Genomic DNA, 56,600 nt, shown 5'->3' with positions numbered 1-56,600 from the left:
TCCTGCTCGATGAACCGCTTGCCGCGCTCGATCTCGAACTGCGGCGCCAGATGCAGGAATTCCTGAAATCCATTCAGCGCGAAATCAAGACCACCTTCCTGTTCGTTACCCACGATCAGGAAGAAGCCATCGGCATGGCCGACCGTATCTGCGTGATGCAGGCTGGTCACATTCGCCAACTAGGCACCCCGCACGAGCTCTACTACAAGCCGAATTGCGAGTTTGTGGCGCGGTTCTTTGGCGAAAACAATCTGGTGCCGGGAGCGCTTGGGCCAGTCAAGGGCGAGTTGAGATCCATCGAGACAGGCCTCGGGCGTCTGGTCTGTTCCGTTGTCGGGCAGCCTCAACTAAAGGCTGCGGCGGACGGAACCAGCGCCTTTGCCGTGTTTCGTCCCGAGGCCCTGCACCTTGCGAATGCGCAGGACGCCGATAACTGCTTTTCAGGCAAGATTGTCGATATGGCCTTTGGCGGCTCATCGACCGTCGCCGCCATCACTGCCGGCTACGGCGAAAACGCGCCGCGCCTGAGGCTGCGTTTCCCAAGCCGGGTCAACGGCAGCGCATTGACATGCGGCCAGACAATGGCGCTTTCGTTCATGCCGCACGAAGGCCATCTGGTGCTTTCATGACCAGCTACAGTTCGATGCGGCTTTCCGAAATGCGATGGTCACTGCTGGTGACGGCACTCGCTTTCGCCTTGCCAGTGATCTTCATTCTCGTGCCGCTGGCGATCTTCCTGGGTTACAGCTTTTTCAGCGTTGATCAGGGTGAGATCAACCACGCCCTTACGCTCGGCAACTACGTTCGCTTCTTCACCGATCCTGTTTTCCTGCCGGTGTTCTGGAACACGATCGTGCTGTGCGTTTCGGTGGCGGCGATCTGTGTCTTGCTGGCGTACCCCGCGGCCTATTTCCTGACCACGCTGAAGGGGCGGTGGCGCTACGCCTTGCTCATGCTGCTTTTGGTGCCGCTGCTGATGAGCTATGTCATCAAGATCTACGCGATCCGCAGCATCCTCGGCCTCAATGGCTTTCTCAACAAGGCACTGGTGGCGATCGGCATCCTGGAGGAGCCATCCTCGCTCTTCGTGTTCAACATGAACGCCATCTTGCTTACCCTGACACTCCTGCTGATCCCCTTCGCGATCCTGCCGATTTTCCTCGCACTCGAACGCATTCCGCAGGTCTTGCTGCGCGCATCCGACGATCTCGGCGCCAGTGGATTGCAGACGTTCCTGCGCATCACACTGCCGCTGAGCCTGCCGGGTGTGGCAACGGCGGCGAGCTTTGTTTTCGTGCTGGCGATCGGCGATTTCCTGACCCCGCAAATGGTCGGTGGCATCAGCGGGTTCACCTTCGGCCGCATCCTCTACAGCCAGTTCGGTACAGCTTATAACTGGCCGTTTGGCGCGGCCCTGTCGGTGGCATTGGCCGTAGTGGTGATCGCCGCAATTCTCCTCGGCGAGCGCTTCGGGCGCAATCGGGGGACTTTGCCATGAGTGCCGCGCTTCGGCCGTCCACGATCTTTCTGGCCGCTGTCACGGCGCTGGTCGCCATGCTGCTCTACAGTCCGCTGCTTGTGCCGATCGTGTCGTCGTTCTTTACGATCACGCGCGGCGAGGTCGATTGGTCGTCCCCAACGGTTTCGGCCTACGTGGCCTTGGCCGAGAACCGGGACATTCTCCTCGCACTGCGCACCACGCTGATTGTCGGTGTCTGTACGGTTGTCCTGTCCGTGGTGGGTGGAACGCTGCTGGCGCTCTATTATCACGGCCGCCGCAGCGGGCGGTCAGTCCTCCAGTTCATCATCTTCCTGCCATTCCTGATGCCGCCGATCATCAGCGGTCTGGCGCTCCTGATCTTCTTCCGTGAAATTGGCATCGAGCGCTCGCTGCTGACGGTCATCATCGGTCACACGATCTTTGTCCTGGCGATTGTCTACCGCACGGTACTAATGCGCTTGCAGTCGATGAGCAGCACGCTGGTGGAGGCGTCTTACGATCTGGGTGCCACAAGGTGGCAGACGTTCTGGCGCATCATCTTGCCAAATCTTTCGAGCGCGATGATCGGCGGCGCGATCTTAGCCTTCGCTTTGTCGTTCGATGAAACCATGATCACCATTCTGGTGACCGGAACCCAGAGCACGCTGCCCGTCAGGCTGTGGGCGATGATGCGGCTTGGTTTTTCGCCCGATATAAACGCGCTCGTTGCGCTGATCCTGATGTTTACCGTGCTGCTCTGCGTCCTTGCCGCCCGCTTCCTCATTCCCAGGCAGGTCGCCACACAACGGAATTGAGGCTTTGTCTCAAATGCAGTTGCATTGTCGGAGAGGGGCTTCTGGTGCGCGGGGGCTATGTGCCGAGCATCGCTGTGGGGATGGACGGTCGGGCGGATCCCCTCATTGCCAGACGCGGTTGACGATGGGACGGCGGTTCTGGCGGGAGCGGTAGAGGCGGATCTCGACCCGGATGTCCCACGACGTATCGCCTGCTCGAACGAGCGTACCGTTGTCCAGTTCCGCCCGGACCAGGCTTTCGGGAACCCAGGCTACGCCCCAGCCGGCAAGTGCCATGCCTTTGAGCCCCACTGACATCGAGCCGGTGTGGGCACGCTTGTGGGCGGCAAGCCTTTCAGACAGAACTTCGCCGAACAGCAGGCCGAAGAACGAGCCTTTTTCATAGCCGACATAGCTTGCTGGGCGCTCCCGGTCGGGATCATGCAACGGCTTGCCGTCGCTGGATGGCGCGGAGATCGGAATGATCGTCTCCTGGTCGAGGATGCGGTACTCGAAGAGCGCGGGATCGAGCACGAGGGATACCGCGGGGTGCGCATAGGTCAGCAGGAAATCGCAGTCGCCGTCGACAAGCGAGCTGACATTTTCTTCCATGCTGCCTAGGTCGGGCTTGATCCGCGACAGGAGCGGGCCGACCCTGTCGCTGACAGTGCGCAGCCAGCCGGGGAAATAGGTGAACGACAGCGTGTGCAGCGCGGTGACGGTGATCGTCTGGGCCTCGGCCCCTTCTTGCTCGCGCAGGCTTCGCCTCGCCTGCGTCAGGCTGCGTACGGCCTCGCGCGCAACGGGCACGAACTTTTCGCCGGCAGCGGTAAGGCGCGAGGGGTAGGTGGCGCGATCGATCAGGCTCGAGCCGAGCCATATCTCGAGTTGCTTGATGCGGCGGCTGAAGGCGGACTGGGTGATGTTCCGTTCTTCCGCGGCCTTGGAGAAACTATTGGTTTCCGCCAAGGCGAGGAAGTCTTCCAGCCACTTGAGTTCCAAGACGCCGCCCCCCTGGGCATCGCCGTGCGGCCCAGTGGGGGCGCAAGCGACGCGTAACACTTTGAATTCGTGATCATGGGATGCCGCCGAAGTCGACGTCATGTCAAGGCGGGCGATCAGGTCAATCGATGACCAGCGAATTCGGCGCCTGCCAGCGTTTCAGGCGGAGAGGCGCTGGCAACGCACCTGATGATCCTCGCCGACCGAAATCAGCTCGCTCAGTGCAGGGGCGGCATAGACGTCTGGATTGGTGATGTCTTGCGGATAAAACCGATACCCCTGAGGCGGTGGCGGCGCGTTCCGCAAGACTGCCTTGACGCCGGTTTGCAAGATGGCGTCCGGGTCGGGAATGGTGCTGATCAGCTTGCGTGTATAGGGGTGTGTCGGGCTTGAGAAGATCGCGTCCCAATGACCGACCTCGACGATCTGGCCGAAATACATCACCGCAACGCGGTCGCTCATATGCTCGACCACGCCGAGATCATGACTGATCATGATGTAGGACAAGGACAGCTGCTCCTTGAGATCGAGCAACAGGTTGATGATCTGCGCCCTGATCGACACATCCAGCGCCGAGACTGGTTCGTCCAGCATGATGATGTGTGGGTCGAGGATCAGCGCGCGCGCGATGCCGATGCGCTGGCGCTGGCCGCCGGAAAATTCATGTGGGAAGCGGGTTGCCTGTTCCGGCGTCAGGCCGACACGGCGCAGCATCTCCGTGACCCGGTCGTCGATTTCGCTGCGGGACTTGGTGCCGTGCAGGCGTAATGGCTCGGCCAGCGAACGATGCACCGTCTGGCGCGGGTTGAGGGAGGCATAGGGGTCCTGGAAAACCATCTGTGCGATCCGCGCGCGTTCCATGCGGGGTGGCGAGTTGGCGCCAATGATCGATTTGCCTTCGAAAAGAATATCGCCTGAGGTCGGAGCCTGGAGCCCGATCACCGACAGGGCGGTTGTCGACTTGCCGCAGCCGGATTCACCGACAATGCTCAGGCATTCCCCCTTGTTGAGATGGAGGCTGACCCCGTTGACGGCCCGCAACGCTTGCTTGCGCCGGGAAAAAAGTGCGCCGCTCACCGGGAAATGGACGTGCAAATCGTTGATTTCGAGCAAGGGGCGATCGGTCGCCGTTGTTTGACCAGACATGCTCAGCGAGCCTCGCTATCGGCACGCGCGGCCATTTGAGGCTTGCGTGGCTCGAAGTAGAATTCTTCGGTCAGCCTGCTCTTGTCGGTGACGATGCTGTCGATGTCGACGAGGCGCTGGCGACCATGGCGTTGTCGCGAACCGAGCCGGGGCAAGGCGCCGAGCAGGCCCTTGGTGTAGGTATGCCGTGGATCGGCGAACAGGTCGTAGGTATCGCGCTCTTCGACGAGCTTGCCGGCATACATCACGCCAACGCGCTGGCACATGTTGGCGATGACGCCAAGATCATGACTGATCATCAAGACAGCGGTGTTGCGAGCCGAACAAAGCTCGTGGATGAGCTTCAGCACTTCGGCTTGCACAGTCACGTCGAGTGCGGTCGTTGGCTCGTCGGCGATCAGAAGGTCCGGGTCACAGGCGAGAGCGATGGCGATCATGACGCGCTGGCGCATGCCACCTGACATCTGGTGGGGGTAATTGTGCACGCGCTGCTCGGGCGCCGGCACCTTGACGCTGGCCAAGGCTTCGACCGCGCGCTGTTCGGCCTCCTTCCAGCTCGTACCCTTGTGCAGGACGAACATCTCGGCGATTTGCCGCCCGACTGTCGCCAGCGGGTTGAGCGCGGTCATCGGCTCCTGGAAGATCATCGCGATGCGATTGCCGCGCAGATTGCGCATGTCGCGAGGCGACAGGCTGCGCAGGTCCGTGCCGTCAAAAAGGATTTGGCCGCCGGTCACCGCAAGTGGCCCTTTCATCAGGCCGATGATCGAAAGCGAGGTGATCGTCTTGCCGCAACCTGATTCACCGACAAGGCCAAAGGCCTCGCCACGCATGATGTTGAAGGAGACGTCCTTGACGATTTTCTGCTCGTGACCGCCGACCTTCAGGCCGATATCCAGGTTTTTGATTTCTAAAAGAGGGATATCTCTCATGCGCGGCGGATCCTCATATGCGGGTCGAGCATGTCGCGCAGGCCATCGCCCAGCAGGTTGAACCCGAGCACGGACAAGAAGATGGCAAGGCCGGGAAAGATCGTTGCCCATGGCGCGATGACGATGAGCTCGCGCGCGTCGGTCAGCATGCTGCCCCAGCTGGGGAAGGGCGGGCGAATGCCAAGCCCGAGGAACGATAGCGCGGCTTCCGACAGCACAGCCCCCCCCATGCCCAAGGTTCCGATCACCAGGATCGGACCCATCATGTTCGGCAAGAGCTGGGTGATCATGATGCGGATATTGCCGTAGCCAAGCGTCTTCGCCGCCTGGACGTAGCCGAGGCCCTTGAGTGAAAGCGTCGAGCTGCGCGCGATCCGGCAAGTCCAGGACCAGTTAGTGAGCCCCAGCGCGATCAGCAGGCTCGGCAGTCCCGGCCCGAGGATCGCGATGATGGCGATGGCAAAGATCAGCGATGGAATGGCCAGCATGACGTTTGTCAGCCCATTGACCAGGTCATCCCACCAGCCGCCGAAATAGCCGGCCGAGATACCCAGTGCCAGACCAATCACTGTGTTGATGAGCTGGGACACGATGCCCACGGTCAGCGATATCCGGGCACCATAGAGCACCCGTGTGTAGATATCGCGGCCTTGCGCGTCGGTGCCGAACCAGAATGTCCAGTCCGGCGGCAATTCGGCGTTCATCAGATCGGCGTCGAGAACCGGATCGAGATGCGAGAGCCAGGGCGCGAAAAGCCCGGCCAGGATGACCAGTGCTGTCAGGAAGCCGCCAACGATCAGGTTGAACTGGATACGCATGGCTCAGTCCTGCTTGATACGTGGATCGATCGCGGCATAGACAACGTCGACGATCGTGTTGATGAGCAAAAACCACAGGACGATGACCAGGATGCTGCCTTGCACGACCGGAATGTCGCGCAGGGCGACACTGTCGACCAGCAGTGAGCCAAGGCCCGGCCAGGAAAACAGTTTTTCGATTACCACCGCCTGTCCCATCAGCGAGCCGAACTGCAAGCCGATGGTCGTGACGATCAGAACCAGCGCGTTGCGTGTCACATGCCAGCGCACGACGCGGCCACTGCTCATGCCTTTGGAATATGCCGTGCGGATGAAATCGGCATTCATCACTTCGAGCACGCCAGCGCGGGTCGTGCGGGCAAGCAGCGCTAGAGGCGTTACCCCCAATGTGATCGCCGGCAAGATCAGGTTGCGCAGCCCGCCATCGCCGTAACCGAAGCTGGGCAGCCAGCCAAGCTGGAGCGCGAAGAGATACATCAAAAGCAGGCCGAGCCAGAACTGCGGCAGCGACAGGCCCGAAACCGCGCCGATCATCGTCACGGTATCAAGAATGCTGCCGGGCTTGAGCGCAGCCAGAAACCCCAGTGGCACGCCGAATACCACAGCAAAAACCATGGCGGCGATCGCCAATTTTAGCGACGGCCATAGCCGCGCGCCGATCACGTCGGTTACCGGCTCGCGCGTTCGAAACGAGGTGCCGAGATCGAAACGCGCCAGATCGTAGACATAGGCGGTGAAGCGTTCGGGCAGCGACTTGTCGAGGCCGAATTCCTTGTTCAGCCGCTCGACAAGCAAAGGGTCGGATGCTGATCGCCCATCGGCGATCAGGCTGGATGTGAAGCTTCCCGGAACCACCGAGAAGATCACGAAAATCAAAAGCGCGACCGCGATAACGGTCGGGATCGCCTGCAATATCCGGCGAATGATAAAGCGCAGCATCCGGGCCGACCCCTCCCGTTATCCCGACCCGCAGGCAGCGGGTCGGGGACTCTTAGTTGTGATGGAGGTTACTTCCGCGAAGCGGGCGCGGTCTCGTCGATCCAGAGATCTTCGTAGTCCTGGATGGCCAGCTCGGTCGCGTTCGGCTTCAGGCCATGCAGCCAGGGCTGATAGGCCATGACCGCCTTGTTGTAGTTGAAGAACCAGACCGGCGCTTCTTCCTGCAGGAAGTTGTTGGCCTTTTTCAGAAGTTCGGTCTTGGCCGTCTGGTCACGCTCTGTCTGGGCCGCCTCGAACAGCTTGTCGAATTCTGGGTTTTTGTAGTTGGAGTAATTGCAGGCGCTTTGCGCGGTCTTCGAATAGAAGCACTGCAGTGCTGCGAGCGCATCAGGTCCGCTCTCGTTCGACCACATATAGGCCTGGAAGTCGCCCGCCGGCACGACTTCGGACAGGACAGACGCTTCGACCGGCTTGGCCTTCACTGTGACGCCAACCTTAGCCAGCATCGGAATGATCGCTTCGACAATGGGAAGGCCCCAGCTTTCATTCTGCGTTGCCGTGAGTTCGAACTCGAAGCCCTTGTCGAAGCCGGCCTCTGCCAGCAGCGCCTTGGCCTTTTCCGGATCGTAGGCGTAGGGCTGGGCTGTGGTGTCATAGGCCGGAGACGACAATGGCAGCCAGCTCACCGCGCGGTAGGCCTTGTTCTTGGCCAGCCGCTCGACGATCAGCTTGGTGTCGATGGCGTAGTTGATCGCCTGGCGCACGCGCTTGTCGGCAAAAGGTGCGAAATTGGGGTTGAAGCCGACATTGCGGGTGTAGCCTTCGGCCACTTCCAGGATGTTCTTGGACAGTGCGGCATCGCCCTGATAGGCGACATACTGGGTCGGGCCCAGCACCGTCACGTCGATTTCCTGGTTGCGGAAGGCCACGTCGCGCGCCGCCGAGTCCTCCATGATCACGATGTTGACCTTGTCGAGATATGGTTTGCCCTGCTCGTAGAACTTGTCGAACTTCTCGACGACGATGCGCGATCCAGGCACGTGCTCGACGAATTTGAAAGGCCCAAGACCGATCGGATTGGTCGCCGCCTTGTCGCCGATGTCGGCCGGATAGATGGCCGCGTTGGTGCGCATCAGGTTGAAGCCGGGATTGATCGGCGCGGTGAAGGTGATTTCAAGCGTAAAATCGTCGATCTTCTTCAGGCCAGAAATCTCGGTCGCCTTGCCGCTGGCGAAGGCATCCGCACCCTCAATATCGGCGATGTAGCGGGCGCCGGGGAAGGCGTTGGAGGGCGTGGCAAGGCGCTTGTAGGACCAGATGATGTCATCGGCGGTCATCTTGCGGCCGTTGTGGAAGAAGGCGTTGTCGCGCAGCTTGTAAGTGTAGACCTTGCCGTCGTCGGACACGGAAACGCCTGTCGCCAGCTCGAGCACGGGTTCATTCTTGAGTGAATCCCAGCTGTAGAGGCTGCGATGGATCGCCTTGGCGTAGAATTCGTCCTGGGTCTGCGGCGTGGCATGGATGTCGAGTGTGGCGAAGCTGGAGCCGTAAGGGGCCACGAAATTGAGTACGCCGCCTGAGCGCGGTTCTTGCGCGAGAGCTGCTGTGGACACGCCGAGCATCAGCATCGCGGTCAAGGACAAGGTTTTGAACATGCGAGATTCCTCCTATTTGTTTTAGCTATTGTATTGTTTTTATTATTTTATTCGTTCCGCTCTACACGGCTGCCGAGCGCTCATAGGCGACTTCGCCACCAACGATTGTCAAAGTGCATTGTGTGTCGTGCAGGATTTCTTCGGGTGACGCGGTCAGCAGGTTGCGTGAGAAGACCGCGACGTCTGCCAATTGGCCAGCAACGATGCGGCCCTTGATCGTTTCCGCCTTCTGCGAGAACGCGCCATACTCGGTGTAGGCCTGAAGCGCCTTGCCCATCTGCACGCGCTGGCCCGCGTCCATGACCGTTCCCTTCCAGGTCTTGCGGGTGACCATGGAGTAGAGATTGGGGAATGGGTTGGGCAGGCAGACAGGCGAGTCGCTGCCCGTGCCCGGCTTGAAGCCTAGATCGTCCCAGGTCTTCAGCGGATAGGCAGACAGCGCACGTTCCTCGCCGAGCACTGAAATGTAGCTGTCGCCGAAATCGTAAATGAACGCCTGCTGCGGGCAGGGATAGATTCCAGCTGCCAGCATGCGCTTGTGCTGGGCTTCGGTTGAAAAGCCGCAATGCTCGATCCGGTGGCGGCGGTCGGCATCCGGAACGGCTGCCAGTGCCTTTTCATAGGCGGTGATCAGCTGCCCGATGGCGCTGTCGCCGATGGCATGGCACGCGAGCTGATAGCCTTGGGCGTGATACTCCGCGACTAGCTTCTCAAGCTCGTCATCGGACAGGATCTGCACGCCGGTGTTGTCTTCGCCGAGATAGGGTTGCGACATCCAAGCGGTGCGCCCGCCGGCTGAGCCGTCAAGGAAGATCTTGACCGCGCCAATGCGCAACCAGTCGTCGCCGGCACCCGAGACCAGCCCGGCGGCATAGGCTTCGTCGACGACCGAATTGCCGGGGTCGCCGAGCAACGTCAGCCAGACCCGCACCGGCAACCGGCCCTCTTGCTTTGCCTTGTTGTAGGCGTGGATTTCGGCGAAGCCATCAACCTGTCCGACGGCTGCGTCCATGCAGCTGGTGATGCCATAGGACAAAAGGTATTTGCCGGCCCGTTCAATGGCATCGATCAGGTCGTCCTGGCTTGGGACAGGGATCGCCGCGCGCAGCACGGATTGCGCATTCTCGGCCACCATGCCGGTCAAAGTCCCGTTGACCGTTTCGATGACACCGCCGGCTGGTGCCGGTGTCGAGGCGTTGACGTTTGCCAGCTCGAAAGCGCGCGAGTTGAAGATGCTGATATGGCCGCAGGCGCGCACGAGCATCAGCGGATGGTCTGTGGTAACCTGGTCGAGTTCGCTCTTGTGCGGATGACGGCCGACATCGAGCTTGACCTGGTCATAGCCGCGCGCCAGCACCCAGCCGCCCTTGGGCGTTTCCTGGGCCCGTTTGCGCAGCTTGTCGAGCAGGATGGCAAGCGTCGGCGCCGATTCCGGGCTGGCGTCGACCCATTGCATGGACAGGCCGGTGGAAATCAGATGCAAATGGTCGTCGTTGAGGCCGGGTGTCGCGAACTGCCCGTTAAGGTCGATGAACTTGGTTTCGGCGCCTTTCAGCGCGAGAATCTCCTCGTCCGATCCGGTTGCCAGCACTGTGCCCTGGCCAATCGCGACTGCCTGCCGGATGCCCTCCGCATAGCCGCACCAGACGGTGCCGTTATGCAGGATCATATCCGGGCTACCGGCACTTTTACTCATCGACTTTCCCCACCCTAAAATTCTTTTCCGCGAGTATCTGGATATGAGCCGGCAAATGCAAATTCGCAAAAGGGCATGGGTCATGCAGTTCTGGAATAGTTTGTCCGGAAGCAAGCGCTCAGCCGTCAGCCGCAATGCCGTGCTCTTTCTGCGGCTTGCGGCAACGGCATCAAACTATTCCACCTTTGCAATGTTTCCGGCCGGCAAACGGAACTAAGGATGTCGCATGAAACACGGCTGCACCGACATTGCTGAGACATCGACGCGTTGCAGGTTGCGTGACCTTGGCATAGCGCCAGGCGTTTTCGCGCCGGGCCCGCTCAATGCGATCACCGACGTTGCTGGCGTTCTGGTAGGGCACTCGACCGTTGTCGAAGGCGACACCATCCGCACCGGTGCCACCGCGATCTTGCCGCATGGCGGCAACATCTTTCGCGACAAGGTTCCAGCCGCACTCGCCGTCTTCAACGGCTATGGCAAGTTCGTAGGCTCGACCCAGATCGACGAGTTGGGCGAGATCGAAACACCTGTCATCTTGACCAACACGCTAGCGACCGGACGCGCCATCGAGGCGATCCACGCATATACGCTGGCGCAGCCCCGCAACAACCGGGTGGTGTCGATCAATGCCGTGGTCGGCGAGACCAACGATTCCCGCCTGAACGACATCCGCGCTGGGCGCCCCCATATTTCGGAGATCAGTGCGGCGATAAATGCTGCCAGGGATGGCATGGTGGCCGAAGGTGCTGTCGGCGCGGGCACCGGCACCGTGGCCTTCGGGATGAAGGGAGGCATCGGCACAAGCTCGCGGCGCGTGCCCTTCAAGAGCGGCGAAGCCTTCACGATTGGCGTTTTGGTTCAGTCCAACTATGGCGGCCGGCTGCTGGTCGATGGCGAACCCTGGAGCGCCAAGCCTGCATCCGAGGACAAGGACGGCTCCATCGTTATCGTGGTGGCGACGGATGCGCCCTTGTGCGAGCGCAATTTGAAGCGGCTGGGCCAGCGTGCCTTCGGTGGCCTCGCCAGGACGGGAGCGGCCCTGAGCAACGGCTCGGGCGACTATGCGCTGGTGTTTTCGACCAATGAAAGCGTTCGCCGCACGCCCGAAAGGCGCGCCGGCATCGTCACCGCACCGACGCTGCCCAATGAACTGATGTCGCCGCTGTTTGAGGCGGTGATCGAAGCGACGGAAGAAGCCATCCTCAACTCGCTGTGCATGGCCCATACCGTCGATGGCTATGATGCCGGCACAGGCAAGCCGTCTCGCGTCGAGGCAATTTCATTGAAAGCGCTGGCTCGAAACAAGCAGCGCTAACATCACCCAGATTTGGAGAGTTCCAATGACCAATGGCGGACAAAACCGCATTGTCTGGCTGAACGGTAGTTACCTTCCGGCCTCGGAGGCGAAGCTGTCGATTTTCGATCGCGGCTTCCTGTTCGCCGACGGCATCTATGAAGTGACGGCGGTCCTTGGAGGAAAACTCGTCGACAGCGCGTTGCACATGGCAAGGCTGGAACGTTCGGCGCGCGAGCTTGGCTTGCGCCTGCCGGTCACCACTGCTGCGATCGAGCAGATCGAACATACCCTGATCGAGCGCAATGGGCTTGAGGAGGGCGTCGTTTATCTCCAGCTGACGCGCGGTGCCGAGGAAAGGAATTTCCTGTTTGACGACGAGTTGGAGCCAACGCTCCTGCTGTTCACTCAGCCCAAGGTTCTGGCCGACGTCGCTGCTGCCAAGACCGGCATTGCCGTCAAGACGGTGACCGACCAGCGCTGGGCCAGGCGCGACATCAAGAGCGTGTCGCTGCTGCCGCAGGTGCTGGCCAAGCGCGACGCGCGTGCCGAAGGCTGCGACGAGGCGTGGATGGTCGAGGACGGCCATGTCACTGAGGGCGCGTCGTCCACGGCCTATATCATCACGCAAGACGGCAAGATCGTTTCGCCGGCCAACAGCAGGCGCACACTGCCTGGTTGCACGCGGCAGGCGATCGTTCAGTTGACGGACGAGAGCGGCCTGACGCTCGAGGAACGCCGCTTTACGGTCGAGGAAGCCTTGGGCGCGGCGGAGGCCTTCATCACCAGCGCCTCAACCTTCGTCATGCCGGTGACCCGGATCGACGGAAAATCCATCGGCAATGGCAAGCCAGGTCCGATCGTGACCAGGCTGCGCGAGATCTATGTCGACCACGCCCGGGCAAATGCCAGCTGATCGGCAGCTGAGGATGGCATAGACTTAGCGTGCCTGTGCCGTCACGTCATCGTGACCGGCGCCAGCCGCTGCGGCTGGAATAAACCTGTCCGTCCAAAGGTCTCCTAGGCATGCGCCACAAGCGGCGCGGCAGGAGATCGACATGACCCATGATGACGAAAAGGACGGCGAAGGCATCAGCCGGCGCCATGCGCTGGAGTGCATGATCTGGGCAGGCACGGGCATCTTGTGGACACTTTCAGGCGGCGTCCCGGTTTCGCTCAACCTTCTGGGCGAAGCCGAGGCTGCCGAAGCATTGTCCACCGGCTTCACCTTCCTGCAGATTTCAGACAGCCACATCGGCTTCGACAAGGCGGCCAATCCGCATGCCATCGATACGCTGAAGGAGGCGATGGCTAAGATCAAGGCACTCACGACAAAGCCCTCCTTCCTGATCCACACCGGCGACATCACCCATCTTTCCAAAGCAGCGCAGTTCGACAACGCAGCCCAGATCATCGGCGGCTCGGGCTTCGACGTGCGTTACGTGCCCGGCGAACATGATGTTATCGATGAGGGCAACGGACAGGCCTATCTTGAGCGCTACGGCAAGGGCACCAAGGGTGCCGGCTGGTACTCATTCGACCAGAACGGGGTGCATTTCATCGGCCTCGTCAACGTCGTCAATCTGAAGGCTGGCGGGCTTGGCAATCTTGGCGCAGATCAGCTCGCCTGGCTGGCCGACGACCTGAAGTCGGTCAGCAATTCGACCCCGGTCGTCGTCTTTGCGCATATCCCCTTGTGGGCCGTCTATCCGGAATGGGGCTGGGGCACCGACGACGCGGCACAGGCACTCGCCCTGCTCAAGCGTTTTGGTTCGGTCACCGTGCTGAACGGCCATATCCATCAAATCATGCAGAAGGTCGAAGGCAATGTGACTTTCCACACCGCCCGCTCAACCGCCTTTCCGCAGCCGGCGCCGGGCACAGCTCCGGCACCTGGGCCGATGACGGTCGAACCGGGCAAGCTTCGCGGTTTGCTTGGCACCACCTCCGTTGCGGTGAAGCAGGGCGGTGGCGAGCTTGCGATCATCGATCACACGCTTGCCGAAGATTGAATGGAAAGCCGAAGGAGCCATTCGCATGATCCGTTCAGCTCTACTTGCGGCGATCGTTATGGGCTTTGGCCTGTCCGCCATGGATGCGCCTTTGCTTGCGGCCGATGCGCCGGTGGTGAAGATCGAAAACTTCGCTTTCACGCCACGGACATTGACCGTGAAAGCCGGGACAATGGTCACGTTCCGCAATGACGACGACATTCCGCATCTGATCGTATCGAGCGATGGTTCCTTCAGGTCCAAGGCGCTTGACACAGGCGACACCTATGCCTTCACCTTTACGAAGGCTGGCGACTTCCCCTATTTTTGCGGGCTACACCCGCATATGCAGGGCACGGTCACAGTTACATTTTGAAAGCCGTCCGCGAGCCTTCTTGGGAGTCCCGGATGATACGGCTGTGTTGAGCGGCAATGTTTCGGCCGAACGCTTTGGTGAGGTGGTTCTGCCTCATCTTGGCGACGCTTTGGCGCTGGCGCGCTGGCTGACCGGCAATGCGGCGGACGCCGAAGACGTGGTGCAGGAAGCCTGTCTGAAGGCCCATGCCGGCATCGGCAGCTATGCCGGCGGCAATGCCCGCGCCTGGTTGCTGAGCATCGTGCGCAACACCTCCTATTCGTGGCTCTCGCGCAACCGGCCACGCAGCATCGTTGCTGTCGGCGATCTCAGCGATCTCGACGAGATGGCCGCTTCCAGGGAGTTTCAATCCGTCGATGGCCCAGAGGCGGCCCTGATCGCCAAGGCCGACATCGCGGCACTTGAAGCGGCCATCGCATCGCTGCCGCACCAATATCGGGAAATTGTCGTGCTGCGCGACATCAACGACCTCAGCTACAAGGAGATCGCGGCAATGCTTGACGTGCCGCTGGGCACGGTCATGTCCCGTCTGTCGCGCGCCCGAGCAATGCTGATGTCGCAGCTTGGGGGCCATCATGATCGAAGATAACGGACTGCCGACCAATCCGCCCGACATGCGCCTTCTGATCCATGCCCTGGTCGACGGCGAGCTCGACGCTGCAGCGGCCTTGGCCCTTGAGCGGCGCATGGCGAGCGATCCGGTCCTTGCTGCCGAACATGCGCGGATCGCAGCACTCCGCACGGCTGTTTCCAACTTGCCTAGGCCCGAGATCAGCGACGCCTTTCAGGCGCGCATTGCGGGGGTCGCTGCACGCAAACAGGCGGCAACGCGGCCGGCAAATGACAGCTTCCGTTTGTCCGGCTGGCGCGCGATGGCCGCTTCGGCGCTGGTCTCGGCTGCGGTGGCAAGCGGTGCCACCTACTGGATGACCGGCCCCGTAGCGCAAGACAGCATCGCTACGGCCATCGCCAGCAGCCATCGTCGCAGCCTTCTTTCGGCCAGCGCGGTGGACGTCGCATCCTCGGACCGCCACACGGTAAAGCCATGGCTCGACGCCAGGATCGGGGTCTCGCCACCGGCGCCAGATCTTGCGAAAGACGGCTATTCACTTCTCGGTGGCCGGGTCGAGGTGATTGGAGACAAGCCTGTGCCGGCTCTCGTCTACCGTCACAACGAGCACCTGATCACGCTTGTCGCGGTGCCGCAGGAGATCGCCGCAGCGCCAGCCGAGGCGGCTCTTTCGGCCAACGGGTTCTCGTTGGTCCGCTGGAACGACGGCGCTTTTGCCTATTGGGCAATCTCGGATACGGAACGCCCCGTCCTCGAAGACTTCGTCCAGCGCTTCCGGGCTGCGGCCGCGGCGGGTTGACCTGTCGCGATGTCGCTTGAAATTCAGGCGGCGAGGCGGCCGTGGGGCCTTTGGCAAACCCCTCAGCTGTCTCCGTCGCGAGTGCCGGCATGAGACGCGTCATCCACAAGAAGGCTCTGCGCATATTCCAGCAAGTGCGCCTGTACCTGCGCCAGCCGCTGATCGGCCAGTATCGGCCGGGCCTGTTCCTGCCGGGCTTCGCTCGGCGTCATGCCGAAGCGGGTGCGGAATGCGCGCAGGAACTGAGAGCTGCCGGAAAAGCCAAGCCGAGAGGCAATCTCGGTTATCGAGCGCGACGGATGGCTGGGGCGCGCAAGCTCGCCATAGGCCGCATCCAGGCGCCTTTCGCGCACGACCCGGGCGACGCCCCCATCGGCGGCGAACATCCTGTAGAGGTGGGCTCGTGATACGCGGAAACGCCGCATCAGCAGGGTCGGCCCCAACTCAGGTTCGGACAGATTTGCGTCGATGAAATCGAGCACGCGCCGGCGGAGCACATGCGCAAGTGCCTGGTCGCCCAATGCGCCGTCAGGGAGCTGCCGCGCCAGGCCGCATGCCAGCAGGTCGATGGCGGCTCCCTCAAGGGCAAGCATATCGGCATGCTCCATCTCAGCCGACACGTTCGACAGGCTGACGATGAAATCCGTCAAAAGCCGCGTGACGGGAGACCCTGCCTTGAGCACCACGCCATGTAGGCTGCGCCCGTCGGCTGCTTTGTCAACGCGCTCGCGCGGCAAGACGATCGAAATCGTCGATCCGGGGCGCGCACTGCCTGTGAAGGTGCGGGCAAGGTCGAAGACCCAGATGTCGCCCGGATCGACAGAGATCATGCGGCCGTCGCAATCGCCCAGGAGCGATCCGGAGACGAAAAGCTGCACCAGATAATGGTCGAGCCCGCTCTGCAAGACGATGCGTCGATCGCGGCTGTAGTGTTGTTGGTTGAATGTCGTCGCCCCCAGCAGCATCGTGCTGAGCGATCGCGAAAGAATAGAGCCTTCCAGGGTGGTGTCTTCGTCTCCGTCGCCTTGCGTCGCCTCGAAATAGGGCTTGGCGATCTCACGCCAGACTTCGTCGCGCAGGCCCGGTTCGACGAAGTCAGTCGATAGCAGCACTTCATCAGCCACTACCGGCTATCCTGGCTCGCCGCATCTCCTGTTTCCCCCAACTTTGCCTGACGGTGCGTAAGCTGATTTTATGGTGTGTTCCACCTATCGCGGCGTGCGTTGAAGGCGGTCGGCACGGCCTGGTAGAAGTGCCGTCCTTGGCTTGAGACAAAATGCATAGAAAAATGAGACATCGCGCCGCTTCGGCATAGCGGGTTCTATGCGAATGCTACCCGTGCGGCGGGTATCTTGAGGGACCAGCTCTGCGGCAGCTTGCTGCGTGCATTCCCCCTGACAGGAAAGCTCGTATCAGACCATCGATACCGGGCTCCGCATATGCGCTCCCGGAAGGGAGTATTTTGCATGCCTGCCTTCAGGAAAATTTCCACGGCGCGGATCATCTCCGCGAGTGTTTCGACGCTCGCGATCTCGGCGCTGTTGTCGTCTGGGCCTGCGGTGGCCAAGGATTATCACTACACTGCAGTAGCTAACGCCACGTGGGGTCAGGTGCCTAGCAGTGGCTTCGATACTCTCGGGGTACCCGGTGCCGGAGACCGGGCGATCTACGATAAAGCAGGCACCGGCCAGTCAGTCATCTGGGGTGGAGCCAGAAATGCTGGTCAGTTGGTATTTCTGGCTCCCTATACCGGCAGCGGATTCGTGCCGATGTCTCCCGCCTCACAGTCATCGACCCTCACAATCCATGGCGTGGGTGGACTTGGCGTCGACAGCCAGGTTAACCAGCAGATCACATTGTCGGAGCGGATCGCCCTCGGTGGCAACCAGGAATGGCGGATCGAAAGCGACACCGGCAGCATCACCCAGCTGCGCCATACGCCGTTAGCCGTCCTGTTCCTCAACAGCTACATGCTGACGCTCAATGCCGTAGGCACCGGCAACTCCTTCGTGCTCAACAACGCCGTAACGGGAACCGGTGGCCTGATCATCAAGGGTGCCGGCACGACCTACCTCTCCGGTTTCAACAGCTCCTATTCCGGCGGCACTTTCGTGAATGGCGGAACGGTCGAGGTGACCGCGGACAGAAATCTCGGGGCGGCATCGGGCGGGCTGGGTTTCGACGGAGGCACGCTTCGATTCGGCTCGTCGTTCACATCGGCGCGTAGCATTGCACTAGCGGCCGGCGGCGGTACGATTGACACCAAGGGCAACACCGCCACGCTCTCCGGCAACATCGCCGGGAGCGGCGGCTTGACCGTAGCCGGTGGCGGGATTGTCGACCTGACGGGCGACATCGCCTATACTGGGGCGACGGTCATCCAGTCGGGCACGCTTGCTCTTTCCGGAAATGCCAGCCTCGCAAGCTCCGGCGGTGTCTTCGCCGATGGGGTGTTCGATATCTCCGCGACAACGTCCGGGGCGTCGGTCGCAAGGCTGTCCGGCTCTGGCGTGGTCGATTTTGGCAGCCGGGCGCTGACACTGACCCACGCCAATGACACGTTCTCCGGCGTGTTTGCCGGCAGTGGCAGCTTTATCCTTGCCGGTGGCCAGCAGACCCTCACCGGCAACAGTTCGGCCTTCACCGGCTCGACAACCGTGAATGCCGGCACCTTGACCGTCAACGGCACGCTCGGCGGCACCATGGACGTGCTCGGTGGGCGACTACAGGGCATCGGCACTGTCGGGAACACCACCAATCACCTTGGCAGCGTCATCGCCCCGGGCAATTCGATCGGAACCCTTACCGTCGCCGGCGACTACACCAGCAATGGCGGCACACTGGAGATCGAGGCCGAGCTCGGCGCCGACAGCTCACAAACCGATCTTCTCGTCATCACCGGCGATACCATCCTGGGCACCGGTGCAACCAAGGTCCGGGTCATCAATGTCGGCGGCGCCGGCGCCGAAACCACCGGCGACGGCATCAGGATCGTTCAGGTCGACGGCACTTCGGCTGCGAACGCCTTCATGCTCAACGGCCCGGCGATCGGCGGCGCCTACCGCTACAATCTGTTCCACAACGGCATCTCCGACCCGGCCGATGGCGACTGGTATCTGCGCGCAGCGGGCCTCGCCCCAACCGTTCCGGTCTACCAAAATTATCCGCAGGTGCTGATTGGCATGGTCGCCCTGCCGACCCTGGAGCAGCGGGTCGGCGACCGCGTGCGCAATGCCGTGAATGGCACCCCGACATCACGCGAGGCCGCCATCTGGACACGCATCGAAGCAGCGCACGGCCATATCGAGGCCGACGCATCCAGCGCCAATGCCGCCTATGACAGCGACACGGCTTTGGTGCAGGCTGGTTTCGACGGCCAGCTTTACGAAGGTGCCGCTGGCATGCTGATCGGCGGGCTGACGGCGCAGTATTCGCGTGCCTCAGCAGATATCTTCTCAAGCCTTGGCGACGGCTCGAACACCACCGATAGCCATGGCATCGGCGCCAATTTGACCTGGTATGGCCAGACTGGCTTTTATGTCGACGGTCAGGCGCAGGTGGCGACCTTGCGCTCCGACATGAGTGCTGTTGGCATCGGCACAATCGGCGACGGCATCCACGGCAGCGGTTATGCGCTCAGCCTCGAAGCCGGACGCAAGATTGCGCTCGACGCCACATGGTCGCTGACGCCGCAGGCGCAGCTGGCCTATGCCTCGGTCGATTTCGATGCCTTCACCGATCCGTTCGGCGCCAATGTTGCCCTGCGCCAAGGTGACAGCCTCAAGGGTCGTCTCGGCGCTGCCGTCAACTACGATGCCGATGCCAGCGGCAACCACGTCTACGGCATCGCTAACCTGACCTACGAGTTCCTCGACGGCACTTCTGTCGCCGTATCAGGCGTCAACGTCGCCTTCGAGTCCCAGCGCTTCGGCGGCGAACTCGGCATCGGCGGCACCTACAAATGGTCCGGCGGCAAATATGCCCTGCACGGCGAAGCGCTGGCCTCGACCAGCTTTGAGGGCGGCTACGGCTTCAAGGGTGTTGTCGGCTTTACCGCGGGGCTCTGAGCAGGCGCGCCTGGCCAGGTCACGCCGGGAGCCGATGTGAGGGGATTTTCCAGCCGGTTGTCTCGAATTTCGTGATTACTTCTTGCTATGCGTGACATATAACAAGGCACGTGTAGCGGAAGAACAGTCATGAGACGGTCAGACCCAGACAATGACGATGATCAGAGATCGTCGTCAACGGTGAAAAGCGTCGAGGTTGCGGTCGAGATACTCGATGCGCTTGCCGATGCTCCGGGGCCCGTGCGCGTGACCGAGCTTGCGCGTTCGCTCGATATGACCAAGGCCAGGGTTTCCAGGCATCTGCAGACGCTGACGCGCCTTGGTCTTGTCGACCACGCCAGGGAAGGCGAGGGTTATGTCTTCGGCCGCAAGCTGTTCAAGTTTGGCCGCGCGGCCGTCTACCGCAGCAACGTCGTCGAGATCGCCCGACCTTATCTCAGCGAATTATGCGCACAGACCGGGCATACAGCCTTGCTGACCACGCCGATCAAGGGCGGTGCGATGGTCGTGCACGCCGTGCCAAATCCGTTCGAGCCCGGAATTATGGTGCAGCCCGGCATGGTGCTCAGCCTGCCCGGATCGCCAGCCGCTCGGCTGTTTTATTACTTTGAAAACAAGAAGCCGGTGCCGCCTCGGGTCGTCGAGAATTTGTCGGCCTACGGCGTCGATTTCGAAACCGACACGCGCGGCAACGGGCTCGGCGGCATCGCCGCCCCTATCTTCGAGGCCGACGGCCAGATCTGTGCCTCGCTGGGGGTGATCCTGTCGTCGTCGCTGCTTGTGCCCGAGCCAGACGTCCAGCTGCTTGCGACGGTCAGGTCGGTGGCGAGCGAGATCCAGAAGCGTTACGCCGATGGCGTCACCCCGCCGCTGATGCCGCAGCAATCAAGCTGATCACAAGTGCCTTGCCGGCCCGCAGGTAAGTCCGCGAGCCGGCAATTCAGTCATGCTTTGGGGACGGTGCGCGAACCAGCGTCGAGCTGGACCAGCGCCTTGGCCGGATCGAAGACCACGCCCATCGGATCCTTGCCTGCTGCCACCGCATCGACCTGTTTGCGGAGCACGCGCCGTAGCATGCCGATGCCTTGGTCGGTCGAGGTCAGGTTTTCTTGCGAGTGGAAGGTGATCGGCCCCTGGCCGACCTGCGCCTCGTAGTCTCCCGGCAGTTTCTGATGTTCCTGCTCGGAGAGTTCGTGCCAGAGCTTGCCGGCATATTTCGAGCGGATTTTTGCCAGCGTGCCGGCTTCGGTGACGCGGCCGACCGAGTAGATGCGGAACGAAGTGTTGTCCATCGGCAGCACCCAGCCGAGCAGCGTGCAAGGTCCGTCGACAGTCGCGACCGGACTTGCGACAGCGCGCACGGTGGGTACCACCGCCTCGGTGATGCGCTGATGTTCGCCGGCTTCCAAATCGCGCAATTGCAGGCTCGAGACGCCGCGCGGCGTGTAGTGGAACGTCACGCGCGGCATCAGGCTCATCTTGGAATTGAACTGATCGCCGCTGAAGGAGCCGTGCAGGATCGGCACATGGAACGGGTCGAGCACGTTTTCGTAGTGCTGGAGCCAGTTGCAATCGACGATGACAGGACCGCCGCTGCCGATGCTACTGTCATCGGTTTCCAGGAACTCGCCATCAGCAAGACCTTCAAGCACGTCGTAGCTCGGCAGCACGGGCTTGCGGTCGAGCGGGCCCATATAGGCGAAGATCAGGCCGTACTTCTCCTCAAGGGGATAATGCGGCTGGCGGACATGGCCGCGGGTCTTTTCGCCCATTTCCGGTTCGCAGGGCTGTTCGAGGCAATTGCCTTCGATGTCAAACAGCCAGCCATGGTAGCAGCAGCGAATGCCTGTCTCCTCAACGCGGCCGTAATAGAGCGAGGCGCCGCGATGCGCGCAGCGCGGGTGGACCAGGCCGGGGCGGCCCTTGCCGTCGCGAAACAAGATGAGCTCTTCGCCCAGCGCCATGATTTTTCGGGGCGTGGCTGTGGCGTCTTCCGACAGGCCGACCGGGTGCCAATAGCGGCGCAGCAGTTCGCCCATCGGCGTTCCGCGTTCCACTTCGGTCAATTCGGCAAAATATGTCGGCTTGGGCAGTGCGTAGGCTGATCCGTCCTTGGTCATGAATTCCTCCCTAGCGGTCGAGCCGCAGCAGCGCCGTCTTGGCGCGTGAGCAGCAGATCATCATTGTGTTCCCGGCAGCGCGTTCGCTGTCGCTCAGCACTTTGTCGCGATGGTCCGGCACCCCCTCCAGAACGCGGGTCTCACAGGTACCGCAGACTCCATTGCGGCAGGACGAGGGCGCGTGAACCCCGGCCTGTTCAAGCGCGTCAAGAATGGTCTGGTCCGCACCGACTCGGACCGAGGCGCCCGATTTGTTCAATATGACGGTGAAGCCGCCATCGTCCGCCGCCGGAACCGTCGGGGTGAAAGACTCGTAGTGCACGGTCGATGGATCGCGGGTTTGGCTTGCGGCCAAAAACGCATCCAGCATCGGCTGCGGTCCACAACAATAAAGCTCGGTAGCAGGGCTGGCCTGGCTGACGATCCCCGCGATGTCGAGCAGGCGATCATTCTCGCTGTCGATGTGCAGATGGATGTTCCCGCCAAGTGCTGTCAGCTCATCGAGAAGGGCACATTCGGGGCGCGAGCGGACGGCATAGTGCAGATGCCATTCAGCCCCGGTCGCCTGCAATTGTCGGGCCATGGCCAGCAGTGGCGTGATGCCGATGCCGCCGGCGATCAGGACCGAGGGGCCAGCCGTCTCCGCCAGTTGAAAGGTCGTCCGTGGCCGGGAAATCTTGATGCGGTCGCCGGGCCTGGCGCTTGCATGAAGCCATCGCGACCCGCCGCGTGTTGCACGGTCAAGTGCGACCGCAATGCGGTAGTCGGCCCCCTCTGCGGGACCGATCAGGGAATATTGGCGCACCAGCCCATCGGGCAGATGGACATCGATATGGGCGCCGGGTTCGAATGACGGCAGGGGCCCGCCATCGGCGGGCCGCAGATCGTAGGAAAGCACGGAAGGCGTTTCGTAAGACATCCGACGGACGATCATCTCGATCGTTCCGCCGGCATTTTCTTTGTGACCGTCGTTCATTGTTGCGGCCATCCCCAAAGCCGTTTGAGTTGAAGGCGTAGCCGCGCGTCCGCGGAGTGGCCTAGGCGAGCGGTTCGCCGAGCGGGTTTGCCGGCGGTGTGACCGGCGAGGGCACGAAAGGATGGATCAGCGCCCAGGGGCTCGGCATCTCGCTGACCGAGACGGCAATCAGGGCAGGGCCCTTGCTGTCTTTGGCCCGCGCAAGCGCGTCGTGAAGTCCCTTAGGCGAGTCCACCTTTTCAAAGGGCAGGCCAAAGGCGCTCGCCAGATGCGCAAAATCCGGGTTGGCAAGCTGGACCGCGAAGGTGTCGCCGAAGGTGCGCTGCTGGATGCGGCGAACATTGCCGTAATGGCCGTCGACGAACACCACGACCGACATGTTGCAGCCGTCGCGGGCCAGCGTCGCCAGCTCCTGCATGCCCCAGCCGAAGCCGCCGTCGCCATTGAGCGAAACCACGCGCCGGTCCGGATTGCCGTGCGCGGCACCGAGTGCCGTGTTGAAGCCGTAGCCCAGCGTGCCCTGATAACCAGGGGTGACGTAGGAGTTGGCGGCGTGGACCGGGAAGGCGATGTTGGAGAAATAGCCGACCTGGGTCAGTTCGCTGACCAGGATGTCGTTGTCGGCCATGCTGGAGCGGATGGCCCTGACATAGTCGGTCTGCGGCTGGATCGCGTCGGTCTGCGATGAGGACCAGGCTTTGACTTTGGCGACCCTGTCCGTGGACGACTTGCGATCATCTGCCGGCAGGGCGGCGAGAAGCGCTTCGGCACCGGCAGTCGCATCCGATAGCACCAGGCAACCTGGCGCGCGGGGTGCGCTGGCAGCGGAAGCGTCGACATTGACGTAGATATATTTGGTCTTGTCGCTGGCATGGGTGGGCTTGGCGATGCCGTCTATGAAGCGGGTGCCGACAGCCACGATCACATCGGCATGGGGGAAAACGGCCCGGCCGCCAAGCGACGTCAGCGCCAGCGGGTGGTTGTCGTCAAGGATGCCGCGCGCGCCGTCGGTCATGACCACGGGTGCCTGCAGCCGCTCGGCGAGCGCCTGGATGGCCTTGCCGGCACCGGAAGCGGCAGCGCCGCCACCAACCTGGATGACCGGGAATTTCGCCTGCGCCAGGATGGCCGCCGCCGTCTTCACGGCGTCCTGTTGCGGCTCGGCCCGGCTGAATTCGGCGCGCGGCAGGATCGATGTCACGCCCTTGGCCTGCAGCACATCCGGCGGCAATTCGATGGCGACCGGACGCGGGTGGCCCGAGCGCAGCTGCACGAAGGCTTCGTGGACGAGCGCGGGGACATCTTCGGGCCGGTGCGCGATGCCATGCCATTTGGTCAGCGACTTGAGGATGCCGCTTTGATCGGGGATCTCGTGCAGCATACCGTGCTTCTGGCCGATCAGCGTCGAGGGGATCTGGCCGGAGATGCACAGCACGCGCGAGCTGCAGGCATAGGCGGTGGCGAGGCCGGCAAGGGCGTTGAGCACGCCGGGTCCCGGCACGACCATGAACACGCCTTCGCGTCCCGTAGTGCGGGCATAGCCGTCAGCCATGTAGGACGTGGCCTGTTCGTGGCGCGGCATGACATATCGGATGCGGTCGGGCCGATTGCGGATGGCGTCCACCGCCCAGTCGAGCTGAATTCCGGGAATGCCGAAGATGTCGGTCACGCCTTCTTCGAGGAGCTGGGTAACCAGCGCCTGTCCCCCGGTCAGCTCCATAGGTTCGTAATTCCCGCTCACGCTTTCTTCTCCGATAGCTTTTGACCGCAAGGCAGAGGTCTGTGCTGGGCCGCTAGCGGCCCGAGGCGCATCCCAAAGTCCTGCGAATAGTCACATGGAATACAATGTCGTCTCATAATGCGTTACGCTGTCTCGCTAGTCAACGACAAAACGCGCCAGGTGCAACCCGCCAAATGCCCTGATTATTCGCCTGTCGTGTAGATCGGTGAAAAATGCTAGGCGTCGCTTGCCGGCCGATTGTTGCGGCGAGGCCAGACGTTGACATGTTCAAAATACGCGATAAAGTCTCATAATACGAGACAGACGAGGATGTTATGTTTTCCAATCTCTCCACGCCGATAGCCGATCCGCTGCTTGGGATGATGCAGCAGTTTCGCGACGATCCGAGTTCCGACAAGGTCGATCTCGGCATCGGCATCTATAAGGATGGACAGGGCAACGCACCGGTGCTGGCAACCGTCAAGCAGGCGGAGACGTTCCTGGTGGAGAACCAGAAGTCGAAATCATATGTCTCGTCGGCCGGCAACGACGACTATAACCGGCTGACTAGGGAGCTGATCTTCGGCGCCAACAGCGGCTTGATCGCGCGGTCGCAGGCGATCCAGACGCCGGGCGGCACCGGCGCCTTGCGCGTCGCGGGCGATTTTGCCAATCGGCTGAACCCTGGGTGCAAGGTTTACCTGCCCGATCCGACCTGGCCGAACCATCCCTCGCTGCTGGCTGCCGCTGGCCTCGAAGTGGTTCGCTATCCCTACTATGATGTCGCTACGGGCACCTTGAAGTTCGAGCAGATGATCGAAGCCCTGCGCGCCACGCGGCCCGGCGACCTGGTGCTGTTTCATGGCTGCTGCCACAATCCGGGCGGCGCCGATCCCAGCCTGGCGCAATGGGCCGAGATCGCCGAGCTGCTTGCTTCGACCGGCGCCATGCCGCTGATTGACCTCGCTTATCTCGGTTTCGGGGACGGGCTGAACGAGGACGCAGCCGGGGTCCGGCTTTTGGCCGAGCGCCTGCCGGAAATGCTGATCGCCAGTTCCTATTCGAAGAATTTCGCGGTCTACCGCGAACGCGTCGGCGCACTGACGCTGGTGGCCAAGGATGAAGCGACCGCGGTCCGCGCGCATGGCCACCTGCTGCCGGTCGTTCGCACCAACTATTCGATGCCGCCAGATCACGGCGCTTCCGTCGTTGCCCACATCCTCGGCAATGCGGCTCTTCGCAACAGCTGGGAGGCGGAGGTTACCGAAATGCGCGAACGCATCAACGGCATGCGCTCCAAGCTGGTGGCGGCACTTGCCGGACGCACGACGCGCGATTTTCGCTTCCTTGGCGAGCAACGCGGCATGTTTGCCATGCTTGGCATCACCCCCGCCGATGCCGAGCGGATGCGGGTGGATCACCATGTCCACATCACCAGTTCGGGGCGCGTCAATGTTGCGGGCCTGACTGACAACAATGTCGGCCATGTAGCCAACGCCATCGTGGCGGTCTGCGGCTGAGGTCGTCTACGGCGGGCTCTGGTCCGCGTGAATGAAAAAAGGGCGGCGTTCCATCGGAGCGCCGCCCTTTCGTTTCTAGAGCCTTCGGAAAGTGATCCGGGATCAGCTGGCTGCCGTCCCGGACGTTGGAAGTCAGACCTCGTAGGGCAGGCCGAGCTGGGCCTTGCGCAACCGCTGCTGGCCGATCTCGGTGTTTCCCCAGTGGTTCAGTGTCTGGTACTGCATCCGGGTCTGGAAGCTCGACTGACCGGGGAAGATGTGCAGGGCCTCGCACATCGAGCAGGCCCAATGAACCGTCGGCCAGATGCGACGCAGGCACATTTCGGAATAGCTATCGAGCAGGCTTGAGTCATTGGCCGTCAGCAAACGCCGGATCGCTTCTGCCATGATGCGCGCGTCGCCGACTGCAAGGTTCAGCCCCTTGCCGCCGCTCGGTGGCACGATATGGGCCGCGTCGCCTGCGATGGCGAGCCGGCCGTGGCGCATCTTTTCGCAGACATAACCGCGAAGACGGGCAACGCTGCGCTCGATGATCGCGCCGCGATTGAGCTGGGCGTTGGTCCCATCCTCAAGGCGCAGATCGAGTTCGTCCCAGATCTGCTGATCGCTCATAGCATTGGGATCGGCATCGGGCTCGACCTGCAGGTAAAGCCGGCCGATCGAGGCCGAGCGAGCGGAGGCCACCGCCAGGCCGCGCGTTGAATGGGCGAAGCCGCGACGAGCGGCCAGAGGTGCAGCTTCTGCAAGGATGCCCAGCCATGCAAATGGATACTCGGTCAGGAAAACGTGGTCGTCGGAGCCCGGAATGTGCCTGCGGCTGACGCCGTGATAACCGTCGCAACCGGCGATGAACTGGCACTCCAGCACCTTGTCTTCGCCATTGTGGGTGTAATGGATACGCGGGGCGTGCTCGATATCGTCGAGCCTCGACACGGCGGCTTCAAAAATGATCGGCAGGCCGTCGGCCTCGCGCTGAACGATCAGATCCTCGACGATCTTTTGCTGACCATAGGTGGTCAGGTGCCGCCCGGTGCCGTCGTCGAGCGAGATGTCGGCCTTCTGCTTGTCCCAGCAAAGCTGCATCGAGCGCATGGGAATGCCTTCGCGATTGAGGCGTTCGCCCATGCCGTAGGTTCTGAGCGTGTCGACGGTGCCCGATTCAAGCACGCCGGCGCGCACGCGCCCCAGCACATATTCCCGCGTGCGCCGTTCCAGGATGACCGAGTCGATGCCGTTGAGCTGAAGAATCCGCGCCACGAGCAGGCCGGCTGGCCCCGCGCCGATGATCCCGACCTGAGTTTTCATGAGTTCACCTATTGCTGACTGGAGTGCTACGCTGCTGCGGGCGTCAGTATTCGAGGCCCTTGCCTTTCAGGCGCTCACGCAAATTGAAGAGATCAAGGCTGAGGACGCCCTTGGCGAGTTCGCTGCGCTTGGCTTCTTCCTCGGCGATGCGCTGCTCGGAGAGATGCGCCACCTTCTCAGCCAGCTCGCGGGGGATGATTGCCACGCCGTCATCATCGGCGACCACGACATCGCCGGGATTGACGACCGCGCTGGCGCAGGAGATCGGCACGTTCACCGAACCCAGCGTTTCCTTGACCGTGCCTTGCGCGCAGATTGCCGTCGACCAGACCGGAAACTGCATCTGGGTGAGGTCGCGGATGTCGCGCACGCCCGCGTCGATGACCAGGCCAATGCCGCCGCGCGCCATGACCGAGGTCGCCAGCAGATCGCCGAAATAGCCGGCGTCGGAAGGTGAAAACGGGGCAACTACAAGGATGTCGCCCGGCTTGATGAGCTCGATCGCCACATGGATCATCCAGTTGTCGCCGGGTGGCACCAGAACGGTGACCGCACTTCCAGCGATGGCAGCGCCCGGATAGATCGGCCGCATCCGTGAGCTCATCAGCCCGGTTCGGCCCAGTGCTTCATGGGTGGTGGCGACGCCGGCCTTGGCCAGCCGGGCGATGGTCGCGCTATCGGCGCGCTCGATGTTGCGGATGACCTTGTTCATGATTGGCGCGTCTGCAGCGAGTGATAGCGGAATTTGGTGCGGGCATCGCGCAGCGACATGCCTTCGGTGATGGCTTGCCGGATGGCGTTTTCGGCGGTGGCGATCTCGTCGGCGAGGTCGAGGACCTGGTCGGCACGTTCGCTTGGGATGACGACAACGCCGTCCGCGTCGCCAACCAGGATATCGCCCTGGCGGACAAGCGCGCCGCCGATCTCGACTGATATGCCGGTGGCGTCGACCTGGACGCGGTCCTTGCCGGTCTTCATCGAATAGCTGCGCGAGTAGATCGGATAGCCGAGCTTGAGGCAGAGATCGACGTCGCGGCAGGCACCATCGATGACCGTGCCGGCGAGCCCCTTGTGGCTGGCCAGCTGGGTCATGATATCGCCCCAGACAGTGCAGTCCTCGCGGCCGCGATTGTCGAGCACAACGACCGTTCCAGCGGGCAGGTCGTCGATGAAGTCGCCCACATTGCCTGGCGCCAGCACGTCGACGGGTACGTAGCGGACGGTGAAGGCGCGGCCGACAAGCTTGAATTTGTGGTCGCGCGGCTTGATGCCTCGGCAGACGCCTTCGATGCCAAGTCGGTCCATTGCATCCGACAGGGTGGCGCAGTCGTGTTTTCCGGCGCGTTCTACGGCCTGGTCGGTCATTGCATTGCCTCGAGCATGTCTTCGTAATCGGCACCGAGCACCTGGGAGACCGGCTTGCCGGACTTCAGGGCCTCGACCATCAGGCGTTCTTTGGCCGCGATGCGCTCGGCGGTCCGGATCACCTTCTCCGCCTTGTCGGCGGCAATGAACACCGCGCCCGAACCGTCTGAGATGACGTAGTCGCCAGGCGTGATCTCCACCGTGTCGATGGTGACTGTCACATTGGTTGCGACTTCGTGGACACGGCCGCGCGCGGTGCGCACTGTGGTTGCGCGCGCAAAGATCGGAAAGTCGAGCCCGTTGGCTTCATCCATGTCACGCAAGGGGCCATCGACGATCACACCCTGAATGCCGGCGCAGCGCGCGGCCTGGGTCAGCACGCCGCCCCAGCCGCCGGCATCGATGCCGGGATGGGCAACCACGATCACGCTATCCGTATCGCCGGCCTCGATGGCGCGGGCGCCCAGATGCACCTTGGGCGCACCGGCAGGTGCCGGACCTTGTGCGAGCAAGACGGTGACGACCCTGCCGGCCACCACACCGCCGCCGGAGCGGCGGGCGATACCGGTGACAGCACCAGTCAGCCCAAGCGCGTCAAGCGCGTCGGAGACGGAGCAGGCATCAAGCTGGCGCAGTCGCTGAATGAGGTCCGCGCTCATGGCTTGACGTCCCACCAGTACATGCCCTGGGCAGTGCCGGTTCCGGCCTCGGAACGGTAGCATGGCACATAGGCGACCTCGTGGAACTCGGTGTTCATGTTTTCCATGACGCCGGCGGTGGTGATCCAGCTCTTCATTTCCGAGGTGCCGGACTGGAGCTCGGAAAGCGGGATGTTCTTGAGGAACTCGGCATCCTTTTCGCGCATCGCCTTCATGAAGCGGGCGTCCCAGTCCTCGTCGATGGTGAAGTGGCTCATGCCGCCCGACCCGAACACGACCACGCGAGCATCGCTCTTCCACGAGCGGATCGCATCGCCCACGACCTGGCCGAACTTGTAGGAGCGGCGCGCGGTCGGCTGGTTGGGCGGGAAGAAGGTGTTCTGGTAGATTGGAACGTTGGGGATCACCTTGTCGCGCATCACCTGGCGGTAGATATGGCCGAAGGCATGGCTGATGCCGGTCGTGCGCGGATTGTGGGTCGGCAGCTTGGGCGAGACGGTGATGTCGAACTCGTTTTCGACCAGATTGCCGATGATGTGCTTGGCGAGTTCCGGCACCGTATCATATTCGCGGTATTCTTCCGGCGCATGGCCGGCTTCACCCTCGGCCACGCCCGGCGGCATCAGGCGGCGGCCCTCTTCGGTGGCCGGGTGATGGCGGATCTTGTCGCCATAATAGATCATGTAGGGCGGGCTCAAATCTTCGCCGTAGATCTCGTGCTGGTCGTTGCCGAAGATGACAGCGACATCGGCCTTCATGGCGTCGTAGGCGTCAGCCAGGCGTTCGCTTGCAGCGTGGCATTTTTCATAGTTGGCGGTCATTGCCGCCATGGTGCTGCGTTCGGCAAGGTTCTCGTGCTTGCGCAGCTCGCAGAGCTGGTCGAACGAATAAACGCCGCCACGAAACGGGTGCTGACGCGTCCGATCCGACTGGACACGCAGCAGCCACTTGTCAGGCGTGGTGTGCAGTTGCGGCCCGTGGGCCGTGCAGATGAAACCGACTATTTTCGCCATAGGTAGCCTCCATATTTTGCCAAGGCTGCGCTTCAGGTGACCTGGGGTTGATCAGGCTTCGATCTTGAAAAGCCGTGCGGCATTGCCGCCCAGGATTGCCTTGCGCTCATCATCTGAGATGAACGACAGACCGTTGATGTGTGGGATGATGGTGTCGAAGGTCTCGCCGGTTTCCGGATCGATGGACGAGCCGACGCCGGGCATTTCCGCGCCATAAAGGCACTGCGAAGCACCGACCACCTTGACCAGCAGTTCGATCGCGTCGCGCGAATAGAGCACGGTGTCGAAATAGAGCTTCTGCAGCCGGTCGCGGAAACGCACCCCTGAAGTCGACATGCCGTTGCGCGGCACCGTGGTCGCATCGAAGCGGCCGAGCTGATAGGGGATCGCGCCGCCGCCATGGCTGACCAGGATCTTGAGGTCGGGGAAGTCGTCGAGCACCGTCGACTTGCACAGCCCATAGACCGCAGTGGTTTCTTCATTGATGAAGTGCAGCGAATAGGGTTCGCGCTCAGGTGCTCGCGAACTTGCCGAATGGATATGCCCGACGACGTCCAGCTCGCACAGCTTTTCGTAGAGCGGATACCAGTAGCGATCACCCATCGGCGGGGCCATGCGGCCATTGTTTTCGAACGGGTCGGGATTGATCAGGCAGCCACGGAAGCCATGTGTCTTGACGCAGCGTTCGAGCTCGGCCAGCGCCTCGGTGATCGGGCTGTCGCCGGTCTGGGGCAGGCCGGCGACGCCATAGAACCGCTCCGGGTAGAGCGCGCATTCCTGCGCTATGATGTCATTGGCGTATTCGACATACCAATGAACGAGCTTCTTGGGCTCTTCGGAATGCATCAGCTGGAACGGGCGTGGCGACAAAAGCTGTATGTCGACGCCGGCCTGGTCGAGGCAGGCGAGGTGGCCCATGGGTGCCATCTCGACGCGGTTGAACGCCTGTTCCAGCGCTTCGTTGGAGACTGGCGGCGCCTTGCGGCCATGCGCGCCGCGATGCGACAGGATGCTCGCCTTGTAGGCGGGAAGCTGATGTGGCACCGCCATATGCGCATGACAATCGATGATCTTCATCGGAAACTCCAGAATTCCAAAACAGGTCGCATCAGGGCTCCCTCAGTTCAGTGAGGCGGCCGCACCGGTGATTGTGTCGAGCAGGGCGTCGGGATCGGCAGGGCAGGTTTCGCCGCGCCAGGCCACATGCCGGTCGGGCCGCGACAGCACGAAGGCCTCGGCGTAGGGGCCGCAACCTTGCTCGCCGGGCACAACGTCGAGAAGCTGGAGCGGGATGCCGCGCATTGCTGCTGCCGCCAGCAAGGCCGACGCATCGCGGGCCGGGTCGAACCGCAGCAAGGTGTAGCCGGGCCCCATTGCGTCATAGAGCGAGCGCTTGTCGGCCAGCCAGATATGGGGCGTGCGGCAGCCGGGCACTGTCGATGGCGTGAAATCGGCCATCGAATAGGCCGGTTGTGCCTCGCCGTCATAGGCGATGATCGGCGAGCGGTCGTAGTAATAGCCGAAGTTGAGGCCGCCGCAGCAATATTGCTGGACGTTGAGATCGTAGATCTTGCGTCCGAGTGTCTCGCGCGCCGCTTCTCCGGCGGGCGTGTCGTCTTCGATGTCGGTAGGAACGATGCGGCGCTCCTTGGCCATGGCGTGTGCATGGTTCATCGCAAAGACCGAAACCTGTTCGGTGATCGGCTGGCGTTCGGCGGCATAGGCGTCGAGCATGCCGGCCTTGCCCCATCCGGCGACGCAGGCGGCGAGCAACCAGCCCAGGCACTCCGCATCGGCAATGCCGGCATTCATGCCGTAGCCGGCATAAGGTACCCACAGATGCGCGGCGTCGCCGCAAATGAACACGCGCTTGGAATGGAACCTGTCGGCGACGAGGCGCCGTCCGAACCAGTCTTCATTCGAGATCACTTCGTAGGAGAACTCAGGCCCGACGCCCAGAATTTCGCGGATCGACCAGTCGCGGTCGACGCTGTCGAAGTCGGGCTCGTCGTCGCGCAGATAATTGTGCACCAGCCAGGTTTCGCGGCCGTCGATGGCATAGACGTTGCCGCTGCGGCGAGGGTTGAGCGAAAAACTCGCCCAGGCGGGCTGATCGTTCAGCAGTCCTATCAATTCAGGCGCGCGGATATAGGTCGACTGCACCCGCTGAACCACCGCGTCGCCGACCAGTTTGGAGCCGATGTCGCGGCGCACCTGCGAACGGCCGCCGTCGCAACCAGCGAGATAGCGGGCGCGGATCGTCGTTTGCTCGCCGGTGTCGATATTGCGGGCGCTGATCTCAACGCCATCGGCGGTCTCGGTGCGAGCGAGATATTCCGTGCGGTTGAGCACGGTCAGGCCCGGCATCGCTACCGCATGTTCAAACAGGATCGGCTCCAGGAAGAGCTGATTGATCCGGTGCGGCGGTTCGGCCGTCGGCCAGTCCGTATCGGGGCCGCCGGTCGCCGTGTAGCGGTCGCGCCGGCTGGGGATCGGGATGCGGGTGATCGGCTTGCCGACCATGCTGGTGCGGTAGGCGACATCGTTCGGATAATCTGCAGGCAGACCAGCATTGCGGGCAGCGCTTGCGACGCCCAGCCTTCTCAGGATCTCCATCGACCTGGCCGAGACGTGATTGCATTTCACGTTCGGGGGCTCGCCGCGATGACGCGTCTCGAGCAGCGTCACGGCAACGCCGCGCTGCGCCAGGATCATGCCGAGCGTCAACCCGACCGGACCCGCGCCGACGATGAGGACGTCGGTCTCCAGCACTGCCGTCATGGCCGAGGCCCCCCGACGGTCAGCACAACCTCGCCATTGCTTACCTGTACCGGAACAGGCGTCAGCCCAACATTCTTGTCGATGGGATGACGGCCGGTGAGCATGTCGAACTCGAAGCCATGCCAGGGGCAGACTATGTGCAACTGGTCCTTGGAAAAGCCGAGGCCCAGGCTCTTGCCGTTCTCGCCGACCTGCTCCAGCGTGCGGGGCATGATCTTGCCCTGACAGACTGGTCCGCCCATATGCGGGCAAATGTTGAGATAGGCCCGCACTTCATCGCCGATGAAATAGACGCCGATGCCGACGCCATCCACTTCGACGACCATGCGCTGCCGGGTCTTGAGGTCATCATGACGACCCAGAACGACCTGCCGTGACGCGCCCGCCACCATAGCCGGCGCGCTCACGATGCCCTCCTGAACCACATGGCCAGATCGAAGACATTGAGGTCGGCTGCTCGCAGCAATTCGCTGACCAGGACCGCAGTCTCGGTGGCGGTCAGGGCGTCTTGAGCGACGGGTGGGAAGACCTTGTCGGATTTCTCCACCTTGGCCGAATAGAGTCGTCCCAGTGCGGCAAGTGCAACGGCAATGTCGGCTTCGCTGATGCTATCAAGGGTTCGGGTTGCCAGAGCTTCGTCTGCCGCTGCCGCGATCGCTGCGGCAGCTGCGCTGAAACCAGCGTCATTTTCAGATGTTGTCATGTTCTGTGCCACTACGATGCGGTTTTCGGGCGATTGGCGAGCACGTCTGCGGCGAGCGGCTTGCGGCGTGTCGTGTCCAGCTTGAACAGCCGGGCGGCGTTGAGCCCGAGGATGTTGCGCTTGGCCTGTTCGGTGAGGAACGGGATCGAATCGATGGTGGCGGGCGAATCCCAGTCCCAGTGCGGCCAGTCGGACGAGTAGAGCAGCTGGGTCTCGGCGTTCATGGCTTCCATGGTCGCTTCGAGAAGCTTCATGTTGCCACGTTCGAGCGGCTGGCTCGTGTAGTACATCTCGCGCATGTACTCGCTTGGCAGCCGCTTCAGGCCAGGTGCTTCGCTGGGGCGCATCATCACCTCGTGGTCGAGGCGCTGCATCAGGAACGGGATCCAGGCCAACCCGCTTTCGACCCACAGCATGTTGAGCTTGGGGAAGCGCTCGGGCATGGCGTTGATGATCCAGTTGGTCACATGGATCTGGTTGTAGTGGGTGAACGACAGCGCATGCATCGACAAGAAGCGGTTGAGCTGCGCAAAGGACGGATCGCCCCAATGGTAGCCTGAGTGGAAAGCCAGCGGCTTGCCCAGTTCCTGGATCATTGAATAGAGCCGCATGTAGCAGTCGTGATGCACCGGCTTGTTGCGTGTCGAGCAGACGGTGAAGCCGATGATGCCTTCGGTATCGCCATACTGGGCGACCAGCTCCTCGCAGGCTTCGGGCGTGTTGAAGGGCAGATAGAGCAGGCCTTTCATCCGTGTGTCGATCGGCAGGATGCGCTCGATCATCCAGCGGTTGAATGCCTTGGCCAGCGCCACCTCGATCTCGTCTTGCGGGTGCATGCCAAGCAGCAACATGGCGCTGGGGAACACCACCTGGTAGTCGAGGCCCATGGCGTCCATCGAGCGCCGCGCGGTCGAAATGAAGCGGTGCACGCTGTCATCCTGCACCGGCTCGCGGCGGCCCTGGTGGCCGATGCGGCCGCCAACGCTTTGCAGCGACAGGCCGGGTGAGATGTTGAGCAGGGCGTTCGAGCCGCCAAAGCCCTTGACCTGATGCTGGCCGATCTGGCGCAGCACGTCATTGTCGATCAGGTCGATGATTTCGGACCAGAAATGGTCTTCCGACACATGGGCATCGACGTCGACGATCAGGTAGTCGTCGAAGTTCTTTGCCGCCTGTTTGGTGGCGTGCGCCAGCACGTCGCGGGAATCCGTCGATCCGGTGATTTCACCGATTTCGCGGAAATTGGGAATGGAATTCTCGTTCATTGCGCTACGCTTCAGCCTTGTGTCACGAATTTGGTCACGAGATAGCTATCGAGGCCTTCCGACCCGCCTTCGGATCCGTAGCCGCTCTCCTTGACGCCGCCGAACGGGGTTTCGGGTGTCGTCAGCACCATGTGATTGACGCCAACCATGCCGGATTCCAGCTCGTCGCCGATCCTTGTCGCCGTCGTTGTGTCTTTGGTGAAAGCGTAGGCGGACAGGCCGAACGGCAAGCGGTTTGCCTGGGCGACAACCTCGTCGAAAGCCTTGAACCGGCGTGTCACGGCGACGGGTCCGAACGGCTCCTCGTTCATGATGCGGGCTTCGTTCGGCACATCGGTCAGGATTGTCGGTTGCCAGAAATAGCCGCGTTCGCAATGACGTTCGCCGCCCAGCTCGATGCGAGCGCCGCAACGTTGCGCATCCGAAATCATGCCTTCCATGGCACCGAGCCGGCGGGCGTTGGCGAGCGGCCCCATCTGCGTGGTGGGGTCGAGGCCATCGCCCAGCTTGAGCGATGCGGCGACTTCGCGGAACCTGGCGACAAACCTGTCGTGGATGGACTCGTGCAGATAAAACCGGGTGGGGGTGATGCAGATCTGGCCTGCGTTGCGGTATTTCGACCGCGCCGTCATCTCGGCGGCCTTTTCGATATCGGCGTCGGCAAAAACGATCGTCGGCGCGTGTCCGCCGAGTTCGAGCGTCGCTGGCTTGACGCCGTCGGCTGCGAGCTTAGCGAGATGTTTTCCGACGCGGGTCGAGCCGGTGAAGGAAATCTTCTTGATGACGGGCGATGCGATCAGATGCGTCGAGATCTGATCCGGCACACCAAAGACGATGTTGAGCACGCCGTCGGGCAGGCCGGCATCCGCAAGCGCCTGAGCGATCGCCAGTGTCGGGGAAGGGGTTTCCTCAGCCGGCTTGGCGATGCAGGAGCACCCCGCCGCCAGTGCCGCGGCGATCTTGCGCGCCGGGATGGTGATCGGAAAATTCCACGGCGTGAACAGCGCAACCGGGCCGATCGGCTCGCGGAAGACAAGGCTGCGGATGCCTGACGTGCGTGAGGGAATGATGCGTCCATAGGCGCGTCGGCCTTCTTCGGCATACCAGTCGAAGATGTCGGCGGCGCCCATGACCTCCGCCATGGAATCGCCGACCGGCTTGCCCTGCTCCAGTGTCATGAAGTGGGCAATGCTGGCTGCGCGCTCGCGCAGCAGAGCCGCTGCACGGCGCAAAATACCGTATCGTTCGAAGGCCGAAACCTTGCGCCAGGACCGATAGGCGGTGCCGGCTGCATCGAGCGCATTGTCCAGGTCGGCCGCTGTCGCGACGGGGATTTCTCCGACCGTTTCACCGCTGGCGGGGTTGATAATGGGCAGGATCTCGCGATCGCTCGCCCTGACCCTCTCGGATCCGATCCGCATCAAGCGATCTATCTGATCTTCTATGATCATGCCCCACTCAACTGATTGAAATTGTTGAAGGCGGGAGCTCGTCACCGCCATTTTCAAAACATATGATAGTTTAAAAAAAATGGTCGTGCAATCGTCATTTTTAGCTTGATATTCGACTCGAAATACTCTTTTTTGTCCTAAATATCGTATCAAAGGGATAGGCATGCAAAAAGCGCCTGATGCTGACGGTGGCGGTCTGACCCAGATGGTCGGGCCGGCCGAGCGCCTATGGTCCTCGGGCAAGCAGTCCACGCTTTCGGCGAACGTGATCGATCAGGTGCGAACGGTTCTGTTTGCGGGCAGGCTGGCTCCCGGCGATCGGCTTGGCTCGGAGGCGTCGCTGGCGCTGCAGTTCGGCGTCAGCCGCATGACCATGCGCGATGCCTTGCGCTCGCTCCAGGCGTCGGGCGTGATCGAGGTCAAGGTTGGCATCAAAGGCGGGATCTTTGTCGCCGAGGGCAATTCGGAGCGCCTGGCCGAGACCATCGCCATCCAGCTGAAGTTGATCGGCATCAGCACCGAAGAGCTGCTCGACACCCAGATCGCCATTGAAGTGATGGCAGCCGGGCTTGCGGCAACAAACGCCGACAGCGCCGACATCAAGGCGCTGCATGACGCGCTGGCCGAGGCCGAGCGCCTGATCGACGATCCGGAGGAATTCACCTGGGCGGCGATCAATTTCCACGGCTGCGTTGTCGGGGCATCCCACAACCGGGTTCTGGTCGCGCAGTTCAGGGCGCTTAGCCATGTCTTGATGCCGCTTTATGTCCGCGGCTCGTCGCCTGACGTAGCCCGTCGCGCCGTGGCGTTTCAGCGCGCGCTGATTGCCTGCGTCGAGGCGCGCGGGGCCGATGCTGCGAGAAATCTGGTTTACGAACGTCTGCAGTTCGTCAAGTCGCGCCAGTTGGGCGACCTGGCGAAGGGAGAGTCTGGCGAATGACCATGGAGGAGCGGTGAGGCTTAGCGCCTTGCCGCTTTGGTTTACGCCCGGCGCAGAGGGGCCAGGTGCACAGGGGAATGCCTGCTGAACGCCGCAAAAGGAGCGGGCGTTGCGGGTCAATTTGTGAAAAAGGGAGTGAGGAAGATGTTTACGATTTCGCGCCGAAGCCTGCTCAAGATTTCAGCGGCTTCCGGCCTGATGGCGGCATTGCCCGGCGGCGGCGCGTGGGCGGCTGAGCCCAAGCGCGGCGGACACCTCGTGGTGGCCAGCGGCGGTGCCTCGACGGCGGATTCGCTAGATCCGCGCACATTCGGTTCGCCTTACACGGCGGTCATGTCCGGCATCACCTACAACTCGCTGATCGAGGTCCACGGACTGGACATGGAACTGCGCCCCGGCCTCGCCAAGAGCTGGGAGCCGTCCAATGGCGGCAAGACCTGGATTTTCGACCTGGTCGAGGGTGCGACCTTCCACAATGGCAAGCCCTTCACCAGCGAAGACGTGGTCTTTTCGCTGAAGCGCCATGCCGACGAAGATTCGCGTTCCAACATGCGCAGCATCATCAAGGGCGTCGCCGACATCCGTGCGGACGGTCCGAACCGCGTCATCATAGACCTGCCCGAAGCCAACTACATGTTCCCCGCCATGCTGACGGCTTTCTCGCTCGGCATCGTTCCGGCGGGAACGACGACGTTCGACGGCGTGGGCACCGGGCCTTACAAGTTGAAGAAGTTCTCGCCCGGCGAAGTTCTCGAAGCCGAGCGCAACGAGAATTATTTCAAGTCGGACGCAGCCTTCGTCGACAGCGTCGAGTTCCTCGCGATCAACGATGCCTCGGCGCTGGGCAGCGCCTTCCAGAGCGGCCAGATCCATCTCACCACGCTGCTCGACGCGCGTACCGCGCCGCTGATGCGCCAGATGCCGAACCTGAAGATCTACAACACCGAAGGTCGCGGTTTCATCTGCTTCAACATGCGCACCGACATGGCGCCGTTCGACAATCCCGACATGCGCATGGCCCTCAAGCTTGCCGTCAACCGTCCCGACATGCTTGAGCGCGTTTCGGTGGGCGTCGGCCGCATTGCCAACGATACGCCGGTTGCACCGAGCGATCCGGTCTACTCAGCCGACCTGCCGCAGACGGAATACGATCCGGCACGCGCCAAGGAACTGTTCGACAAGACAGGCTTCAAGGGCCCGATCGTTCTGCAGACCTCGGAAGCCATCTCGTCACGTGCCGTCGACATGGCCGTGATCTTCCAGGAGCACGCTGCCAAGGCAGGCATTCCCATCGAGGTCAAGCGCGAGCCTTCGGACGGCTATTGGGAGACCATCGTTGGCCAGACGCCGTTCCATGTCTCTGCTCGTTCCGACCGGCCGACGGCCGACGCGATCTTCTCGGTCGCCTTCCTCAGCACCTCTGGCAACAACGAGTGCAAGTGGGTGAACAAGGACTTCGACGCCGCCGTCATCGCGGCACGCGCCGAACCGGACCTTGAAAAGCGCAAGGCCTTCTACGCCACCGCGCAGAAGATCTGCCGCGAGGACGGCGGAACCATCATTCCGTTCTTTTCGAGCACGGTTGAAGGCACGACCAGCGATCTCGACGGTTTTGTGCCCTCGGCACTGCAGATGGCCGGTTACCGCGCCATCGAGCAGGTCTGGTTCGCCTGATACCAAGGACTGGACGGCATGACTCTATTCGCCAATTCCCCGGTGAAATCGTTCGTAGTAGCCAGGGTTGCGTCTGGACTCGTGTCGATCTTCTTCATCTCGTTCCTGGTTTTTGTGGGAACGTCGATGTTGCCGGGCGACGCAGCCAATGCGTTGCTCGGCCAGAACGCGACGCCTGAAACGGTCTTGGCCCTGCGCAAGTCGCTGGGCCTCGACCAACCCTTGCCGGTCAGATACCTGCACTGGCTGACCAATGCGCTGCAGGGCGACTTCGGCAGTTCGCTCTCCAATGCCCAGCCGGTCATCGACCTGCTGGTGCCGCGCCTGATCAACTCGCTGATCCTGGCCTGTACGGCGGCGGCGATCGTGTTGCCCCTGGCCATTGCGGCGGGACTGCTTTCGGCGATCAACCGGGGCAAGGCGATCGACACCGCGACCGGCTCGATCTCGGCGATCTTCCTGTCGATGCCGTCGTTTTTGATCGGCTACCTCTTGGTCTTCATATTTGCCGTGAAGCTCGGACTGTTCCCGCCACTGTCGATGGTCCGCTCCAGCGCCAGCCTGTCGACCTGGATTTCGGCCCTGGCGTTGCCTGTCCTGACCTTGGTGCTTGTAGCGCAGGCTCATGTGATGAAGCTCACCCGCGCCGCCGTGCTTGGGGTGATGAGCTCCGACTACATACTGATGGCGGAGACCAAGGGCATCCCGCGCAACAAGATCATCCTCAAGCACGCGCTTCCCAATGCGCTTTCGCCGATCGTGTCGATCTGCATGATCACCATGGCCTATTTGATCGTCGACGTGGTCGTGATCGAGGCGGTGTTCAACTATCCGGGCATGGGCAAGCTGATGGTGGACGCGGTCGCCTATCGCGACATTCCGATGGTGCTGGCCTGCGGTGTGCTGTTTTCGACCATCTTCATCTCGCTCAACTTTGCCTCCGACCTCTTGGCGATGCTCGTCAATCCGCGCCAGCGACTGCCCAGGAAGGGGAACTGAACCGTGTCGAGCAAAGTGACGCTGGGCGTTTCCGTGGCCGTTCTCGCAATGATGGCGGCTGCCGCCATCTTCGCGCCGGTCCTTGCGCCCTTTCCGCCGAACGAGATGGTTCACACCCCGTTCGATGCGCCTGGCGTGGGCGGCGTGCTGGGAGCCGATGGCCTTGGCCGGGATATGCTGTCCCGCATCCTCTACGCCACGCGCTACACATTCGTTGCGACGCTGATCGCGACGACGCTCGCCTGCATGCTGGGGGTGACGCTTGCCATTCTCGCGGGGCTCAGCAAGGGCTGGGTCGATATCGTCATCGGGCGCGCGGTCGATATCCTGATGTCGATCCCGCAAATCATCTTCGCCTTGATCATCCTGGCCATAGCCGGCGTGTCACTGACCACGCTGATCCTGACCATGGCGGTGCTGCAGTCGAGCACCTACTACCGTGTCACCCGCCCGATCGCCGGCGACCTGGCGGCGATGGAATATGTCGAAGTCGGGCGCCTGCGCGGCGAACGCCTGCACTGGTACCTGTTCAAGGAAATACTGCCCAACATGATCCCCTCGCTGCTGGCGCAGTTCGGGCTTGGGCTTTCCTCGGCAGCACTTTTCATCAGTTCGCTCAGTTTCCTGGGCATCGGCATCCAGCCACCCGCGGCAGATCTCGGCGGGCTTGTCCGTGAGAATGCGCTGGCCCTTTCAACCGGCCGTCTGACACCGCTGATACCGGCTTTCTGCATCGCGCTCTTCTGCTTGAGCGTGAACGGGATCGTTGATTGGCTCGTTGGTCGCTATTCAGACAAACCGGAATTGAAATGAGCGGAAATCGGATACTGAGCATCGACAATCTGCGCGTCGAGGCACGCTCGAGCGTTTTGCTCGACGACGTCTCGATCCATGTCGATCGTGGCGAGGTGCTGGGCATCATCGGGGAATCCGGGGCTGGCAAGAGCACGCTCGCTTTGAGCTCGATCATGCTTTTCAAAGCAGGCTGCGTGCCAACCGCCGGCTCCATCAAGCTGTGCGGCCAATCGCTCATGGAACTGGGCATCACCGAGCTCGAAACCATCCGGCGCACCAAGGCCTCCTATGTCGCCCAAAGTGCTGCCGCCGCGTTCAATCCGTTCTACCGTCTGGAAGACCAGGTCACCGAGATACCTGCGATGTCGCAGAAGCTGACCTCGGCCCAACGGCGGCGCATGGCGGTCGAGCTGTTCGAGGAGCTTCAGCTGCCCGACCCCGAGAATTTCGGACGGCGCTATCCGCACCAGGTCTCAGGTGGTCAGTTGCAGCGCGCGATGATCGCCATGGCGCTCATCAACCAGCCCGACCTGATCATTTTCGACGAGCCGACAACCGCACTCGACGTGACGACGCAGATCGAGGTGTTGCGGCTGATCAAGAAGGTGGCGCGCACGCACAATTGCGGCGCCCTCTACATCTCGCACGACCTCGCAGTGGTGTCGCAGATGGCCGACCGGATCGTGGTCATGCGCAATGGCAAGATGGTCGAGCAGGGCCCGACCCGGCAACTGGTGGACAACCCGCAGACCGAATACGCCCAGCGCCTGGTCACCAATCAGGGCGACGGCACCTATGCCAGCGCCAATGGTGGCGAGGCGACGTTGCTTGACGTGAGCAATGTCGATGTCGGCTATGGCGGGGTCGCGGCGGTCAAGGACGCGTCGATCAAATTGGGCGCTGGTTCGGTGCTGGCGCTCGTCGGCGAATCGGGCAGCGGCAAGACCACGTTGGCGCGCAGCATTGCCGGGCTGCAGCCGGCGCGTACCGGCCAGATCCGGATGCGCGACAGCATACTGGCGCCTGTTGTCGAAGGCCGCAGCTTCGATCAAAGGCGACTGATCCAATATATCCACCAATTGCCTGACCTTGCGCTCAACCCGCGCCAGACCATCCGCGATGTCATCGGCCGCCCGCTGACCTATTTTCACGGCTTGCGTGGTGCAGCCGCCGACCAGCGGCTGCGCGAACTGATGGAGTCCATCGAGCTACCGGCAGCTTATCTCGACCGCTATCCAGCCTCGCTTTCGGGCGGGCAGAAACAGCGCGTCTGCATCGCGCGTTCGCTTGCGGCAAAACCCGACATTCTGATCTGCGATGAGATCACATCCGCGCTCGACCCGCTGGTCGAGGAGAGCATCGTCAAATTGCTGACGCGGCTGATCGAGGACGAGGGGCTCAGCATCCTGTTCATCACCCACAATCTCGGGCTGGCGCTGCGCTTCTCGCACAAGACGGCGGTGATGCAGGCGGGCAGGATCGTTGAACATGGCGAAACGCGGTCGGTGTTCGAGACACCGCAGTCGGACTACACGCGCAGCTTGATCCGCGCGGTGCCTCAACTGCGCGAAGGCTGGCTGGACGGGTTTTCCAGCAATGCTGGACGGCCAGGGCCTCAGCCTGCAGAAATTCGAGGGAGATAAGAATGACCCATGCGATGATCATCGATGGCGAAAAGGTCGAAGCCGCAGAGACGTTCGGCGTGGTCGATCCGGCGCGGGCGGAAGTGTTCGCTCAGTGCCCTGCCGCAAGGCCGGAACATCTTGATGCGGCAGTCGCCGCTGCCCGCCGGGCGTTTCCCAAATGGCGGGACACGTCGCTCGATGAACGGGCAAGATTGCTCAACGAGATCGCCAATGCGGTCGAGGGCGACAAGGAGGCCCTGGCCGTATTGCTTTCGACCGAGCAGGGCAAACCTCGCGCCAGTGCCCATGGCGAGATCGGCGCGGCGATCCACTGGATGCGCGAAACGGCAAAACTCCGGCCTGCCGTCGAAGTCATCCGCAACGACGAGAAGCTCAGCATCGAAGTGCACCGCAAGCCGCTTGGCGTGGTCGGCTCGATCACGCCTTGGAACCATCCGGTCCTGATCGCCGTCTGGCACATCATGCCGGCGCTGATGGCCGGCAATTGCGTGGTGATCAAGCCATCGTCCTATACGCCGCTGAGCACGCTTCGGCTCGTTGAGCTTGCCAACGCGCATTTGCCGCGCGGCGTGCTCAATTCGGTGACCGGCGAAGGAGGCATCGGCCGCGCCATCGCCGGCCATCCCGGCATCGACAAGATCGTGTTCACCGGCTCGACGCCGACCGGGCGCAACATCATGGCCAATGCCGCAACGACCTTGAAGCGGCTGACGCTCGAACTGGGCGGCAATGACGCGGCGATCGTGCTGCCGGATGCAGATATCGACGCCATTGCGCCGGTGATCTTCGCCAAATCCTTCGGCAATAGCGGCCAGACCTGCGCTGCGCTCAAGCGGCTTTATGTCCATGAGAGCCTGCACGATGCGCTCGCCGAAAAGATCGCCGGGCTGGCGCGTGCGGCGAAGGTCGGTCCAGCGACCGATCCGGCAAGCCAGTTCGGTCCCTTGCAGAACAAGGCGCAGTTCGATCTGGTTCGCGAGCTTGCGGAAGATGCCAAGGCCAATGGCGGACGCTTCCTTTGCGGTGGCGCTCCTTCAGGGGAAGCGGGTTATTTCTTCCCGCTCACCGTGGTCACGGAAGTGACCGACGGCATGCGCATTGTCGATGAAGAGCAGTTCGGCCCGATCCTGCCGATCGTCCGCTACAGCGATGTCGACGACGCGATCGCGCGCGCCAATGCCAGCGAGAACGGCCTGGGCGGCTCGATCTGGTCGTCGGACCTCAAGCGGGCCGAAGAGCTGGCGCGGCGCCTCGAATGCGGTACCGCCTGGGTCAATGACCACAGTTCGATTTCGCCCGCCGCACCCTTCGGCGGCGCCAAGCAATCGGGCATCGGCGTGGAGTTCGGCCATTGGGGGCTCGAAGAGTACATGCAGATGCAGACGGTCCACATCACGCGCTGACCGAGTGCTGGCTTCGGCTGTGCGATGCGGTTGCGGCTGGCGCCTGGCGATCGCAGGACAGCAAAAAGAAAGGGCGGTCCATTGCCGCCCTTTCTGCGTTTCAGATGTTCGGGGTTCTCAGTAACCGGAGCTGGATACCGGCGGCGCGTCGTTGCGGGCAGCCTTGAACTTGCCGGCAAGCGTGCTGGTGGCCTGCGCCAGAAGCGTGACGTCGGTGCCGACAGCCACGAATGCCGCGCCCAATTCGAGATAACGTGCCGCAAGCTTGGTGTCGGAGGTCAGGATTCCTGCCGCCTTGCCGCTTTTTTGGATGCGCGTGATTGCATCTTCAACCGCGGCCTGCACCTCGGGGGCACCGGGCTTGCCGAGATATCCCATATCGGCGGCAAGGTCGGCCGGGCCGATGAAGATACCGTCGACACCGTCGACCGACGCGATGTCTTCAAGTGCCGCAAGGCCGGCCCGGCTCTCCAGTTGGACCAGCAGGCAGGTCTGGTCATTGGCCGTCGCCAGATAGTCGGGGATGCGGTTGAAAGCCGAAGCGCGGGCAAGGGCAGCACCCACGCCGCGCACGCCATGCGGCGGGTAGCGCATGGCCTTGACGAGTTCGCGCGCCTGATCGGCGGTTTCGACCATCGGCACGAGAATGGTCTGGGCGCCGATGTCGAGCAGCTGCTTGATGATCCAGGTCTCGCCGATCGGCGGGCGCACGACAGCACTTGCTCTTGACGCGGCGATTGCCTGGAGCTGTGCCGTCATTGTCGGCAGGTCGTTGGGCGCGTGCTCGCCGTCGATGAGCAGCCAGTCGAAGCCGGCGCCGGAACAGATCTCGGCGGTATAGGCGTTGGCTAGGCCGAGCCACAGGCCGATCTGTGCCTCGCCGCCCAGCAGGGCGGCCTTGAACGTGTTAACTGGTGCGGGCACGGGGTTCTCTAGGCGAAATAGGCGCTGACGGTACCGAACGGGCCGAAATCGGCCATGATGGTGTCGCCATGACGTGCCTCGACAGGGCGGATGAACGAGCCGGACAACACGATGTCGCCGGCCGCGATCGAGCCCCCGAACATGGCCAGCCGGTTGGCCAGCCAGGCGATGCCGGCTGCGGGATGGTTGAGCACGCCGGCACCCAGGCCGGTTTCTTCGACTTCGCCATTGCGCGACACGATGGCTCCGATCCAGCGCATGTCGGCGTCGGTCGGCCGCATTGGCCGCCCGCCTGTGATGATGCCGGCATTGGCGGCATTGTCGGAGATGGTGTCGACGATGGTGCGCGTGCGGCCGGTGGCCGGGTCGCTGCGCAAGATACGCGTATCCAGGATCTCGATGGAAGGCGCGATGAAATCGGTGGCGTTGAGTACGTCGAAGACCGTCGTGTTGGGACCCTCCAACGGGGCCTTCATGACGAAGGCGATCTCGGCTTCGATGCGCGGCTGGATGAAGCGGTCGGCTGGTATCGTCGCCGCATCCGAAAACATCATGTCGTCGAGCAGGACACCTGAATCGGGGATGTCGATATTGAGCGCATATTGCATGGCCTTGGAGGTCAGGCCGATCTTCCAGCCGATCCTGCGGCGGCCCTGGGCGAGCTTGAGCTGCACCCACTCGGCCTGCACGGCATAGGCGTCTTCCATGTCCATCTCGGCATGGTCGAGCGACAAAAGCCCGATCTGCTTGCGCTGCTTTTCGGCCTGGTCGAGACGCTGGGCGGCGGCCAGGTGCTGCTGTGGCGAAAGCTTCATGGCTGCTCGTCCATCACCGTGTTGCGCAATGTGCCGATGCCTTCGGCTTCGACTTCGACGACATCGCCTGAAGTGAGCCACCGTGGCGGGTCGAAACGGGCGCCGGCACCTGTCGGCGTGCCGGTCACGATCACGTCGCCTGGAACGAGCGTGGTGAAGGTCGAGATGTAGGCGATCAGCTTGCGGAAGCTGAAGATCATGCGGCTGGTGCGATCGTCCTGCCGCAATTCGCCATTGACTCTGGTCGTCAGGCGGATGTCGGCGATCTGCGTCTCGTCGGTGTAGGGCACGAGCCAGGGGCCGATGGCGCCGGAGGCGTCGAAGTTCTTGCCCTGGGTCACGTTGAACTTGGCGTGCCGCACCCAGTCGCGAATGGTGCCTTCGTTGCACAGCGACAGCGCGGCGATGTGGCCGAGCGCATCTGTTTCGGCGATGCGCCGTCCGCCCTTGCCGATGACGATGACGATCTCGCCCTCATAGTCGAGCTGCGGCGATTCCGGCGGGCGCATAATCGCTGAGCGATGCCCGACGAATGAGCGTGGAAACCGGATGAACAGCGACGGGTTGGCAGGGGCTACCTGGCCGTCCTTGTACTCCTCGTTGCGGTCGGGAAAGTTCACCCCGACGCAGATCAGCTTTTCCGGTACCGGAACCGGGATCTGGTAGGTGACCGCATCTTCGGCGATGTCAGCCGCGTGTTTCGCCGCTGCTTCCGCCAGCTGATTGAAGCCGTTATCCGCGATGACCTCGCGCAGGGTTGGCCATTGCGGAAAATGGGGCGCGAGTTCGATGATGCCTCTTTTGGTCACAGCGCCGTAGCTGGTTTTTCCGGCATGGGTGTAGGTGGCGAAACGGGGCCTGTCGCTCATGTCGTTGCCCTCACGGTGCGATGATCGGCGATGCCGCAAGCGCGGACACACGCGGCTCGGTGCCGGCAAAGGTGCTGCCTTCCTCGAACCACGAGCGCGGCGCAGGGGCGCCCCAAAGGGTCTGGCGCTGCGGATCCTTGAGGTCCCATTTGATCGGCTCGAGATCGGGATCGACTGTCTGGTAGTCCGAGCAGTAGATCTCGATGCGGTGACCGTCGGGGTCGCGGATGTAGAGGAAAAAGGCGTTGGAGATGCCGTGGCGGCCCGGGCCGCGCTCAATATTGGCGACATAGCCGGTGGTTGCCATCAGATCGAGCAGGTCGATGATGTTGAGCGGCGTCGGCACCCAGAACGCGACGTGATGCAGGCGCGGCCCAAGCCCATTGGTGAAGGCGATGTCGTGCACGCCGCCCTTGCGGTGGGTCCAAGCCGCCCACAGTTTGCCGCTCTCGGCGTCCTCAGTATATTCCGTCACGCGGAAGCCGAGCTCGTTGTAGAAGGCCACCGACTGGTCGACGTCAGGCGAGAAGCAGTTGAAGTGGTCGATGCGCAGCGGCTTCACGCCCCTGTAGAGCGCGTATTTCTGGTGGATCGGCGCCAGCCGGTCCATCTTCGAATAGAATTCGAGCGGAATGCCATGCGGGTCGCGGGTGCGCAGCGTGCGTGACTGGTAGGGCCGTTCCACCCATTCGACCGGCAGTTCCTTCGCCTTGAAGAAATGTTCAGCCCGGTCGAGGTCGTCCTCGGAGAACACCTTGAAACCGAGGTCGCGGGCTTCGGCCCTGCTGCCTTGCTTTAGTACGATGCAATGGTGGCCGCGTTCTTCCATGGCGCGCAGGTAGATTGTATCCGCTGTCTCGTCGGTGACCTGGAGGCCGAGCGTGTCGACATAAAAGGCGCGGGATCTGGCCAGATCCGTGACCGCCAGCTCGACATGGCTGAGCCGCACGATGTTGAAGGCGGGATAAAGGTTGGGTGTGGGCAATGGCATGATGTCTGTTCCCGCTCAGCCGCCGAGCTTCTGGATGTTGTGGGCCGTCGTGGCGAAGGCGATGTTTTTGGTTTCCATGTAGAAATCGAACGACCAGTCGCCGCCGTCGCGACCGATGCCGGAGTTCTTCACGCCGCCGAACGGTGCCGGCAGATGGCGGACATTCTCCGAGTTGACCCAGATCATCCCTGCAGCCAGCCCTTCGGTGAAGCGCAGGGCGCGTGTCACGTCCGATGTCCACAGATATCCGGCAAGGCCGTATTGGGTGTCGTTGGCGATTGCCAGGGCTTCGGCTTCGTCGCTGAACGGGATAGCCGTCAGCACCGGCCCGAAAATCTCTTCCTGGGCGATACGCATGTCGTTGCGCGCATCGGTGAACAGCGTCGGCGCGACATAGCAGCCACCGCCTGGTCCCTCGACCTTGCCGCCACCGGCAGCAATGGTAGCACCTTCCGAACGCGCGAGCTTGATGTAGGACAGCACCTTTGCTTCGTGCACAGGATGGATCAGCGGGCCGACGACCGTCTGCGGATCAAGTGGATGGCCAACACGGATGCGCTTGGCCTTCTCCGCAACGATGGCGGTGAACTTGTCGTAGATCGAGGCTTCGACCAGCAGGCGCGAGGACGAGGTGCAGCGCTCGCCATTGAGCGAATAGATCATGAAGACCGCAGCGTCGGCAGCGCGTTCGAGGTCGGCGTCGGCGAAGACGATCACCGGGTTCTTGCCGCCGAGCTCGAAATGTACGCGCTTCAGCGTGTCGGCGCCCTGACGCATGATCATCGAGCCGGTGCGGCTTTCGCCGACGAAGCCGATCGCCTTGATGTCGGGGTGTTCGGTCAGCGCCTTGCCGGCATCTTCGCCGAGGCCGTTGACCAGGTTCCAAACACCCTTCGGCAGGCCTGCCTCTTCGGCGATCTCGACCAGAAGGCGTGCGGTCAATGGCGAGAACTCAGCCGGCTTGTGGACGATGGTGCAGCCTGCGGCGAGCGCAGGGGCGATCTTCCACGTCGACAGCATGAACGGCGTGTTCCACGGCGTGATGACGCCGACCGGGCCGATCGGCACGCGGGTGGTGATGTTCAGCTGGCCGGGCGCCTGCAGCGTGCGGCCATCGCGCGCTTCGGGTGCCTTGTCGGCGTAGTAGCGGAAGTTTTCCGCACCCCGCAGTGCCGCCTTGGCCATGAACTTCAGCGACTGGCCGGTGTCCATGCACTCGACGAATGCGATCTCCTCGGCCCGCTTGACGATGGCATCGGCAATCGCATGCAGCAGCTTCTTGCGGACGTCGCCCGACTGTGCCGCCCATGCAGGAAAGGCTGTCTTGGCAGCCTTGGCGGCCATGTCGATATCAGCCGCCTTGCCATGTGCCACCCGGGCGAGCGGCTTGAGGTCGACTGGCGAAATGGTCTCGAAGGTCGTGCCGTCGAGCGCGGGGACCGCCTCGCCATTGATGTGGTTGGTTACGCCGGCGGAGCGGAAGCGCTCGAGATAGGCTTCAGCCTTGCGCAGATTGTTTTCGAATTCTGACATGTCGGTTTCCGTCACTTGTTGCGCAGGCGCGGGTGGATGGCGTTGTTTTTCCAGCTGAGCTCGGCGTCGATCTCGCGGATCTCAAGGGAAAGCGCGAAATGCGGACTGGCAAAAAGCGGCGCCAGAAACGCGTTCGCGGCCGCGAAGATGGCGGTGCCCGCGCGCTTCTTGTCGTCAGCTGATCGGCCCGCGCCGATCCTGAAACTCATATCGATGAAGCCATTTTCGGCCACGCGGTCGGCAATCGCATAGGCGTCCGCCCGCAGCGCCCGCACTCTGACCGCACCGTGCTCGAAAAGGCCGGTGTCGAGGATCGCCTGCGACAGCTGCTCGCACAGCGCCTGAATGTCGACCCGGTCGTCGAGATTGGCTGAATATTCAAGGGTGAGGTGAGGCAAGACGCTTCTTTCCGGTGAGCTGGCGCATCGATATTTAACATGTTAAATAGTTGCGCGGCCCGATGTCAAGCATGGTCTTGCGCCGCTGTGCTGTTTGCATCCCGCTGGTAGTTGCCGTGCGGCGTTGATCCGTTGTGACCGGGCGCAATATCGGGAATAAAGTGAAATGCCTTCCATCAGGAGTTCGTCCTTGCTGCCGCAGAACACCCGACGCTCATTGCCCATGTCGCTGCTGCGCGCGCGCGAAGTGGTGATGGCTCAGTTTCGCCCGATCCTTGCCCAGCATGGCGTCTCGGAGCAGCAGTGGCGTGTCATCCGCGTGTTGGGCGAGCAGAGCCCGCTCGATGCGACGGAACTCGCCGAACGGGCGTCGATACTGGCGCCAAGCCTGACGCGGATCATCAAGGCGCTCGAGGAGCGCAAGCTCATCACGCGTGGCAAGGTCGAGGGTGACGGGCGCCGCGTGATGCTGGCCATCGCGCCCAAGGGGCAGGTGCTGATCGCTGAAGTCGCGCCTGAAAGCAGCGCCATCTATGACGAGGTCCAAAAGCGCATCGGACACGAGCGCTACGAACAGCTGCTCGATCTGCTCGAGGGATTGATCGACCTGGAGAGCCGCAAGGACTGAGCGCTCTGGTTGTAGCAGCGCGGCCCTTGATACACCCCTGCAGCGGTCGCGATCTCTGTCGTGCGGGCCTTGCACTGTAATAAAGTGACGCCCACTATAGCTTCAGTTGCGCTTCGTGTTTAGTTGATCAATGGCTCACGATCTGACTGATTTGCCCCTGACAAGCCTCGTTGGTCCGGCGATGCGGGCGAGCGAAGCACTGGTGCGCCTCGACGAGCGCATTGCCCGTTCGCCGGTGGGAAAGGGTTTTGTCGAGCGGAGCCATTTTACCGACGCCGCATCGTCGCTGTGGCTCGATGGCGAGTTGGTGCATACCGAGGACCTGGTCTTGCATGACGCGCATATGGACTTGCGCGCGCCGACGCACGAACTGACTCGGGCGCATGAGATCCTGCGGCTCAGGCGCCAGATTTTCGGCAACAGGCCCGGTTGGGCACTGGGCCGCGAGGGCTTTGCCACGCTGTGCGGACGAGGCGCCGCACCCGTGCCGCCAAAACCGCAAGCACAAGAGGCATCGCTGGAAGGTGGCGATGAGGACGAAGACGACGGCGACAATAGCCTGAGCGCCGAAATGGCCGCGCTCGATGCAGCACTTGACCGTGCTCAGGCAGTGCTTGAACGGACGCGCGGCGATGGGTTGGCAAACCAGCCGGCCAGGCGAGCGGATGCGTCCGTGGGCCGTATTGCCGACGACAAAAACCCGCTGATCTATGATGCCGACTGGGACGAGCCGGAGCGGCTTGCGGCATGGCAGGGAACACTTTCCGAAAGCGAGGGCCTGCCGCCGCTGCTGCGCGCGGCTGTCGTCTTCGATGCCTGGAGCGTGATGGCACCGCTGCAGCATGCGCCTTGGCTCGGGCGCCTGCTGGTTGAAGCACTGCTGCGCGAGACCGGAGCGACGACTGCCCATCTGGCGGCACTTTATCTCGGCGCGCGGATCATCCCGCGCGAGAGCAGGCATTCGCGCGACCGCACGACGCGGCTGGTGGCCTTTCTCGACGGCGTCCACGAAACCGCCAGGGCCGGAACAAAGGAACACGACCGGCTGATCCTTGCCAAGACCCAGATGGACAGGCGGCTCAAGGGTCGGCGCTCGACATCGAAACTGCCTCAGCTGATCGAGCTGGTGTTGTCGCGGCCGCTGGTCTCCAGCGGCATGGTCGAAAAGGAGCTGGGCGTGACCACCGCCGGCGCGCTCAATTTGATCGGCGAACTCGACCTGCGCGAGATCACCGGCAGGGGCAGGTACCGCGCCTGGGGCATCATGTGAGTGGTTGCCTGCCTGCGGCGGTGGGACGCGGGTGGCTTAAATCGCTGGCGCTGGTGTCCAAATGAACCGATGCTTTGATCTGGCCGCTTGAGGGATGGCCCGGCGAACGGCGCTTGCAGCCCATGCCAGCAAGACCGCTGCCGCGAAAGCTTCAGGGGAGGATGATCTTGAACGAAAGCCTGCAGCCAAAAGGGCGCTCTCTTTATCTCGAAATCGGTGGCGAGGAAGCCATCCGACGCCTTGTCGAGATTTTCTACGACATCGTCGAGCAGGACGAGGATGCGGCACCGTTGCATGTGCTGCACCTTCGCGGCCACGGCGTTGCCCACTCCCGCGAGGAGCAGTTCAATTACCTCTGCGGCTTCTTCGGCGGCCCGAGCTACTACGTCCAGAAGCATGGTCATTCGAGGCTCAAGGAAATCCACCAGCATGTCGAGATTGGTCCCGAATTACGCGACCTCTGGCTGAAATGCATGCAACGCGCGGTCGAAAAGGCAGGCTTTTCCGACCGCTTCCGCGACCTTGTCATGCGCCATTTTGGATTCGCCGCCGAAACGACGCGCAACCGGGATTAGTTTGGCGGGCGAGGCATTGGGAGCGCGACCAAACCCAGACCCGCGCTCCGAGAGCTGCCTTCAGCTCAGCGGGCCGTTTCCACCGGCAGCAAGCCGATGATCCGCTCCATCGCACAAGGAATCGGTGCGATGATCGGCGTCTCGAACAGCGGCTGCAATTGCTCTGCCGCCTGCCCGAGTGGACCGCCGCCGATGATGACGGCTTCGGCACCATCCAGATCGATACAATCGCTGACCGCTTGGGCGAGCGATTTTGCGAGAAGCTTTTCGTCGCCTGCGACAGCGATAGGGTCACCCGGGGTACACCGGATGCCCGTATATAGGTGAGCGAGACCTAGATCTCGTGCGCGCCCGGCAATTGCCTCGGCAAGATCGGGCGTCGTGGTGGCGACGCCAAATTTTCGGCCGCCGAGCGATGCCTCGATCATCGAGGCTTCGCAGATGCCGACGACGGGAATGTCGACGCGTTCCCTGAGTGCCGCCAGGCCGGGATCCCCGAAGGCGCTGACGACGATCCCCAGGCAGTTTTCGTCGTGACCGCAGCCGATCTCGATCACCTGCTCCGCCGATGCCTCAAGCTGCTCGCCGTTGATGATCATCTGGGGGTTGCGGCTGGCGGTGGCAACTGCCACCGCCGTCCGTCCTGTCGCCGCCTTGCGTGCGATCGCATGCATCATGTCGCTCGTCGCATGCGAACTGTTGGGGTTGATCAACAGGATATGTGAAGTCACGCTCATCGTTACACTCTTGCTTGTACCGGCTGCGTCGATATCTCGGGCAGATCAGTCTCGGCCGGCTGTGTCAGGTCTTCCATCGACATGCCGTAGGTTTCAGGTCCCATCTGGATGCAGACGGCGAAGACGGCGTACATTGCGGCCGCCAGGCCGAACACGCCGACCATGCCGTAGATGTCGAACAGCGCGCCCGAGATCGTCGGCACGAAAGAACCCGCTGCCGATCCCGTCGCCAGGATGAAGGCCACGCCGAAGGCGCGAATGCGGGTCGGGAAAAGCTCCGGCGCATAGATCCAGATCGAGGTGTTGAGCAACAGCACGAAGAACTGGAAGATCGCGCCGAACATCAGCACTAGGTAGATGTTGGTGCCGAGAGTGGCGATCGAGACGGCGGCCAGGCAGGCGAAGATCGCACCCACCGTCAGCACCTTCTTGCGCGGGAAGTAGTAGCCGAACATCGAAGCCGCGATGGCGCCGAGCACGCTGCCGCTCTGGATGATCATGGAGTAGAGCAGGCTGCCCTGCAGCGTATAGCCCATTGACACGAAGATGATGGGCATCAGCGTCAGCACCGAAAGCTGCGCGCCGTAGCTCATCAGGATGGCGATGGCGACCGGAATCGTCCGGCCGAGATACGGCGCGCGGAACAGCTCCTTCCATGCGCTCTTGCTCGGCACTTCCTGAGCCGGGTCGGCGGTCAGGTGCTCGCGGACAACAAGGTTTTGCGGCCTGAGCGTTCCCGATTCCAGGATCGAGAGCACCTTGTTGGCCTCTGCGATCCTGCCTTGCGAGGCCAGGAAACGCGGTGTTTCCGGCACGAAGCGGCGATAAAACACCACCAGCAACGCCGGCAAAGCCAGCGCGGCGAACAGCCAGCGCCAGCCGTTTTCACCTGGAAAAATCGTGAAGATCAAAAGGCCGAAGGCAGGTGCGAGGAAATTGCCGAAGCCGCCGGCGCCGACATTGACCAGTCCCGCCGCCGTTCCGCGAAATTTTGGCGAGCAGAATTCGGACAGCATGGTCACCGCGGTCGAAATCTCGCCGCCGATGCCGAAGCCGACAACGCCACGCGCAATGGCGAGCATCGCGAAATTCGGCGCCAGCGCGCAGGCCAGTGAACCGATGGTGAAGAGCAGCAGGTTGAAGGTCAGCATCACGCGACGGCCATAGCGGTCGCCAAGGATGCCCGACAGCAGCCGCCCGATGGCCGCGCTGCCGAAGGTGATGGTGTTTAGAAAGCCGATGTCGGCGCCGGTCAGCCCCCAGCTTTCCTTGAGCATCGGCCCGGAAACGCCGATTGTGTTCTGCTCGAAGGCATCGAACAGCACACCGATGAGCACCAGCGCGATGATCTGCTTGTGCGCTCCTGTCACCCCTATGCGGCTGAGCGACGATTCGAGTTGTCTAATGACCGGCGATGACTTGCCGGACGGCACCATATTTTCCGCTGCCATGGTTTCTCCCCCCTTGGCTGACCCAGATATGAAAATTGATTTTCACGTAAGTAACACATGAAATCATCTTTTTATAGTCAAAACTTACGTAGGGGAGACAGTCGAGTTGTGTTGTGTGCAAATGTGCTTATGTCTCTGTGATTCCTAAGTGATTATGGCAACCAAGCAGGGCTTTTGGAGTTCCCGCCCTTGCTGAGGCGCCTGAACGGCGCAAATGTGCGCGACGACAATTCAATGGCAGGCGGCATGACGAACCCCAAGGATCGGCCCTTTCTTTTTCGCGTGCGTGAGGCGCTGGACGAGCTTCACCCGGCGGAACGGCGGCTTGGCGACTTCGTCTGTGACTTTCCCGGTGAGCTGGCCAGCTATTCCGCATCGGAGCTCGCCACATTGGCGAACGTCTCCAACGCCACGGTTTCGCGCTTTGTCAAACGGCTGGGCTATGAGAACTACGAAGAAGCCCGCCGCCATGCGCGCGAGGAAAAACAGACCGGCTCGCGCCTGTTCCTGACGACGTCGACCGACACGGCGACGGTTCAGTCGCTGGGCGCCCATGTGGCCCAGGGCATCGCCAATATCGAGGGCACCTTCGCCACCATCACCGACAGCCAGATTGACGCCGCCGTCGAGGCAATGCTGGCAAGCCGCAAGATCTGGGTGCTTGGCTTTCGCAGCAGCCATCCTTTCGCCGACTATTTCCAATGGCAGATGACGCAGGTGGTGGAAAACATTGTCGCCATACCGGGCGGGGGGCAGACCCTGGGCGAGCACCTGGTCAGCGTCGGCAGCAATGACGTGGCGGTGGTCTTTGGACTGCGCCGCCGGATCGCGCGTATGGAGATGGTCCTGTCGGCCATCGAAAAGAGTGGCGCGAAGCTGCTCTACATCACCGACGAGGGCGTATCCCACCGGCAAAGTGCAACCTGGCATTTTCGCTGCCAGACGTTGGCGCCAGGGCCCCTTTTCAACCACGTCTCGGCGATGGCGATCTGCCACCTCCTCGCGACCCGCGCCATCGAACGCTCAGGTGCCGCGGGACGAACACGTCTCAGGGGCATAGAGCGAATTGGCGATGCGCTGGAGGAGTTGTAGCTCCTCATACCTTGCGACTTTCCACGATTGCATAGCCCCTCTTGGGGGAGGCACACCGGGCCGCGACAGATGTTCACTTTCACGGTCAGAGTGCCCGGCGGGAAGGAACTGTTAACCACTCGCTTCCTATTGCTCAGCAGACGTTTCATCGGCGAGTCTTGAGTATGCAGTCCATGCGTTTTTCTCGAACCAATCTTCCGGACACGGCTTCGCACGATGACGGCGCGAGCCACCCTGACAACAAGCGCGGCGACAGGGCAGCAGGCCAGCTGCCCTCGGCGGCGGACGGCCCCGGCTGGCAGGATTATTTCTTCCTGGCACCCAATGTGCGCTTCACCCGCACGCCCGATTACGATGCCGCAAAGCGCCATGCGGACGGCGAGGCCGATGCCGGTCAGGGCGAAACGCAGGCTGAGGTTTCCGCCGTGCAGCCGTCGATGCCGGAAGTTCAGGTCGCGGTTGCGCCCCATGCTCAACCCTCGGCAACGGTGATCCGCCGGCCGCAGGTCGTGGAAGCCCTGCAGGCACAAATTGCCAGCAGGATCGCTGCGGCAGCACCCAAGCCAGCACAATCGCCGACGCACCAGGCCGCTGTCGTTTCGCAGCCGACGGTTCCTGCTGCGCGTCCAGCGACAATTGTAGCGGACCCAAGGTCGTCCACCGCTAGCGGCGCGGTGCCGCAGCCCAAGAAAGCACGCTGGTCCTACCTCTCCGATCACGCTTTCTTCGAATTGATGGCGCCGAGCACCTCGGACGGGCCGTCGCCTGTCGCGGCACACATGGCCGTGCGGCCAGCACCCGCTCCGGTGCCAGTGCCAGTGCCGGTTGCACCGGTTGCCGCTGTCGTCAGGCGCCCAGACGTCTCAGCTGCGGAAATCACCGCCTTGTTTCGCGTCATCGAATGCATCCCGGCTGTCGAGACCGCCATGCCGATCGTGGCGCCGGCCAATTCGAACGAGGCCAAGCCGGAAACATCCGCGATTGCCGAGGCAATTGCCGCCAGCACTGAGTTTGCGCCACCAAGCGTCGAGATCGCAGCACCGGCCGCGCGGCCGGCTTTGCCTCCCATCGGCAGGATCGTGCCGGCGACCACGGGCGACGCCTATCAGCTTCCTTCCGAGGAGCTGTTGCAGCTGCCGCCGGAAGGCCAGGGCTTCTACATGTCGCAGGAGCGGCTGGAGCAGAATGCCGACCTGCTGGAAAGCGTGCTCGAGGATTTCGGCGTGCGCGGCGAAATCATCCATGTCCGCCCCGGTCCTGTGGTCACGCTTTACGAATTCGAGCCCGCACCAGGCGTCAAATCCTCGCGCGTCATCGGCCTTGCTGACGACATCGCGCGCTCCATGTCGGCGATTTCGGCGCGGGTGGCTGTCGTGCCTGGCCGCAATGTCATCGGCATCGAGCTGCCGAACGAAACACGCG

The 56,600-nt window shown here is 62.4% G+C and carries 53 protein-coding genes (2 of these 53 running past the window's edge); 23 read left to right on the top strand and 30 right to left on the bottom strand.

The genetic code is table 11. The features are described 5' to 3' along the window. The 3 genes in view from AC1DLV_RS13315 to AC1DLV_RS13305 are tightly spaced (each overlapping or abutting the next) and all read left to right on the top strand, a layout consistent with a single transcriptional unit that may run on beyond the window. A protein-coding gene (locus AC1DLV_RS13315) for an ABC transporter ATP-binding protein (RefSeq protein WP_476800026.1) crosses the window boundary here: on the top strand, positions 1–629 show its 3' portion. 475 nt of this gene lie to the left of the window's left edge; the window shows 629 of its 1,104 coding nt (coding positions 476–1,104); its start codon lies off the left edge, out of view; the stop codon is at positions 627–629. Next, entirely contained in the window at positions 626–1,498 is an 873-nt protein-coding gene (locus AC1DLV_RS13310; RefSeq protein WP_476800025.1) for an ABC transporter permease, read from the top strand. The genes AC1DLV_RS13315 and AC1DLV_RS13310 overlap by 4 nt, the downstream gene beginning before the upstream one ends. Further along, on the top strand, positions 1,495–2,295 hold the full coding sequence (locus AC1DLV_RS13305) for an ABC transporter permease (protein WP_476800024.1): 801 nt from the start codon (positions 1,495–1,497) through the stop codon (positions 2,293–2,295). Before AC1DLV_RS13310 ends, AC1DLV_RS13305 begins: the two co-directional genes overlap by 4 nt. Before the next feature lie 102 nt (positions 2,296–2,397). Here AC1DLV_RS13305 and AC1DLV_RS13300 read toward each other — a convergent pair whose 3' ends face one another. The 7 genes from AC1DLV_RS13300 to AC1DLV_RS13270 form a co-directional block, all read right to left on the bottom strand. After that, a complete protein-coding gene (locus AC1DLV_RS13300; protein WP_476800023.1) occupies positions 2,398–3,276 on the bottom strand; it encodes a LysR family transcriptional regulator in 879 nt (292 codons plus the stop codon). Between the two features lie 159 nt (positions 3,277–3,435). After that, positions 3,436–4,422 (bottom strand): ABC transporter ATP-binding protein, encoded by a 987-nt coding sequence (locus AC1DLV_RS13295; RefSeq protein ID WP_476800022.1) that lies wholly within the window; start codon positions 4,420–4,422, stop codon positions 3,436–3,438. Positions 4,423–4,424: 2 nt separating this feature from the next. Beyond that, the gene (locus AC1DLV_RS13290; protein ID WP_476800021.1) at positions 4,425–5,354 is read right to left on the bottom strand and encodes an ATP-binding cassette domain-containing protein; all 930 of its coding nucleotides are present in this window, start codon (positions 5,352–5,354) and stop codon (positions 4,425–4,427) included. Then, complete coding sequence (locus AC1DLV_RS13285) at positions 5,351–6,172, bottom strand: ABC transporter permease (protein ID WP_476788719.1); 822 nt, start codon at positions 6,170–6,172, stop codon at positions 5,351–5,353. The genes AC1DLV_RS13290 and AC1DLV_RS13285 overlap by 4 nt, the downstream gene beginning before the upstream one ends. A 3-nt stretch (positions 6,173–6,175) precedes the next feature. Continuing rightward, positions 6,176–7,111 (bottom strand): ABC transporter permease, encoded by a 936-nt coding sequence (locus AC1DLV_RS13280; protein WP_476800020.1) that lies wholly within the window; start codon positions 7,109–7,111, stop codon positions 6,176–6,178. 68 nt (positions 7,112–7,179) lie between these two features. Beyond that, positions 7,180–8,766 (bottom strand): ABC transporter substrate-binding protein, encoded by a 1,587-nt coding sequence (locus tag AC1DLV_RS13275; RefSeq protein ID WP_476800019.1) that lies wholly within the window; start codon positions 8,764–8,766, stop codon positions 7,180–7,182. A 61-nt stretch (positions 8,767–8,827) separates the two neighbouring features. Then, a complete protein-coding gene (locus AC1DLV_RS13270) occupies positions 8,828–10,462 on the bottom strand; it encodes an amidohydrolase (protein ID WP_476800018.1) in 1,635 nt (544 codons plus the stop codon). 226 nt (positions 10,463–10,688) lie between these two features. Here AC1DLV_RS13270 and AC1DLV_RS13265 point away from each other — a divergent pair, with 226 nt between their 5' ends. The 6 genes from AC1DLV_RS13265 (at position 10,689) to AC1DLV_RS13240 (ending at position 15,493) form a co-directional block, all read left to right on the top strand. After that, the gene (locus AC1DLV_RS13265) at positions 10,689–11,777 is read left to right on the top strand and encodes a DmpA family aminopeptidase (protein WP_476800017.1); all 1,089 of its coding nucleotides are present in this window, start codon (positions 10,689–10,691) and stop codon (positions 11,775–11,777) included. A 25-nt stretch (positions 11,778–11,802) separates the two neighbouring features. After that, positions 11,803–12,672, top strand: a complete 870-nt coding sequence (locus tag AC1DLV_RS13260) for a D-amino-acid transaminase (RefSeq protein ID WP_476800016.1) — start codon at positions 11,803–11,805, stop codon at positions 12,670–12,672. 142 nt (positions 12,673–12,814) lie between these two features. Continuing rightward, positions 12,815–13,768 carry a metallophosphoesterase family protein gene (locus tag AC1DLV_RS13255; RefSeq protein WP_476800015.1) on the top strand — a complete coding sequence of 318 codons (954 nt, stop codon included), beginning with the start codon at positions 12,815–12,817 and terminating at the stop codon, positions 13,766–13,768. 25 nt (positions 13,769–13,793) lie between these two features. Next, a complete protein-coding gene (locus tag AC1DLV_RS13250; protein ID WP_476800014.1) occupies positions 13,794–14,123 on the top strand; it encodes a cupredoxin domain-containing protein in 330 nt (109 codons plus the stop codon). A gap of 46 nt (positions 14,124–14,169) precedes the next feature. Further along, positions 14,170–14,712: a sigma-70 family RNA polymerase sigma factor gene (locus AC1DLV_RS13245; protein ID WP_476800013.1), complete on the top strand. Its 543-nt coding sequence runs from the start codon at positions 14,170–14,172 to the stop codon at positions 14,710–14,712. Further along, entirely contained in the window at positions 14,699–15,493 is a 795-nt protein-coding gene (locus tag AC1DLV_RS13240; protein ID WP_476800012.1) for an anti-sigma factor family protein, read from the top strand. Before AC1DLV_RS13245 ends, AC1DLV_RS13240 begins: the two co-directional genes overlap by 14 nt. A 62-nt stretch (positions 15,494–15,555) precedes the next feature. Here the strand turns inward: AC1DLV_RS13240 and AC1DLV_RS13235 are convergent, their stop codons facing one another. Then, positions 15,556–16,617: a helix-turn-helix domain-containing protein gene (locus AC1DLV_RS13235; protein WP_476800011.1), complete on the bottom strand. Its 1,062-nt coding sequence runs from the start codon at positions 16,615–16,617 to the stop codon at positions 15,556–15,558. Positions 16,618–16,959: 342 nt separating this feature from the next. Here AC1DLV_RS13235 and AC1DLV_RS13230 point away from each other — a divergent pair, with 342 nt between their 5' ends. Together AC1DLV_RS13230 and AC1DLV_RS13225 are read left to right on the top strand one after the other, a co-directional pair. Beyond that, a complete protein-coding gene (locus AC1DLV_RS13230; protein WP_476800010.1) occupies positions 16,960–19,560 on the top strand; it encodes an autotransporter family protein in 2,601 nt (866 codons plus the stop codon). Positions 19,561–19,689: 129 nt separating this feature from the next. Next, positions 19,690–20,454, top strand: coding sequence for an IclR family transcriptional regulator (locus tag AC1DLV_RS13225; RefSeq protein WP_476800009.1), 765 nt, complete (start codon positions 19,690–19,692; stop codon positions 20,452–20,454). Positions 20,455–20,504: 50 nt separating this feature from the next. Here AC1DLV_RS13225 and AC1DLV_RS13220 read toward each other — a convergent pair whose 3' ends face one another. From AC1DLV_RS13220 to AC1DLV_RS13210, 3 genes are all read right to left on the bottom strand, one after another. Continuing rightward, positions 20,505–21,680: a Rieske 2Fe-2S domain-containing protein gene (locus AC1DLV_RS13220; RefSeq protein WP_476800008.1), complete on the bottom strand. Its 1,176-nt coding sequence runs from the start codon at positions 21,678–21,680 to the stop codon at positions 20,505–20,507. A 10-nt stretch (positions 21,681–21,690) separates the two neighbouring features. Beyond that, the gene (locus tag AC1DLV_RS13215; protein WP_476800007.1) at positions 21,691–22,656 is read right to left on the bottom strand and encodes a PDR/VanB family oxidoreductase; all 966 of its coding nucleotides are present in this window, start codon (positions 22,654–22,656) and stop codon (positions 21,691–21,693) included. Positions 22,657–22,717: 61 nt separating this feature from the next. Continuing rightward, positions 22,718–24,397: a thiamine pyrophosphate-binding protein gene (locus AC1DLV_RS13210; RefSeq protein WP_476800006.1), complete on the bottom strand. Its 1,680-nt coding sequence runs from the start codon at positions 24,395–24,397 to the stop codon at positions 22,718–22,720. Positions 24,398–24,711: 314 nt separating this feature from the next. Here AC1DLV_RS13210 and AC1DLV_RS13205 point away from each other — a divergent pair, with 314 nt between their 5' ends. Beyond that, the gene (locus tag AC1DLV_RS13205; protein ID WP_476800005.1) at positions 24,712–25,896 is read left to right on the top strand and encodes an amino acid aminotransferase; all 1,185 of its coding nucleotides are present in this window, start codon (positions 24,712–24,714) and stop codon (positions 25,894–25,896) included. A gap of 132 nt (positions 25,897–26,028) precedes the next feature. Here AC1DLV_RS13205 and AC1DLV_RS13200 read toward each other — a convergent pair whose 3' ends face one another. Genes AC1DLV_RS13200 through AC1DLV_RS13150 form a run of 11 tightly spaced genes read right to left on the bottom strand, consistent with a single transcriptional unit; the run spans position 26,029 to position 36,408 of the window. Next, on the bottom strand, positions 26,029–27,201 hold the full coding sequence (locus AC1DLV_RS13200; RefSeq protein ID WP_476800004.1) for a 4-hydroxybenzoate 3-monooxygenase: 1,173 nt from the start codon (positions 27,199–27,201) through the stop codon (positions 26,029–26,031). 43 nt (positions 27,202–27,244) lie between these two features. Then, positions 27,245–27,913: a 4-carboxy-4-hydroxy-2-oxoadipate aldolase/oxaloacetate decarboxylase gene (locus AC1DLV_RS13195; RefSeq protein ID WP_476800003.1), complete on the bottom strand. Its 669-nt coding sequence runs from the start codon at positions 27,911–27,913 to the stop codon at positions 27,245–27,247. Further along, complete coding sequence (locus tag AC1DLV_RS13190) at positions 27,910–28,566, bottom strand: RraA family protein (protein ID WP_476800002.1); 657 nt, start codon at positions 28,564–28,566, stop codon at positions 27,910–27,912. The genes AC1DLV_RS13195 and AC1DLV_RS13190 overlap by 4 nt, the downstream gene beginning before the upstream one ends. Further along, positions 28,563–29,225 (bottom strand): RraA family protein, encoded by a 663-nt coding sequence (locus AC1DLV_RS13185; protein ID WP_476800001.1) that lies wholly within the window; start codon positions 29,223–29,225, stop codon positions 28,563–28,565. The genes AC1DLV_RS13190 and AC1DLV_RS13185 overlap by 4 nt, the downstream gene beginning before the upstream one ends. Continuing rightward, positions 29,222–30,238 (bottom strand): DODA-type extradiol aromatic ring-opening family dioxygenase, encoded by a 1,017-nt coding sequence (locus AC1DLV_RS13180; RefSeq protein ID WP_476800000.1) that lies wholly within the window; start codon positions 30,236–30,238, stop codon positions 29,222–29,224. Before AC1DLV_RS13180 ends, AC1DLV_RS13185 begins: the two co-directional genes overlap by 4 nt. A 51-nt stretch (positions 30,239–30,289) precedes the next feature. Continuing rightward, positions 30,290–31,315, bottom strand: a complete 1,026-nt coding sequence (locus tag AC1DLV_RS13175; protein WP_476799999.1) for an amidohydrolase family protein — start codon at positions 31,313–31,315, stop codon at positions 30,290–30,292. 42 nt (positions 31,316–31,357) lie between these two features. Next, a complete protein-coding gene (locus AC1DLV_RS13170; RefSeq protein WP_476799998.1) occupies positions 31,358–33,019 on the bottom strand; it encodes an FAD-dependent oxidoreductase in 1,662 nt (553 codons plus the stop codon). After that, complete coding sequence (locus AC1DLV_RS13165; RefSeq protein WP_476799997.1) at positions 33,016–33,426, bottom strand: Rieske (2Fe-2S) protein; 411 nt, start codon at positions 33,424–33,426, stop codon at positions 33,016–33,018. Before AC1DLV_RS13165 ends, AC1DLV_RS13170 begins: the two co-directional genes overlap by 4 nt. Continuing rightward, the gene (locus tag AC1DLV_RS13160) at positions 33,423–33,722 is read right to left on the bottom strand and encodes a hypothetical protein (RefSeq protein ID WP_476799996.1); all 300 of its coding nucleotides are present in this window, start codon (positions 33,720–33,722) and stop codon (positions 33,423–33,425) included. The genes AC1DLV_RS13165 and AC1DLV_RS13160 overlap by 4 nt, the downstream gene beginning before the upstream one ends. An 11-nt stretch (positions 33,723–33,733) precedes the next feature. Next, positions 33,734–34,987, bottom strand: a complete 1,254-nt coding sequence (locus AC1DLV_RS13155; protein ID WP_476799995.1) for an amidohydrolase family protein — start codon at positions 34,985–34,987, stop codon at positions 33,734–33,736. A gap of 11 nt (positions 34,988–34,998) precedes the next feature. Further along, a complete protein-coding gene (locus tag AC1DLV_RS13150; protein ID WP_476836171.1) occupies positions 34,999–36,408 on the bottom strand; it encodes an NAD-dependent succinate-semialdehyde dehydrogenase in 1,410 nt (469 codons plus the stop codon). A 193-nt stretch (positions 36,409–36,601) separates the two neighbouring features. Here AC1DLV_RS13150 and AC1DLV_RS13145 point away from each other — a divergent pair, with 193 nt between their 5' ends. The 6 genes from AC1DLV_RS13145 to AC1DLV_RS13120 all read left to right on the top strand — a co-directional run bounded on the left by AC1DLV_RS13145 (position 36,602) and on the right by AC1DLV_RS13120 (position 43,895). After that, positions 36,602–37,378 (top strand): FadR/GntR family transcriptional regulator, encoded by a 777-nt coding sequence (locus AC1DLV_RS13145; protein WP_476799993.1) that lies wholly within the window; start codon positions 36,602–36,604, stop codon positions 37,376–37,378. A 144-nt stretch (positions 37,379–37,522) separates the two neighbouring features. Then, complete coding sequence (locus tag AC1DLV_RS13140) at positions 37,523–39,052, top strand: ABC transporter substrate-binding protein (protein WP_476799992.1); 1,530 nt, start codon at positions 37,523–37,525, stop codon at positions 39,050–39,052. Between the two features lie 18 nt (positions 39,053–39,070). After that, positions 39,071–40,051 (top strand): ABC transporter permease, encoded by a 981-nt coding sequence (locus AC1DLV_RS13135; protein WP_476799991.1) that lies wholly within the window; start codon positions 39,071–39,073, stop codon positions 40,049–40,051. A 3-nt stretch (positions 40,052–40,054) separates the two neighbouring features. Then, positions 40,055–40,864 (top strand): ABC transporter permease, encoded by an 810-nt coding sequence (locus tag AC1DLV_RS13130; protein WP_476799990.1) that lies wholly within the window; start codon positions 40,055–40,057, stop codon positions 40,862–40,864. Further along, entirely contained in the window at positions 40,861–42,489 is a 1,629-nt protein-coding gene (locus AC1DLV_RS13125; RefSeq protein ID WP_476799989.1) for an ABC transporter ATP-binding protein, read from the top strand. Before AC1DLV_RS13130 ends, AC1DLV_RS13125 begins: the two co-directional genes overlap by 4 nt. Before the next feature lie 2 nt (positions 42,490–42,491). Beyond that, on the top strand, positions 42,492–43,895 hold the full coding sequence (locus AC1DLV_RS13120) for an aldehyde dehydrogenase family protein (protein ID WP_476799988.1): 1,404 nt from the start codon (positions 42,492–42,494) through the stop codon (positions 43,893–43,895). Between the two features lie 117 nt (positions 43,896–44,012). Here the strand turns inward: AC1DLV_RS13120 and hpaI are convergent, their stop codons facing one another. Genes hpaI through AC1DLV_RS13090 form a run of 6 tightly spaced genes read right to left on the bottom strand, consistent with a single transcriptional unit; the run spans position 44,013 to position 49,425 of the window. Next, complete coding sequence (gene hpaI / locus AC1DLV_RS13115; protein ID WP_476799987.1) at positions 44,013–44,819, bottom strand: 4-hydroxy-2-oxoheptanedioate aldolase; 807 nt, start codon at positions 44,817–44,819, stop codon at positions 44,013–44,015. A gap of 8 nt (positions 44,820–44,827) precedes the next feature. After that, a complete protein-coding gene (gene hpaH, locus AC1DLV_RS13110) occupies positions 44,828–45,634 on the bottom strand; it encodes a 2-oxo-hept-4-ene-1,7-dioate hydratase (RefSeq protein ID WP_476799986.1) in 807 nt (268 codons plus the stop codon). Next, positions 45,631–46,503 (bottom strand): fumarylacetoacetate hydrolase family protein, encoded by an 873-nt coding sequence (locus AC1DLV_RS13105; protein ID WP_476799985.1) that lies wholly within the window; start codon positions 46,501–46,503, stop codon positions 45,631–45,633. Before AC1DLV_RS13105 ends, hpaH begins: the two co-directional genes overlap by 4 nt. 10 nt (positions 46,504–46,513) lie before the next feature. Further along, on the bottom strand, positions 46,514–47,494 hold the full coding sequence (hpaD, locus tag AC1DLV_RS13100) for a 3,4-dihydroxyphenylacetate 2,3-dioxygenase (RefSeq protein ID WP_476799984.1): 981 nt from the start codon (positions 47,492–47,494) through the stop codon (positions 46,514–46,516). Between the two features lie 15 nt (positions 47,495–47,509). Next, on the bottom strand, positions 47,510–49,027 hold the full coding sequence (gene hpaE, locus AC1DLV_RS13095; protein WP_476799983.1) for a 5-carboxymethyl-2-hydroxymuconate semialdehyde dehydrogenase: 1,518 nt from the start codon (positions 49,025–49,027) through the stop codon (positions 47,510–47,512). Between the two features lie 11 nt (positions 49,028–49,038). After that, positions 49,039–49,425, bottom strand: a complete 387-nt coding sequence (locus tag AC1DLV_RS13090; protein ID WP_476799982.1) for a 5-carboxymethyl-2-hydroxymuconate isomerase — start codon at positions 49,423–49,425, stop codon at positions 49,039–49,041. Positions 49,426–49,591: 166 nt separating this feature from the next. Here AC1DLV_RS13090 and hpaR point away from each other — a divergent pair, with 166 nt between their 5' ends. From hpaR to AC1DLV_RS13075, 3 genes are all read left to right on the top strand, one after another. After that, entirely contained in the window at positions 49,592–50,053 is a 462-nt protein-coding gene (gene hpaR, locus AC1DLV_RS13085; RefSeq protein WP_476799981.1) for a homoprotocatechuate degradation operon regulator HpaR, read from the top strand. A 130-nt stretch (positions 50,054–50,183) separates the two neighbouring features. Continuing rightward, positions 50,184–51,323, top strand: coding sequence for an RHE_PE00001 family protein (locus AC1DLV_RS13080; RefSeq protein WP_476799980.1), 1,140 nt, complete (start codon positions 50,184–50,186; stop codon positions 51,321–51,323). Between the two features lie 167 nt (positions 51,324–51,490). Continuing rightward, positions 51,491–51,898 carry a group II truncated hemoglobin gene (locus AC1DLV_RS13075; protein WP_476799979.1) on the top strand — a complete coding sequence of 136 codons (408 nt, stop codon included), beginning with the start codon at positions 51,491–51,493 and terminating at the stop codon, positions 51,896–51,898. A gap of 65 nt (positions 51,899–51,963) precedes the next feature. Here the strand turns inward: AC1DLV_RS13075 and AC1DLV_RS13070 are convergent, their stop codons facing one another. Together AC1DLV_RS13070 and AC1DLV_RS13065 are read right to left on the bottom strand one after the other, a co-directional pair. Beyond that, positions 51,964–52,629, bottom strand: a complete 666-nt coding sequence (locus AC1DLV_RS13070) for an aspartate/glutamate racemase family protein (RefSeq protein ID WP_476800082.1) — start codon at positions 52,627–52,629, stop codon at positions 51,964–51,966. 8 nt (positions 52,630–52,637) lie between these two features. Beyond that, entirely contained in the window at positions 52,638–54,086 is a 1,449-nt protein-coding gene (locus AC1DLV_RS13065; protein ID WP_476799978.1) for an MFS transporter, read from the bottom strand. A gap of 246 nt (positions 54,087–54,332) precedes the next feature. Between AC1DLV_RS13065 and AC1DLV_RS13060 the strand changes: the two genes are divergently transcribed. After that, on the top strand, positions 54,333–55,178 hold the full coding sequence (locus AC1DLV_RS13060) for a MurR/RpiR family transcriptional regulator (RefSeq protein ID WP_476786563.1): 846 nt from the start codon (positions 54,333–54,335) through the stop codon (positions 55,176–55,178). A gap of 164 nt (positions 55,179–55,342) precedes the next feature. Continuing rightward, positions 55,343–56,600 carry the 5' portion of a DNA translocase FtsK gene (locus AC1DLV_RS13055; protein WP_476799977.1) on the top strand. Its footprint extends 1,214 nt past the window's final position, so the window shows 1,258 of its 2,472 coding nt (coding positions 1–1,258); its start codon is at positions 55,343–55,345; its stop codon lies beyond the right edge, outside the window.

The organism is Aminobacter sp. 01T433 (genome assembly GCF_056398585.1).
Note: the sequence above shows the minus strand (reverse complement) of the source record. Positions and strands in the feature narration are given on the sequence as shown.

What these genes read in the sequence shown, in the direction of transcription:
- AC1DLV_RS13310 (WP_476800025.1), top strand. Translation starts at nt 626, where the DNA reads ATGACCAGCTACAGTTCGATGCGGCTTTCCGAAATGCGATGGTCACTG.
- AC1DLV_RS13305 (WP_476800024.1), top strand. Translation starts at nt 1,495, where the DNA reads ATGAGTGCCGCGCTTCGGCCGTCCACGATCTTTCTGGCCGCTGTCACG.
- AC1DLV_RS13295 (WP_476800022.1), bottom strand. Translation starts at nt 4,422, where the DNA reads ATGTCTGGTCAAACAACGGCGACCGATCGCCCCTTGCTCGAAATCAAC.
- AC1DLV_RS13290 (WP_476800021.1), bottom strand. Translation starts at nt 5,354, where the DNA reads ATGAGAGATATCCCTCTTTTAGAAATCAAAAACCTGGATATCGGCCTG.
- AC1DLV_RS13285 (WP_476788719.1), bottom strand. Translation starts at nt 6,172, where the DNA reads ATGCGTATCCAGTTCAACCTGATCGTTGGCGGCTTCCTGACAGCACTG.
- AC1DLV_RS13280 (WP_476800020.1), bottom strand. Translation starts at nt 7,111, where the DNA reads ATGCTGCGCTTTATCATTCGCCGGATATTGCAGGCGATCCCGACCGTT.
- AC1DLV_RS13275 (WP_476800019.1), bottom strand. Translation starts at nt 8,766, where the DNA reads ATGTTCAAAACCTTGTCCTTGACCGCGATGCTGATGCTCGGCGTGTCC.
- AC1DLV_RS13270 (WP_476800018.1), bottom strand. Translation starts at nt 10,462, where the DNA reads ATGAGTAAAAGTGCCGGTAGCCCGGATATGATCCTGCATAACGGCACC.
- AC1DLV_RS13265 (WP_476800017.1), top strand. Translation starts at nt 10,689, where the DNA reads ATGAAACACGGCTGCACCGACATTGCTGAGACATCGACGCGTTGCAGG.
- AC1DLV_RS13260 (WP_476800016.1), top strand. Translation starts at nt 11,803, where the DNA reads ATGACCAATGGCGGACAAAACCGCATTGTCTGGCTGAACGGTAGTTAC.
- AC1DLV_RS13255 (WP_476800015.1), top strand. Translation starts at nt 12,815, where the DNA reads ATGACCCATGATGACGAAAAGGACGGCGAAGGCATCAGCCGGCGCCAT.
- AC1DLV_RS13250 (WP_476800014.1), top strand. Translation starts at nt 13,794, where the DNA reads ATGATCCGTTCAGCTCTACTTGCGGCGATCGTTATGGGCTTTGGCCTG.
- AC1DLV_RS13240 (WP_476800012.1), top strand. Translation starts at nt 14,699, where the DNA reads ATGATCGAAGATAACGGACTGCCGACCAATCCGCCCGACATGCGCCTT.
- AC1DLV_RS13230 (WP_476800010.1), top strand. Translation starts at nt 16,960, where the DNA reads ATGCCTGCCTTCAGGAAAATTTCCACGGCGCGGATCATCTCCGCGAGT.
- AC1DLV_RS13225 (WP_476800009.1), top strand. Translation starts at nt 19,690, where the DNA reads ATGAGACGGTCAGACCCAGACAATGACGATGATCAGAGATCGTCGTCA.
- AC1DLV_RS13220 (WP_476800008.1), bottom strand. Translation starts at nt 21,680, where the DNA reads ATGACCAAGGACGGATCAGCCTACGCACTGCCCAAGCCGACATATTTT.
- AC1DLV_RS13215 (WP_476800007.1), bottom strand. Translation starts at nt 22,656, where the DNA reads ATGAACGACGGTCACAAAGAAAATGCCGGCGGAACGATCGAGATGATC.
- AC1DLV_RS13205 (WP_476800005.1), top strand. Translation starts at nt 24,712, where the DNA reads ATGTTTTCCAATCTCTCCACGCCGATAGCCGATCCGCTGCTTGGGATG.
- AC1DLV_RS13200 (WP_476800004.1), bottom strand. Translation starts at nt 27,201, where the DNA reads ATGAAAACTCAGGTCGGGATCATCGGCGCGGGGCCAGCCGGCCTGCTC.
- AC1DLV_RS13195 (WP_476800003.1), bottom strand. Translation starts at nt 27,913, where the DNA reads ATGAACAAGGTCATCCGCAACATCGAGCGCGCCGATAGCGCGACCATC.
- AC1DLV_RS13190 (WP_476800002.1), bottom strand. Translation starts at nt 28,566, where the DNA reads ATGACCGACCAGGCCGTAGAACGCGCCGGAAAACACGACTGCGCCACC.
- AC1DLV_RS13185 (WP_476800001.1), bottom strand. Translation starts at nt 29,225, where the DNA reads ATGAGCGCGGACCTCATTCAGCGACTGCGCCAGCTTGATGCCTGCTCC.
- AC1DLV_RS13180 (WP_476800000.1), bottom strand. Translation starts at nt 30,238, where the DNA reads ATGGCGAAAATAGTCGGTTTCATCTGCACGGCCCACGGGCCGCAACTG.
- AC1DLV_RS13175 (WP_476799999.1), bottom strand. Translation starts at nt 31,315, where the DNA reads ATGAAGATCATCGATTGTCATGCGCATATGGCGGTGCCACATCAGCTT.
- AC1DLV_RS13170 (WP_476799998.1), bottom strand. Translation starts at nt 33,019, where the DNA reads ATGACGGCAGTGCTGGAGACCGACGTCCTCATCGTCGGCGCGGGTCCG.
- AC1DLV_RS13160 (WP_476799996.1), bottom strand. Translation starts at nt 33,722, where the DNA reads ATGACAACATCTGAAAATGACGCTGGTTTCAGCGCAGCTGCCGCAGCG.
- AC1DLV_RS13155 (WP_476799995.1), bottom strand. Translation starts at nt 34,987, where the DNA reads ATGAACGAGAATTCCATTCCCAATTTCCGCGAAATCGGTGAAATCACC.
- AC1DLV_RS13150 (WP_476836171.1), bottom strand. Translation starts at nt 36,408, where the DNA reads ATGCGGATCGGATCCGAGAGGGTCAGGGCGAGCGATCGCGAGATCCTG.
- AC1DLV_RS13145 (WP_476799993.1), top strand. Translation starts at nt 36,602, where the DNA reads ATGCAAAAAGCGCCTGATGCTGACGGTGGCGGTCTGACCCAGATGGTC.
- AC1DLV_RS13140 (WP_476799992.1), top strand. Translation starts at nt 37,523, where the DNA reads ATGTTTACGATTTCGCGCCGAAGCCTGCTCAAGATTTCAGCGGCTTCC.
- AC1DLV_RS13135 (WP_476799991.1), top strand. Translation starts at nt 39,071, where the DNA reads ATGACTCTATTCGCCAATTCCCCGGTGAAATCGTTCGTAGTAGCCAGG.
- AC1DLV_RS13125 (WP_476799989.1), top strand. Translation starts at nt 40,861, where the DNA reads ATGAGCGGAAATCGGATACTGAGCATCGACAATCTGCGCGTCGAGGCA.
- AC1DLV_RS13120 (WP_476799988.1), top strand. Translation starts at nt 42,492, where the DNA reads ATGACCCATGCGATGATCATCGATGGCGAAAAGGTCGAAGCCGCAGAG.
- hpaH (WP_476799986.1), bottom strand. Translation starts at nt 45,634, where the DNA reads ATGAAGCTTTCGCCACAGCAGCACCTGGCCGCCGCCCAGCGTCTCGAC.
- AC1DLV_RS13105 (WP_476799985.1), bottom strand. Translation starts at nt 46,503, where the DNA reads ATGAGCGACAGGCCCCGTTTCGCCACCTACACCCATGCCGGAAAAACC.
- hpaD (WP_476799984.1), bottom strand. Translation starts at nt 47,494, where the DNA reads ATGCCATTGCCCACACCCAACCTTTATCCCGCCTTCAACATCGTGCGG.
- hpaE (WP_476799983.1), bottom strand. Translation starts at nt 49,027, where the DNA reads ATGTCAGAATTCGAAAACAATCTGCGCAAGGCTGAAGCCTATCTCGAG.
- hpaR (WP_476799981.1), top strand. Translation starts at nt 49,592, where the DNA reads ATGCCTTCCATCAGGAGTTCGTCCTTGCTGCCGCAGAACACCCGACGC.
- AC1DLV_RS13080 (WP_476799980.1), top strand. Translation starts at nt 50,184, where the DNA reads ATGGCTCACGATCTGACTGATTTGCCCCTGACAAGCCTCGTTGGTCCG.
- AC1DLV_RS13065 (WP_476799978.1), bottom strand. Translation starts at nt 54,086, where the DNA reads ATGGCAGCGGAAAATATGGTGCCGTCCGGCAAGTCATCGCCGGTCATT.
- AC1DLV_RS13060 (WP_476786563.1), top strand. Translation starts at nt 54,333, where the DNA reads ATGACGAACCCCAAGGATCGGCCCTTTCTTTTTCGCGTGCGTGAGGCG.